This is a genomic window from Moorena sp. SIO4A5, assembly GCF_010672005.1.
GTDB lineage: Bacteria > Cyanobacteriota > Cyanobacteriia > Cyanobacteriales > Coleofasciculaceae > Moorena.
In genome coordinates, this window is the sequence record NZ_JAAHHZ010000059.1 from 1 (window position 1) to 41,031 (window position 41,031).

Annotated in this window: 32 protein-coding genes and 1 pseudogene; 24 read left to right on the forward strand and 9 right to left on the reverse strand. The window is 43.9% G+C overall.

Annotated elements, in window-relative coordinates; genetic code table 11:
* Positions 1-355 precede the first annotated feature (355 nt).
* Positions 356-664: pseudogene (locus F6K57_RS18875) on the forward strand (adenosine-specific kinase).
* A gap of 480 nt (positions 665-1,144) precedes the next feature.
* Here F6K57_RS18875 and F6K57_RS18880 read toward each other — a convergent pair.
* On the reverse strand, positions 1,145-1,276 hold the full coding sequence (locus F6K57_RS18880; RefSeq protein WP_293017798.1) for a hypothetical protein: 132 nt from the start codon (positions 1,274-1,276) through the stop codon (positions 1,145-1,147).
* Positions 1,277-1,316: 40 nt separating this feature from the next.
* Here F6K57_RS18880 and ppsA point away from each other — a divergent pair, with 40 nt between their 5' ends.
* The 18 genes from ppsA to gcvP all read left to right on the forward strand — a co-directional run bounded on the left by ppsA (position 1,317) and on the right by gcvP (position 26,725).
* A complete protein-coding gene (ppsA, locus tag F6K57_RS18885; protein ID WP_293069895.1) occupies positions 1,317-3,833 on the forward strand; it encodes a phosphoenolpyruvate synthase in 2,517 nt (838 codons plus the stop codon).
* Positions 3,834-4,649: 816 nt separating this feature from the next.
* Positions 4,650-4,907, forward strand: a complete 258-nt coding sequence (locus F6K57_RS18890; RefSeq protein WP_293017794.1) for a hypothetical protein — start codon at positions 4,650-4,652, stop codon at positions 4,905-4,907.
* A gap of 81 nt (positions 4,908-4,988) precedes the next feature.
* On the forward strand, positions 4,989-5,246 hold the full coding sequence (locus F6K57_RS18895) for a hypothetical protein (protein ID WP_075904795.1): 258 nt from the start codon (positions 4,989-4,991) through the stop codon (positions 5,244-5,246).
* An 81-nt stretch (positions 5,247-5,327) separates the two neighbouring features.
* Positions 5,328-5,597: a hypothetical protein gene (locus F6K57_RS18900; RefSeq protein WP_075904793.1), complete on the forward strand. Its 270-nt coding sequence runs from the start codon at positions 5,328-5,330 to the stop codon at positions 5,595-5,597.
* Between the two features lie 464 nt (positions 5,598-6,061).
* Positions 6,062-8,923 (forward strand): tetratricopeptide repeat protein, encoded by a 2,862-nt coding sequence (locus tag F6K57_RS18905; protein ID WP_293069897.1) that lies wholly within the window; start codon positions 6,062-6,064, stop codon positions 8,921-8,923.
* A gap of 144 nt (positions 8,924-9,067) precedes the next feature.
* Positions 9,068-10,459 carry an NAD-dependent malic enzyme gene (locus F6K57_RS18910; protein WP_293069899.1) on the forward strand — a complete coding sequence of 464 codons (1,392 nt, stop codon included), beginning with the start codon at positions 9,068-9,070 and terminating at the stop codon, positions 10,457-10,459.
* 88 nt (positions 10,460-10,547) lie between these two features.
* Entirely contained in the window at positions 10,548-10,877 is a 330-nt protein-coding gene (locus F6K57_RS18915) for a YbjQ family protein (RefSeq protein ID WP_293017785.1), read from the forward strand.
* A gap of 129 nt (positions 10,878-11,006) precedes the next feature.
* Positions 11,007-11,540: a peroxiredoxin gene (locus F6K57_RS18920; RefSeq protein WP_293017783.1), complete on the forward strand. Its 534-nt coding sequence runs from the start codon at positions 11,007-11,009 to the stop codon at positions 11,538-11,540.
* A 229-nt stretch (positions 11,541-11,769) separates the two neighbouring features.
* A complete protein-coding gene (gene gor, locus F6K57_RS18925; protein WP_293017781.1) occupies positions 11,770-13,116 on the forward strand; it encodes a glutathione-disulfide reductase in 1,347 nt (448 codons plus the stop codon).
* A 306-nt stretch (positions 13,117-13,422) separates the two neighbouring features.
* Positions 13,423-14,940 (forward strand): hypothetical protein, encoded by a 1,518-nt coding sequence (locus F6K57_RS18930; protein WP_293069901.1) that lies wholly within the window; start codon positions 13,423-13,425, stop codon positions 14,938-14,940.
* Positions 14,941-15,304: 364 nt separating this feature from the next.
* The gene (locus F6K57_RS18935; RefSeq protein ID WP_293069903.1) at positions 15,305-15,499 is read left to right on the forward strand and encodes a hypothetical protein; all 195 of its coding nucleotides are present in this window, start codon (positions 15,305-15,307) and stop codon (positions 15,497-15,499) included.
* 491 nt (positions 15,500-15,990) lie between these two features.
* Entirely contained in the window at positions 15,991-16,452 is a 462-nt protein-coding gene (rimP, locus tag F6K57_RS18940) for a ribosome maturation factor RimP (protein ID WP_070395891.1), read from the forward strand.
* 172 nt (positions 16,453-16,624) lie between these two features.
* Complete coding sequence (gene nusA, locus F6K57_RS18945) at positions 16,625-17,914, forward strand: transcription termination factor NusA (RefSeq protein ID WP_293017772.1); 1,290 nt, start codon at positions 16,625-16,627, stop codon at positions 17,912-17,914.
* 482 nt (positions 17,915-18,396) lie between these two features.
* Positions 18,397-18,672 carry a YlxR family protein gene (locus F6K57_RS18950; protein WP_293017770.1) on the forward strand — a complete coding sequence of 92 codons (276 nt, stop codon included), beginning with the start codon at positions 18,397-18,399 and terminating at the stop codon, positions 18,670-18,672.
* Between the two features lie 420 nt (positions 18,673-19,092).
* On the forward strand, positions 19,093-22,407 hold the full coding sequence (infB, locus tag F6K57_RS18955) for a translation initiation factor IF-2 (RefSeq protein ID WP_293069906.1): 3,315 nt from the start codon (positions 19,093-19,095) through the stop codon (positions 22,405-22,407).
* A 308-nt stretch (positions 22,408-22,715) separates the two neighbouring features.
* The gene (locus F6K57_RS18960) at positions 22,716-22,919 is read left to right on the forward strand and encodes a hypothetical protein (protein WP_293017890.1); all 204 of its coding nucleotides are present in this window, start codon (positions 22,716-22,718) and stop codon (positions 22,917-22,919) included.
* 107 nt (positions 22,920-23,026) lie between these two features.
* On the forward strand, positions 23,027-23,434 hold the full coding sequence (gcvH, locus tag F6K57_RS18965) for a glycine cleavage system protein GcvH (RefSeq protein ID WP_293017766.1): 408 nt from the start codon (positions 23,027-23,029) through the stop codon (positions 23,432-23,434).
* Positions 23,435-23,755: 321 nt separating this feature from the next.
* The gene (gene gcvP / locus F6K57_RS18970; RefSeq protein ID WP_293069908.1) at positions 23,756-26,725 is read left to right on the forward strand and encodes an aminomethyl-transferring glycine dehydrogenase; all 2,970 of its coding nucleotides are present in this window, start codon (positions 23,756-23,758) and stop codon (positions 26,723-26,725) included.
* Positions 26,726-26,941: 216 nt separating this feature from the next.
* Here the strand turns inward: gcvP and F6K57_RS18975 are convergent, their stop codons facing one another.
* The 4 genes from F6K57_RS18975 to F6K57_RS18990 form a co-directional block, all read right to left on the reverse strand.
* Positions 26,942-27,460, reverse strand: coding sequence for a DUF4365 domain-containing protein (locus F6K57_RS18975; protein ID WP_293069910.1), 519 nt, complete (start codon positions 27,458-27,460; stop codon positions 26,942-26,944).
* A gap of 28 nt (positions 27,461-27,488) precedes the next feature.
* Positions 27,489-27,671 carry a hypothetical protein gene (locus F6K57_RS18980; RefSeq protein ID WP_293017760.1) on the reverse strand — a complete coding sequence of 61 codons (183 nt, stop codon included), beginning with the start codon at positions 27,669-27,671 and terminating at the stop codon, positions 27,489-27,491.
* A 45-nt stretch (positions 27,672-27,716) separates the two neighbouring features.
* Entirely contained in the window at positions 27,717-28,205 is a 489-nt protein-coding gene (locus tag F6K57_RS18985; RefSeq protein WP_364303499.1) for a hypothetical protein, read from the reverse strand.
* Positions 28,206-28,291: 86 nt separating this feature from the next.
* Positions 28,292-29,659, reverse strand: coding sequence for a metallophosphoesterase (locus tag F6K57_RS18990; protein ID WP_293069912.1), 1,368 nt, complete (start codon positions 29,657-29,659; stop codon positions 28,292-28,294).
* 277 nt (positions 29,660-29,936) lie between these two features.
* Between F6K57_RS18990 and F6K57_RS18995 the strand changes: the two genes are divergently transcribed.
* Complete coding sequence (locus tag F6K57_RS18995; protein ID WP_293069914.1) at positions 29,937-30,161, forward strand: hypothetical protein; 225 nt, start codon at positions 29,937-29,939, stop codon at positions 30,159-30,161.
* On the opposite strand, the gene F6K57_RS19000 is transcribed toward F6K57_RS18995, so the two are convergent.
* From F6K57_RS19000 to F6K57_RS19010, 3 genes are all read right to left on the reverse strand, one after another.
* Positions 30,104-32,356 carry a polysaccharide biosynthesis tyrosine autokinase gene (locus F6K57_RS19000; protein WP_293069916.1) on the reverse strand — a complete coding sequence of 751 codons (2,253 nt, stop codon included), beginning with the start codon at positions 32,354-32,356 and terminating at the stop codon, positions 30,104-30,106. The genes F6K57_RS18995 and F6K57_RS19000 overlap by 58 nt on opposite strands.
* Positions 32,357-32,562: 206 nt before the next feature.
* Positions 32,563-35,466 carry an SLBB domain-containing protein gene (locus tag F6K57_RS19005; protein WP_293069918.1) on the reverse strand — a complete coding sequence of 968 codons (2,904 nt, stop codon included), beginning with the start codon at positions 35,464-35,466 and terminating at the stop codon, positions 32,563-32,565.
* A 569-nt stretch (positions 35,467-36,035) separates the two neighbouring features.
* Positions 36,036-36,206 (reverse strand): hypothetical protein, encoded by a 171-nt coding sequence (locus tag F6K57_RS19010; protein WP_293069920.1) that lies wholly within the window; start codon positions 36,204-36,206, stop codon positions 36,036-36,038.
* Between the two features lie 970 nt (positions 36,207-37,176).
* Here F6K57_RS19010 and F6K57_RS19015 point away from each other — a divergent pair.
* Positions 37,177-38,253: an MraY family glycosyltransferase gene (locus F6K57_RS19015; RefSeq protein WP_293069921.1), complete on the forward strand. Its 1,077-nt coding sequence runs from the start codon at positions 37,177-37,179 to the stop codon at positions 38,251-38,253.
* Here the strand turns inward: F6K57_RS19015 and F6K57_RS19020 are convergent.
* Complete coding sequence (locus F6K57_RS19020; protein ID WP_293017750.1) at positions 38,211-38,459, reverse strand: hypothetical protein; 249 nt, start codon at positions 38,457-38,459, stop codon at positions 38,211-38,213. The genes F6K57_RS19015 and F6K57_RS19020 overlap by 43 nt on opposite strands.
* A 157-nt stretch (positions 38,460-38,616) precedes the next feature.
* On the opposite strand from F6K57_RS19020, the gene F6K57_RS19025 reads away from it, so the two are divergent.
* The 3 genes from F6K57_RS19025 to F6K57_RS19035 all read left to right on the forward strand — a co-directional run bounded on the left by F6K57_RS19025 (position 38,617) and on the right by F6K57_RS19035 (position 40,447).
* Entirely contained in the window at positions 38,617-38,739 is a 123-nt protein-coding gene (locus F6K57_RS19025; protein ID WP_293069923.1) for a hypothetical protein, read from the forward strand.
* A gap of 127 nt (positions 38,740-38,866) precedes the next feature.
* On the forward strand, positions 38,867-40,165 hold the full coding sequence (locus F6K57_RS19030) for a glycosyltransferase family 4 protein (protein ID WP_293069925.1): 1,299 nt from the start codon (positions 38,867-38,869) through the stop codon (positions 40,163-40,165).
* A gap of 108 nt (positions 40,166-40,273) precedes the next feature.
* Positions 40,274-40,447, forward strand: a complete 174-nt coding sequence (locus F6K57_RS19035; RefSeq protein WP_293017746.1) for a hypothetical protein — start codon at positions 40,274-40,276, stop codon at positions 40,445-40,447.
* Positions 40,448-41,031: the final 584 nt, after the last annotated feature.

Consider the following 41,031-nt stretch of genomic DNA (forward strand, 5'->3'; position numbering starts at 1 on the left):
GATCCGCTGTTCCCTGTTCCCTTTGCTATATTCATACTTAGGCATTTTTGTCAATGCTGAGGTGATAATTAGATCTACAGGTTACCACCTGCCATCAGAAGAAGTATCTATGATGCCGGTAGATATTTGGCATTTTGGCAGTCATTTTACTTCGGCTGGAGATAGTATATAGATTTTAGGTTTAGTTTAGTGTTTTTACTGTTTAAATTTAGTGTTTTTACTATTTCACTGAGGCTCAGAGGTCGGTGACAATCGAACTCAAAGTGCTTAGGATGGAAATTTCGTCAGGGGGAGTAACATCATTATTATTGGTAACGCCCACTTTATTAAAACGGTCGTTGACTTATATCAGGTCATGATCGGAACTTCGACCCAGCTAAAATCCGGCATCGTCTTCTGTGAAGCATCTGGATCATAATTGATCCGAGCTACAGGAAATGATCCAACGCTTAAATCTAATCCAACTCAGAATCCTCAAGGGATTCAGCTTTGCTCACGCTGTGGGAGCGCATCTGGACATAGCTTCGTGATTGTACTCAAAGAAGCATACCCATTCAACTTCTTGAATGCCATCCAGCAGTGCCCAGAAGTCTGCCCTATCCATTGCTCAACCGCCAATCCAGTACAGGAGATTGTAGCTGAAATGCAACAGATGAAGGGCTAAGGGGGTAAGGGGGTAATTTTTAGCGGTCAGGTATTTCCGTGCCTGTTGCACCAGAGACGAAAAATAATGGTATTGAGAAATTTATTACTATTTTCCTCAGGTTTTTTACCATATAGCAAATGCCTGGAAATTTATGTAAAATAAACTACAAATGCCTGGAAATTTATGTAAAATAAACTACAAAAATCTGGTGAGATAAGCCAAAGCCTGGAAATTAACTAAAACTCATCCCCTTGTTTATATCTATAAAAAATTTAAATCATTTCTGACTTATACTTAATCATTTCTGATTTCTAGTTAAACAACATCTGTGTTGTATATAAAATAAAGTAAAGAAAGATGACCTCCTTTGAGGAAAATTTTCTAAACTAGTAGTATCAGCCCCGATAGAGTTGATAGCTCAATGAAGGGGAGAAACGAATTGCTAGGCTAGAGTTAAGACAATGGCATATTCGTGGACGTTGTCATAAGGTGACGTTGTCATAAGGTGACGTTGTCTGCCGAACAGGCTAAGCCTTGAGTTAATGCTAGTTCAGCAACTGCCACAACTTCAGGTGCTTCATCGGACTTTTCACAATCCCATTGAACAATCCCATTGAGGCAGAAAACCATCTGTACTCCCCTTGGAAGTCAAGCTTAGGAGAAGCATCATATGGTCATCACTGCTCCAGAAAAAGCCCAACCATCTGCCAAAGACAAAGCCTTCGTCCTCTGGTTTGAGGAAGTTGGGATTGCCGATATCCCCCTAGTGGGGGGAAAGAATGCCTCTTTGGGGGAAATGATCCGACAACTGACACCAGTAGGAGTTAGAGTACCCACTGGCTTCGCTACCACAGCCTATGCCTATCGATATTTTATTGAGAAAGCTGGGTTAGAAGCCAAGCTGCGCCAGGGATTATCTGACCTGGATGTGGAAGATGTCAATAACTTGCGACAACGGGGGATGCAAGCGAGAAGCTTAATCCTCAATACGCCATTCCCAAAAGAACTAGCCAATGCGATCGCGTTGGCATACCAACAACTATGCCAACGCTATGGGAATGATCCCCAGGAATTCTGTGAGCAGTTTGAGCCAGAATATCGGGACACTTGCCTACAGTCAAATTACAATACAGATGTAGCAGTTCGTTCCAGTGCCACCGCTGAGGACTTACCTGATGCTAGCTTTGCTGGTCAACAGGAAACCTATCTCAACGTCCACGGAGTAAAAGGGGTTTTAGAAGCCTGTCACAAATGCTTTGCCTCCCTTTTTACCAACCGCGCCATCTCCTATCGAACTGTTAAAGGCTTTGACCATTTTGATGTTGCTCTGTCTGTCGGTGTCCAGAAAATGGTGCGTTCAGACCTAGCGTCCTCTGGTGTGATGTTCTCCATCGACACCGAAACCGGATTTAAAAATGCCGCTTTAGTAACGGCGGCTTACGGTTTAGGTGAAAACGTTGTCCAAGGAGCAGTCAACCCTGATGAATACCTGGTGTTCAAGCCGACTCTCCAAGAGGGGTATAGCCCTATCCTAGACAAACGTCTAGGTAGCAAAGAAGTCAAAATGGTCTATGATGACGGCGTAAAACTGACGAAAAATATATCAGTGCCGCCATCAGAACGGGGAAAATACGCCATCAATGATGAGGAAATTCTGACCCTAGCCAAGTGGGCTAGCATCATTGAAGAGCACTATTCCCAGGTGCGGGGTAGCTACACCCCCATGGACATTGAGTGGGCGAAAGACGGGAAAACCGGTGAACTCTTTATTGTTCAAGCCCGTCCGGAAACTGTACAATCCCAGAAATCTGCCAATGTTATTTGTCATTATCAACTCAAAGGCGATGTAGAGACATTGCAGGCAACGTCTGTGCTAGTCACCGGTCGCGCCGTCGGTGAAATGATTGGTCAAGGCAAAGCAAGGGTAATTCTGGATGTCAACAAGATTGACCGTTTCCAAGCCAAAGAGGTATTGGTCACGGACAAGACAGATCCGGATTGGGAACCTATCATGAAGAGAGCGAGTGCTATCGTCACTAACCAAGGAGGCCGCACTTGTCACGCTGCCATCATTGCCCGTGAGATGGGTATCCCCGCGATTGTGGGTTGTGGCAATGCCACTAACCAGTTGAAGACAGGCCAACCAGTGACGGTTTCCTGTGCAGAAGGAGATGAAGGCAAGGTTTATCAAGGGTTAGTGCCCTTTGAGGTGCAAGAAACACCCCTTGACAACCTACCGCGCACCCGCACCAAAATCATGATGAATGTGGGTAACCCAGAGAAAGCCTTTAGTCTGTCTTTTCTTCCCTGCGATGGGGTGGGGTTAGCCCGGTTTGAGTTCATCATTGCCAATCACATTAAGGCACACCCGATGGCGTTGATTCACTTCGATAAACTCGAAGATCCATCGGTCAAGGAAGAAATTGCTCAGCTGACAGCATTGTATGACCATAAACCTGACTTCTTTGTGGATAAACTAGCCAACGGGATTAGCATCATCGCTGCTGCTTTCTATCCCAAACCAGTTATCGTCAGGATGTCAGATTTCAAGAGTAACGAATACGCCAATCTCTTAGGGGGTAAACAGTTTGAACCCAAAGAAGAGAACCCGATGCTAGGATGGCGAGGGGCGTCTCGTTACTGTGATGAAATCTACCGGGAAGCCTATGGTTTGGAATGTAAGGCACTCAAACGGGTACGGGATGAGATGGGACTCACAAACGTTATCCCCATGATTCCCTTCTGTCGCACTCCTGATGAAGGTCGCCGGGTGCTGGCGGAAATGGAAAAACATGGCTTGAAGCGGGGGGAGAATGGGTTAGAAGTCTATGTGATGTGTGAAATCCCCAGTAACGTCATCCTAGCCGACGAGTATAGCCAAATCTTTGACGGCTTCTCCATCGGTTCTAATGACCTCACTCAATTAACCTTAGGATTAGACCGTGACTCTGCTTTAGTTGCCCATATCTTTGATGAACGTAACGAAGCAGTTAAACAAATGGTGCGGATGGTGATAGAAAAAGCCAAGAAAAATGGCCGCAAGATTGGTATTTGTGGTCAAGCACCAAGTGACTATCCGGAATTTGCCTGCTTCTTAGTGGAGTTGGGAATTGATTCCATCAGCTTGAACCCTGACTCGGTACTCAAGACACTTCTGGATATCGCCAAGGTAGAAGGAGTAAATTAGTGTCCCGGTGTTAGGTGTTAAGAGGGTTATGTGTTAATAAATTTACATTACACCTAACCAAACACCTCAAGGTTTTCCCCCATGGAGATGACTTGAATCTCGTCGCATTTAGGGGCAAGTTGCAAGTAGCTTCTAGCTTCAAAACGTCTCCGGTGCGCTTGACCCATTAAGAATTAAATTCGCCACGGGTCGCACCGCAAAGATGCCAAGTTTGGTGATTGATGTCGCCGAGTTCTTGATCAACAATCGCAGATGACCTGGGAGGAAGGATGAGTTAATAGCCAAAAATTCTCATGTAATTCAAAATCAAAAATTACATTACAAAACTTTAAGATACGCCAAGGGCCTAGGGATTAACTTGCCCCAAACCATAGAAAAACCTTGGCTAACCATAAACTTGACGTTTTTTAAGAAATATAAAATAGGAGGAATTGGGGATGATAGCTCCAGAGAAATATAAATAAAATCTAAAGATTATAAAATAAATCAAGAATGGGTAATTAAATAGAACAAATTCTACCATTTTTGATTTTCCCAACTCTATCAAATGTAGATGAGCTGAAATCACTAGTTCTCTTGCTGTCAGCTCAAGTAAAAAACCATGGTAGCCATAACTATGGGTGAAACCACCCGTAATAGCTACTAGCTAGATGTCTTCAGGCTTGTGGTATCGCTAATGAGGGTGTCTTCAATGGCACAGCTCACGGGTAAACAGGATCCACAGACAGCAGTGGAACAAGTGAAAGCTTGACAAGCCTATAAAAGGGTGCATTTTAAAACAATTTTTTTTCAATCCATACTATAAAGGGTGTTGACATGTTAACAAAAATTAACGAAACCATCAAACCAACCTTTGCCGTAGTCTGGCAAACGCTATCATCTGTGCTGCTTGGGATTGCCCATAATTTCCAAGCTATAAAAACCAGGTTTTCAGGAATCTTCTTTAACGAGGTCAACCTAGATTTGATATCTGAGGAAGACAATTGTGAACCCAACCCAGTCATAAAGGTGTCAATGTTGACTAATGCTGGCTTGGGCACTGTGCCGTACTACTGCTTCTTTTGGAAAGGTTGAAGCAGTGCAAGTAGGCCATGGGTATAAAAGGGTGCATTTTAAGACAATTTTTTTTCAATCCATACTATAAAGGGTGTTGACATGCTAACAACAATTAACGAAACCATCAAACCAACCTTTGCCGTAGTCTGGCAAACGCTATCATCTGTGCTGCTTGGGATTGCCCATAATTTCCAAGCTATAAAAACCAGGTTTTCAGGAATCTTCTTTAACGAGGTCAACCTAGATTTGATATCTGAGGAAGACAATTGTGAACCCAACCCAGTCATAAAGGTGTCAATGTTGACTAATGCTGGCTTGGGCACTGTGCCGTACTACTGCTTCTTTTGGAAAGGTTGAAGCAGTGCAAGTAGGCCATGGGTATAAAAGGGTGCATTTTAAGACAATTTTTTTTCAATCCATACTATAAAGGGTGTTGACATGCTAACAACAATTAACGAAACCATCAAACCAACCTTTGCTGTAGTCTGGCAAAAGCTGTCATCTGTGCTCCTTGGGATTGCCCATAATTTCCAAGCTATCAAAAGCCGGGTTTCAGGCATCTTCTTTAACCAGGCCAACCTAGATTTGATATCTGAGGAAGACAATTGTGAACCCAACCCAGTCATAAAGGTATCAATTTTGACTAATGCTGGCTTGGGCAGTGTACCGTACTACTGCTTCTTGTGGGAAGAACGTAAACTTTACTGATTCCACCTAGTCCAGGCTCGCAGAAATAAGTCACCACTTTCATCTACAGAGGTCGGAGCTGGTCATTTCACTTATTTCGGTTTCCCCTGCACTAGTACTAAGTTTCCTTGACAGTATACTACATTATACCAATTAACGAGAATCCCTGCCTTCAGAAGGTAGGGATTCTCGTTAATTCCTGGATTAATTGCACATCAATTTCATCTGGCCATCTCCCGATCTGGTCATCCCGACCTCTGGCCATCTGCATCTGTAGTGCTACTTTGAAGACTTGCTATAGCTTGGATAGCCCCATAGCTGATTAGGGGGTAAGCTGAGAAGGACCTGTTGGTGTAACCAAAAGTGTGTTAACTGTGGTCTACTGATTGGTCTACTGATTGGCAAACTGGGATCAAAGGGCATTCACCCTTTCAGTCATGGAGGTGGCAAACTAGAAGAAATGGATTTAAGTAGGGGAGTTGATCTTGGCACGTAAGATAGAGCCTCTATGGGCAGTACAAGATGACCAACAGAGAAAGGACGTTCTGATGAAGCGTAAAAATCAACACATGTTAGCACTGGTGTGGCGAAGCACTATTGTTTTGTCATTCTTCCTGTTGCCTGTTGGCCTTGGCAGTGCCCAATCCATCGAACCTGACCCTCCAAAACAGATAGTCGCTCAGAGCTCAAGTCAAAAGCAAGTTCAAACTGATGCGAATCTTAGCTTTCAGCGGGTGACGCTCCTGTCTAATGTTTTGCTGGTTGTGTTGGTCACTCTGGTACTGCTACTGGTGGCTGCGATCGCAGCGTTGTGGCTGCTAAGAAGGTCTGTGATTCGTGAGGTTGCCCAAATCGTGAGAGCTCACCTCAATGAACTGACTGACTTGGAAGATAGGATTGTCAGTGCCAATAAAAATGTTCAAAGTATCCTCGAAAAAACTGAAGACATTGCTTTGGAGCTAGATCAGCAGGCGGCAGAGTTTAAACAAGACCTAAGTGTTAAACGAGAAAATCTATCTAAGCTGCTATCCAAATTGTCTCAGTCCCAGCAACAGGCATTAACGACAATCAAGACGCAAAAAACCGATACTCAACAAGAGCTAGAACAATTAGAGACTGACTTTGCCTCAAGACTGTCTAAACTCGAGCAAGACGCTAAAAAGCAACGGGATAGTTTTCTGAAGTATCTAGAAAACTTAAGCGCTGAGTTTGCCCCCCAATTATCTGAACTCAAGGGGGATGTGCAAGCCCAGAAAGAGACAATACTGAAGAAACTGAAGCAATTAGAGACAGAGTTTGGCTCCGAACTGTCTGACCTGAAAGAAACTGCGGTAAACCAAAAGGACTTAACTTTAAAAGATTTCGAAAAATTAGGGGCTGAATTTACTCCAGAATTATCGAAAATCCAGGCGGATGTACAAGCCCAGAAAGAGATAATACTGAAGAAACTGAACCAATCAGAGACAGAGTTTGGCTCCGAACTGTCTGACTTGAAAGCCAAGGCTCAAAAACAAAGCGAAGATTACCTGCAAACCATAGAAAAATCAAGTGCTGACTTTGCTCCTCAACTATCTGAACTTCAGGGTAATGTACAAGAACATAAGGATAAAGTCCTGCAGCAACTAAATCAATCAGAGTCTGATTTTGCTGTTGAACTGTCTGAGCTTAAGGCAAAGGCTGATAAAGAAAGGAACAGTTACCTCAAGAATCTAGAAAAACTCACCTCTGATTTTGCTCCTCAACTATCTTTACTCAAAGCCAATGTCCAAGGGCATCAAGATAAAGTATTGGAGAAACTGAACCAATCAGAGACAGAGTTTGCCTCAAAATTGTCTGAACTTGAAGCCAAGGCTCAACAGCAACGGGATTTAATACTAGAAAATATAAAACAGGTAGAGACAGAGTTTACTCCTCAGCTATCTGACATTAAGGTGGAGGCTGAACAAAAAGCTCAACATAAAATCGATTTAGCTCTTCAGAAGCTAGAGCAATTAGGAACTGACATTACTGAACAACTTTCAAAATCCCAGTCGAAGATTGAAGTGCAAATCGATAAGACTCTCCAGCATCTGAAAGAGCTAGAGGCTAATTTAACAACTCAGGTTTCTGACTCTCAGTCAGGAATTCAAACCCAGAATGCTCAGACCATTCAGAGTCTGGAAAAATTAGAAACAGAGGCGAAAACTCAACTTTCTGATTTACAGTCGGACATTCAAAAGCGAAAAGATATAATCATTCAAAATCTGGACAAATTGGAAACCACCTTGGCTGCTCAGCTGTCTGAGGTGGAATCTGAGGCTCAAACCGAGAAGGATAAAATTCTACAACAACTAGCAGAGATTTCCCCAACATCCATTGCAGAAGCTGCTCTGTCTGAAGTGCTGCAAAACACTCAAACTCTGACGGAACAATTAGAACGCCTCAAATCGAACCATCCTAAATTGTTCTTGAATCCAGATGACTATGTGAATCAGGGCAATACTCTATTCTCTCAAGGGCAGTATCAAGATGCGATCGCTTCCTATGATCAAGCTCTTGACCTTCAACCGAATAACCCTGATATTTGGTATCAGCGAGGTATGGCATTATGGGAATTACAGCAGTATCAAGATGCGATCGCGTCCTATGACAAAGTAATTGAGCTTAAGCCAGATGACCCAGATAGCTGGTATCAAAGAGGTCTGGCTTTGATGGAACTCCGGCGGTATGAAGGAGCAGTGGTTGCTTTTAATAAGGTGGTTAAACTCAAGCAAGACCACTACAAAGCCTGGTTAAACCGGGGCATGACCCTAAGACGGTTGAGACGCTACGAAGATGCGATCGCTTCCTATGACAAGGCCCTAGAAATTCAGCCAAACTATCATCAAGCTTGGGTTGACCGAGGAGTAGCACTGGGAATGCTACAAAAGCATGAAGAGGCGTTTGAATCCTTCGACCAAGCTGTCCAAGTTCAGCCAGATAATACAGTAGCCTGGTTGAATCGAGGCATGGCTCTGGATGTATTAGAAAGATACCAAGAAGCTGTTGCTTCTTTTGACAAGGCTATTGAATTAAATCCCGACTCCCACAAAGCCTGGAATTACAGAGGTTCTACCTTAGTCAAGCTAGAACAGAATGATCAGGCATTGGAAAGCATTAATCGGGCTTTGGAGATTCAACCTGAGTATGCTGCTGGTTATTATAACAAAGCAATCGTTTATTCTTCCCAGGGTCAAGTCACCTTAGCTGTGGAAAACCTAGAGCAGGCGATTGAGCTAAATCCAAGGTATCGGGAAGAGGCGAGTAATGACCCGGATTTTGAGGCTATTTCAGAAGATGATCGGTTCTGGCAGTTGATTGGAGGCTAGAATCCTCTTGATCTCCTGGGTCCGGCAAATAATTCCTATTCCATGCTTGCGATCAACTATGAACTAAAGTCTAGTTTAGTCTAGATTGATATAGCAGGAAATGAGCTTGCGCCAACATATTTCTATAATCCCAGATCAGACAGCATGGTAGACCTGACCCCAAATCCTAGTTTCAGTTTGACTATTTGCTTAACATACCCCAACCGTGCCGGGATGTTAGCCAGCGTAACTCAAGCGATCGCATCTGTTGGCGGTCAATTGGGAGAAATTATGGTGGTGGAGAAAACTCGGAAAATTGCTACTCGCGAGATTACCGTAGATGCAGCTAGCACTGAACACGCTGAACAGATTGTACAAGCGGTGTCAGAAGTTCCCGATGTCCAAATCCTAAATGTCTATGACCGCACCTTCAACCTCCATCGCGGTGGCAAAATCAGTGTCAACAGCAAAATCCCCCTCAAGCATCAATCTGAATTGGCTATGGCTTACACTCCTGGTGTAGGTCGGATTTGTAAAGCGATCGCATCTGACCCAGAACAGGTCTACTCCTTTACCATTAAAAGCAACATGGTTGCTGTGGTCACCGATGGCAGTGCAGTGTTGGGGTTGGGTAACTTAGGGCCAGAAGCCGCTTTGCCAGTGATGGAAGGTAAAGCAATGCTGTTCAAAGAGTTTGCTGGTATTGATGCTTTTCCTATCTGCCTAGCTACCCAAGATACGGATCAGATCGTGGAAACCGTTAAAACTATCGCGCCGGTTTTTGGTGGTATTAATTTAGAAGATATCAGTGCTCCCCGTTGCTTTGATATTGAAGCCAGACTCCGGCAGGAGTTAGATATTCCAGTCTTTCACGATGACCAGAACGGTACGGCTATTGTCACCCTTGCTGCCTTGACCAATGCCCTGAAGCTAGTCAAGAAATCCCTAGAAGAGGTAAGAATTGTTATTAATGGAGCTGGCGCTGCCGGTATGGCAGTTGCCCGGTTACTCCGTAAAGCTGGTGCAGGTGTAATTTGGATATGCGACTCCCAAGGCATTATTTCTACTAAACGCCCTAACTTGACTGAGCAAAAGCAAGAATTTGCTGTGGATGCTTCGGGTACTCTCGCTGGTGCCATTGGTAATGCCGATGTGTTTATTGGGGTGAGTGTACCTGGGGTTCTAACCCCAGACATGGTCAGGTCCATGGCCAAGAAGCCCATTGTCATGGCTATGGCTAATCCTATCCCGGAAATTCAGCCAGAATTGGTAGTAGATGATGTAGCAGTAATGGCTACAGGTCGTAGTGACTATCCCAATCAGATTAATAATGTTCTGGCTTTTCCAGGGGTTTTTCGTGGCGCTATAGATTGTCGGGCGTCAACCATTACCGTGAATATGTGTCTCGAAGCAGCTTTTGCGATCGCATCCCTGATTAATCCCAGTGATTTAGATCGAGAACATATCATTCCCTCAGCATTTGATGAGCGAGTTGCTCCTGCGGTTGCTGCTGCGGTGCAAAGGGCAGCACGTCAGGATGGTGTAGCATGCCATTAATAAGTAGTTGTATTTCGATAATTTCATGATTAAGCCATAGCAATTAGCTATTCTGGTGGCATTTGATTCATTTTTTGAGGCAGGACTGATGATTGTAACTACTACTGATGTTATTCAAGGTGCGATTGTTGAAGAGTATTTGGGCGTTGTCACTGCTGAGGTGGTTTACGGCACCAATGCACTGCGGGATTTCTTTGCTGGTATTCGAGATTTAATCGGAGGACGTACTGGCAGTTATGAAAAAGTCTTTGAAAAAGGACACCAAGAAGCCCTCAAAGAATTGAAGCAACGTGCCTCAGAACTAGGAGCAGATGCTGTGATTGGCATTGCTATGGATACTGGCACAATTAACGTTGATGAAAAGGGGGTGCTGCTACTGATTACCGCGACTGGCACAGCCATCAAAATCAAGAATTAAGGGTTGCTTGACAGTTGACGGGTACCCGTCAACTGTTGTTTAACTAAATCCGCTAAATTTCCTTGACAACTCATACTCGTTACGACTACGATTAAAGAGTAACAATCATAAAGGAATGAGTAAGACAAGATGGTTATCAATCAAGTACCCGACGTAGTATTTAAGACCAGAGTCAGAGATGAGTCAGTTGCTGGACCCAATCCCTTCCGCTGGCAAGACCGCACTACACAGGAAATTTTTGGCGGTAAGCGTATCGTGCTATTTTCCCTTCCTGGTGCCTTCACACCCACCTGTTCATCAACCCACTTACCCCGCTATGAAGAACTCTATGACGAGATCAAAGCACAAGGGGTTGATCAAGTGATCTGCTTATCTGTCAACGATGCCTTCGTGATGTTCCAGTGGGGCAAACAGCAAGGGGTTCAGAATATCTTCTTGCTACCCGATGGTAATGGGGAATTCACCCGCAAAATGGGGATGTTGGTAGAAAAAGATAATCTCGGTTTTGGTATGCGTTCTTGGCGCTACTCTATGGTGGTAGATAACGGCAAGATTGAAAAAATGTTTGTAGAACCAGGCTATGAAGATAACTGCCCTACCGATCCCTTCGAGGTCTCAGATGCAGATACCATGTTGGCATACTTGAAGTCAGCTAAAAGTTGAGATACTTCCCAGCTTAGTTAAGGCTTTATCAGTAGAGGCGTTACCTGCAACGCCTCTACTGTTTTCAGTTTGGTGCGTAAGTCCTGATAATCGTGGATTGACTTGAGAGTGATACAACAATCATTACCTTGGACGATCAGTAAAATTTTACCTCCGACGCCTATTGCGCCTATCTACCAAAAATAAGTAATCTTTCAACCGAATAGTAATTCAGAAGTTTGGGGGAGTCATGAGCTACGATTTTGATTTATTCGTTATTGGTGCAGGTTCCGGAGGAATTGCTACAGCTAGACGAGCCGCAGAATATGGGGCAAAAGTAGGCATTGCAGAATTTGACCGTTTAGGTGGAACTTGCGTAAATCGTGGCTGCGTTCCTAAGAAGCTGATGGTTTATGCCTCCCATTTTCCTGATCAATTTGAAGAGGCACAGGGATATGGCTGGAGTAAGGTACACAGTACCCTGGATTGGACAACCATGATCACAGCAGTGAATCAGGAAACAGAACGCCTCAATGGCATTTACCAACGTATGTTGGATAACTCCAAAGTGGAACTGTTTCAGGGTTATGCTAAGTTCGTGGATTCCCACACCATAGACATTGGCGGACGCAAAGTAACTGCACAGAAAATCTTGATTGCAGTAGGAGGACATCCGGTCAAGCCCGATATTCCCGGAATTGAACACGCGATTACCTCTGATGATATCTTCCACCTCAAGGAACAACCGAAGCGGATCGTGATTCTTGGGGGTGGCTATATTGGTGTCGAGTTTGCCTGTATTCTCAATGGCTTAGGCTCTGAAGTCACGGTGGTTATTCGTCGTGATCAGATTTTACGGGGATTTGATGCGGAAATCGGTTCCGAGATTCAACAAGCCATGGAGAACCATGGGATTCGCGTGCTAAATAACAGTAAGATCATCGCTATTGAAAACACATCAGCCGGTCTGAATGTAACGGTACAAGGACAATCACAAACAACTATAATTGCTGATGCAGTCAGTTTAGCTGCCACAGGTCGTATACCCAATATCCAGAATCTAGGTTTAGAGAATACTGGAGTAGCAATTGAAAACGGTGCGATCGCAGTCGATAAGTACAGTCTTACCACAGAAGACCATATCTTTGCGGTAGGAGATTGTACTAACCGCATGAACTTAACTCCCGTTGCGATTAATGAAGGTCGTGCCTTTGCCGATACCGTATTTGGTGGCAAATCCCGGATCATGAGCTACGAGAATGTCCCAACCGCAATTTTTACCACACCCGAAGCAGCTACGGTTGGTCTAAGTGAGGCCGAAGCACGGGAGAAATATGGGGATGCGGTAAAAGTCTATCGTTCTCGGTTCAGAGCGATGTACTATACTCTACCTGGTCGGGATGAAAAAACCCTGATGAAGTTAGTGGTTGACCAAAACACTGACAAAGTCTTGGGTGCTCATATGGTAGGAGACCATGCAGCAGAGATTATTCAAGGAATTGCGATCGCATTGAAAACTGGAGCTACCAAAGCTAACTTTGATGCTACTGTTGGAATTCATCCCAGTTCTGCAGAAGAGTTTGTCACAATGCGCTAAGGGACTGAAAAAGGTTTCGAAATACAGTTAGTTGTAACTAGGGCGTGAGCACACGCCCTAGTTTCGTACTATAGCGCTTTAAAATCAGATGTGAAAATTTATAGCAATTCAATTGATTAATGCTGTAAACCAGGTATTGTTACTAAGTGCTTAAATACTTTCAATTCTCAATATCAACACTACTGAATCGAAATAAATCCTAAAAAAGCGGCTAGAACTGTATTATCAGGAAGGAATGGCTGATGTTTAACTCAATACATCTGAGTTAAACATCAGCATCTAGTGGTAGAAAGCCCAAGTTTCCCCATGTCATCTTTACAAAAATTAGAAAAATTCGTCAAAATACCTAATAAAGTTAAAACCCGCCGCATTCTTTGGTTTGAACGATTAATGGCGATCATCGCCTTGATTAATCTGCTTTTAGTATTCTTTGACCTCAGCTATATCCCCTTAAGGGATTTCTGGCTACATCAGAAAATTCAGGTATTTAGCTTTACCATTGGTCCGATCAAATCCAAAGGCTTTCCCCTATCGATTCCCATTCCTGATATCACTCCATTATACGACCAATTTAAAGGGATTGAAGACAACCGAGATACTCAAAAATATTTGGACAAAGTTGAGCAAATAGAAAATCAGATTAACAAGATAGGATTATCTTCTATAGAAGAGTCTATAGAAGTAGAAAAAAAACTTAAGGAGCTGCGCAAACTTAGCTTAGAAATGATTGATACTAATCCTTTTCAAGTAGCCAATAAAACTGGAAACTTGGAAAAGCTGAAAAATAAGATGCGTAAGCATATACAAAATCCTGATAAGTCAGCAAAAGAGTCATTTGAGGAGTTCTGGACTCAAAAGTACTTAGCAAGCCATAGTGAAGAGGAAGGTTTGGGATTTTTTAACACCGAGATTAAACCCTTAATAGAAACTAACTATTACCGTCCAATTGGAGAAAATGGCGAATTCGTAGACCTATTCGGACTGATTGACTTCCCATATTTTATCTTATTTGGTACAGAGTTTTTGGCTCGTACCTGGTTAATCAGTCGCCGTCATTCTGGACTCAAGTGGCAAAATGCCATGCTGTGGCGCTGGTATGACATATTTTTGCTAATACCCTTATGGCGGTGGTTACGAATTATTCCCGTTACCATTCGTTTAGGTCAAGCTAAATTAATAGACCTGAGTGTCATTACCAGAGAAATCCGCTCGGGATTTGTTGCCAGTATTGCTCAAGAGATGACGGAAGTGGTCGTCATTCAAATTATTAACGAAGTTCAGGGCTCCATTAGCCGGGGTGAAATTACCAAATGGTTGTCTCAACAGGAAGTCCGCCCCTACATTGACCTTAATGACACTGATGAAGTGTCAGAGCTCACCACCATCATGGTAAAGATGACAGTTGATCAAGTCTTACCCAAAATCCGTCCTGATCTAGAGGCTCTCATGAAACACTATGTGGACATGGGGATTAAACAGTCCACACTTTATCAGGGACTTCAGAATGTACCAGGACTGGGACAATTCCAGAAGCAGCTCACAGAGGAATTAGTGAAAAACATTTTTGAGGCACTCTATGATGGGATTAATACTCTGATACAAGAAGACCCAGTTGCCGACGAACTCCTGGAACACCTACTCAAAAATTTAAGGGAAGTCTTAGGGGCAGAAATTAAGACCAAGGATAGATTACAGGAGATTCAGTATTTGATCACAGCTTGGTTAGAGGAATTCAAAATAAATTATGTCCGGCGCTTATCTGAAGAAGACTTAGATAAAATCTTAGATGAAACCAGAGCAATTCGTCAAAGATTTCAGGAATAACAGTAGTAAAAAAAAATTAAGATTATTCCAATAATTAATTGATTGTTTTTTTATTAGCGGATCTATAAACTAGGTTAATTTACAGTAAAACCATTCAATTGATGATTGATACCGAGTTGCATTCAAAGATAGTAGATGGGGAGATGGGGAGATTGGGGGCAGATAAAGTTGTACCTTTGATCGCAACTTAGTATGAAATTAAAAAAATATAGAAATAAAAAAAAATAAACATTTTTTTAAATTATTGTAAATAGTCAGAGATCATCATACAGTTTGACCGAATAATGCCCATAAGCTAAAATACTTATGGGTCAACAAAAACCAAGTTGACTTCTAGGGTCAGCTTGCTCTGAGGAAAAGGGCTGTGAAGTGGGAAAGTGCCGACGCACCAGACACCAAGCAGGGATTAGACCTCAAAACTACCCATGTTCAAGTTTTGATCAGGCAAGCATTTGAGCTGCTAATTGCGTTAGCTTCCGGCAAAATTAATCCCACATCTCAATGCTATGCCATGAGTGTGGGATTAATTTTGCACAGGGTATGCATGGAATTGCTATAATATGCGTACTGATAAACAAAGCCGTTCGCGTAGCGTGGCCTACGGCCTTAAATGCTGGTTTGTCAGCACAACAGTTTTAAAAAAAAGACATGGAGGCGCGCTTTCCTATGGCGAATTAAATTACGGGGTCGCGCCTCAAGAAAACAGAGCGGCAGGGCAGTCCGTTCTTAAAGCCCAGCGCCTCCTAAGCAATAGCTGGATTGGCTGGGAAGCCTACACTGAACTCAACGAGTCAGTGTGGGAGCTGTCACACTCAAACATAGCAACGGCAAGCTGGTAACTCCTAATCAATGATTCTGCGGGAAGTTTCCGGTTTGTCCTAGGGTTTAGAGTCTTCGAGCCCATGACCTTGTCAACAATAGCTCAGGACCAGTAACTAGAGATTGGGCTTGTGCTAACTAGATGTGCAGAAGCTTTTGGGCGGTTAGACTTCTTGGAGAAGATTTTGCCATGAAGTGGGTTGACCCCACTTTTTTTATTGGATTGGTGCCATGACTCATCCCCTGATTCCACAACTAATCGATTTGGCAACGCCATTGGCTCAAGATTTAGGATTAGAGATTGTAGAGGCTCTCTTCCAGACCAACAGACGCCCACCGGTGCTGCGTGTCTATATCCGCAACCCCATCCGTGACACTAGCTTGGATGACTGTGAACGCATGAGTCGTGCTTTAGAAGCTCAGTTAGATGCTAAGGACATCATTTTAGACACCTACGTTTTGGAAATTTCCAGTCCTGGGATCACACAGGACTTAAGCACAGACCGAGAATTCATTTCTTTCAAAGGGTTTGGTGTGATTGTTCAGACATCTGAACCCTATCAGGGGCAGCAAGAGTGGCGCGGGCAGTTAATTCGCCGGGATGAGAGCGGAGTTTATCTCAATCTCAAGGGTCGTGCGTTTGCCATTCCCCGTCAGCTCGTGTCCAGAGTAAAACTGGATGATGGGGGTTAAATTTTTATTGAAGGTTGCTAGGGGTGCAGCACTTGTTAAAGACAATGGCTCGACTATAGATCTACAAGTGCTTCTCCCCTACAAGCTTTAAGGTTGAGGATTGGAGTTGAACTTGATTTACTTTAAATCCCAAGACAATTGCCATGGATAGATTTAAGACGGAGATTTGCTGATGTCAATAGTTAGTTTGCCTGGACTTAAGGCAATGATAGAAGAAATTAGTCAAAGCCACAATTTACCTAGGTCTGCAGTTCAACAGGCATTAAGAGAAGCACTGCTAAAAGGCTATGAGCGCTATCGCCGTTCTCAACGGCTAGACCAACGATTTCATTTTGACGAAGAATATTTTGACAACTTTGAAGTCGATCTTGATATTGAAGAAGAAGGCTTCCGCGTTTTGTCTACCAAAACCATTGTCGAAGAGGTACAAAATAGTGACCATCAAATTTCTCTCAAAGAAGTCCAGGAAGTTGCCTCTGAAGCACAATTGGGAGATTCAGTGGTTTTGGATGTGACTCCAGACCAAGGAGAGTTTGGTCGCATGGCAGCGATTCAAACCAAGCAGGTGCTCTCTCAAAAACTCCGAGACCAACAGCGTAAGCTGATTAAGGAAGAGTTTCAAGACCTAGAAGGAACTGTTCTGCAATCTCGATCACTACGGTTTGAGCAGCAGTCTGTTATTATGGCACTCAGCAGTGGTTTTGGTCGGCCAGAGGTAGAAGCTGAACTGCCCAAACGGGAACAGCTCCCCAATGATAACTATCGCATTAACTCCACCTTTAAGGTTTATCTCAAAAAAGTCCGGGAAGGCCCTCACCGTGGTCCTCAGCTGGTGGTATCCAGAGCGGCGGCTGGTTTAGTGGTCTATCTGTTTGCCAACGAAGTCCCAGAAATAGAAGATGAGGTGGTAAGGATTGTCGCAGTGGCACGGGAAGCTAATCCTCCTTCTCGTCATGTCGGACCAAGGACTAAAATTGCTGTAGATACCCTGGAGCGAGATGTGGATCCGGTGGGAGCTTGCATTGGTGCTAGAGGTTCCCGCATTCAAGTTGTGGTGAATGAATTACGAGGTGAAAAAATCGACGTAATTCGTTGGTCTCCTGATCCATCTACCTATATTGCCAACGCTCTTAGCCCAGCCCAAGTGGATCAGGTGCTACTAGTCAATCCAGAAGAACGTCAAGCTCATGTTTTAGTAGCAGAAGACCAGCTGAGTTTAGCTATAGGCAAAGAAGGACAAAATGTTCGCCTTGCCGCCCGCCTTACGGGTTGGAAGATTGACATTAAAGATGCTGCGCAATACAAAAAAGACACTACCGACATGTCTAAACAGGATACCCTAGAAGAAGAAGATGTCGATAGCAATGAGTTACAGGAAGATTACCAAGAAGGAGTAGAAACACCAGAAAATGTGCTGGATGCTGAGCCAGTGCTTGATTTGAATACTCAAGAAGAAGAATGAGGAATTTTAGGGGTTAACCCTGAGGTGAGGAAAGTTTTGCCAAGGTTGAGAATGGTAATGGTATACAATGATACCCCTAAGCTTGTTGGTTTAGAATGGTAGTGGAGTGTGGGGTTTCGGCTTTGGTCAAGAATTCTTTTACAGTTTTCTTCCAAGCCAATGAGTTATTGAATACTTCCACTTATTGCTGGGTTAGTCTACTCCCCCTACCCCCTACTGCCGGTTGGTGTGGTGATTTTATTCTTGTGTTAGTCATCCCAGTCTCAAGGGTGTGAGGATCTCTACTATAGTTTTTCATCTTCTGCTCACACCACCGGTTAGCCCACATCCGTACCGCCTTCTGGCATTGATTTTTGGTTTCATTGGGTAACTCAATCAGGTAAAACAGGGCGTTTGCCCAATCGCAAACGCCCTACAAGCCTCCATCTACCGTACCCTTTAAAGAAGGAGGACTTTTGAGATTTTCCAAACCGAAAACCCTTATGAAACCAAACTATCGACGTTGTCTTAGCTGCCGGAAAGTAGCACCAAAACAGGAGTTTTGGCGTATTGTCCGAGTCTATCCGTCACGAAAGGTACAATTAGATCAGGGTATGGGTCGTTCAGCTTACTTATGTCCTCAACTGAGTTGCCTAGCGGCGGCTCAAAAGAAAAACCGACTGGGGCGATCACTGCGTGCATCGGTGCCAAAAAATCTGTACGAAACTTTATGGCAGCGTTTAGCTACCATGCCAAGCCAACCCAATTTAGGTAATTAAAGGGTGAATCTAGCAGCAATTTCTTCCATGTATGTTCGTCCGGGGAACATAAGTAATCGTTAGGATACTAAGGAAGTCATTAGTTCTATTGATGCTCTGGTTTCAAAAGGGAGGTGAATTTACTTCGATTATACGCTAGCTACCTTTAAAGGCATACGCGGTGATTAGGCGGTTTAACCGAACCGTCAATTTAAAATGCTGCTTGGCTTTTTTCACAGGAAAGAAGCACGCGATAATAGATAAACTTATCAAACTACCGTTGAGGTGAACACACCAACGAAAAAGCATGGATGGTTGATTATCTGTTGAGCATCGCTTATCTTATCGTTTAAGCTTTCCAATAAAGCTTGATAAAGTAAAAAGTCATTCGAGTAGTTGAGTATGGTTTAACAACACGTAGGTACGACAGGGGAATAGTGCATGAACAGCGGCAAAGTCAGAATTTACGAATTATCACGGGAATTGAATTTGGACAACAAGGAAATTTTGAGCATCTGTGAAGGACTCAATATTGCAGTTAAAAGTCACAGTAGCACGATTACAGAATCGGATGCCCAACGGATTCGCACGACAGCCGAAAAATATTCTGACCAACTAGCAGCTGTAAGCAATAGCGAAGGTGAGTCATCGGCAAATAAAGGTTCTAAGTTAAGCTCTGGTAAATTAGTTCGACGTCCCAAAGGGGAGCGGAAGCAGCAAATTGTGGAGCTTCGTAAGCACAAACGCAGTTCTGGGAATACTTCTAGCCAGAGAAGTAATCAAATGGCAATCCCACCCCAACCTCCCATTAAGCCGACTGCTATACCCCCTCGTCAACCTAGCACTCTCAATCGACCTAAGCAGGTCATTGAACAGGACACCAAGATTAAGCAGGATACTAAACCAGAACTAGCTGCTAAACCAGAACTAGCCGCTAAACCAGAACCAGCCGCTAAACCAGAACTAGCCGCTAAACCAGAACCAGCAGCTAAACCAGAACCAGCAGCTAAACCAGAACCAGCAGCTAAACCAGAACCAGCAGCTAAACCAGAACCAGCAGCTAAACCAGAACTAGCCGCTAAACCAGAACTAGCCGCTAAACCAGAACTAGCCGCTAAACCAGAACTAGCCGCTAAACCAGAACCAGCCGCTAAACCAGAACTAGCCGCTAAACCAGTCCAGAAGATTTCACAGCAGAGTACTGCCTCAGCTAAGATTACAGAAAAACCAAAATTAACTGGACCTCCTGTCAGAGTATCACAATCAAAAAGTCAGCCGGCTAAGGTTGAACGACCGATAAAGTCAAACCAAAAAGGTTCTTCCGGTTCAAAGTCAGTAAAGAGTCCAACTCCTAACAAATCCCCTAACAAATCCCCTGTTATTAATAAACAGTCAACGCCCTCGGAAACATCACCACCAAAGCGTTCTAGTTCACCAAGACCAACCGTTCCTGAACTCCAGCGACCTCCAAAAAGAACCAAACCAGGTCTTGATAAAGACAATTCTCAAGTAGCAGCAATCGATGCTGACTCAACGGGTCTGACAGATGATGGCTCTGATCAAGAGACCAACACCTTAGTCAATGAATCTGAGGAACTGCTCAAGGAGGTCAAGCTCCGGCGACCATCTGTCCCCCGACCTGCTAAGAAAAAAGAGTGGGAGGCAGAAAATGGAGAAGACGAAGACAAAGCCCAGAAGGGTAAATCCGCCAAACTCAAGCGGCGACCTAAAATGATTCTGGATGATGAAGATGATATTGAAACAGAATCAGATCAAATCGATAACAAAATCGATGGTTCATTTTCAGTTAGTCTTTCTCTGGCTCGTCCTCCCAAACCAAAGTCACTACAAAAACAGCAAAGCCAAGCACATACTGCCAGTGTTAACCAAAAGAAGAAGCCTGCTAAAGCCAGTAGTAGCAACAAGTCGGATCAGCGCGATCGCCGTCGTACACAGAAAAGTCAGCCCAAACGCCCAGAACAAATTGTTTTGAGAGACTCACTCACCATTAGAGACCTGGCTAATCAACTTGCTATTGCAGAAACTGACATTGTTAAAATGCTCTTCTTCAAAGGCATAGCTGTGAGTGTTACCCAGACTTTGGATGTTCCTACTGCCACAATGGTAGCTGAGGAAGTGGGAGTCAAGGTCGAGATGGAAGAAGAAGCCTCTGCTGCGACTAAGGTGGAAATGCTGGATGTCCAAGACCTGGAAAACCTCGAGCGGCGTCCACCTGTGGTGACAATTATGGGTCATGTTGACCACGGTAAAACGACTCTACTCGATGCCATTCGTGAAGCAAAAGTGGCTCAAGGAGAAGCCGGTGGAATTACCCAGCATATTGGTGCATACCACGTAGATGTTGAGCATGAGGAGAAAATTCAACAGGTTGTCTTCTTAGACACCCCCGGTCACGAAGCCTTTACAGCCATGCGGGCAAGGGGAACAAAAGTAACCGATATTGCTGTGCTAGTAGTAGCGGCTGATGATGGGGTGCAACCTCAGACCCTTGAAGCCATTAGTCATGCTAGAGCTGCTGAAGTTCCCATGGTCGTTGCTATTAACAAAATTGATAAAGCCGGAGCTCAACCTGATCGGGTTAAGCAAGAATTATCAGAACGGGGCTTGGTTCCAGAAGAATGGGGTGGTGAAACGATCATGGTACCAGTGAGTGCTATCCAAAGGGAAAACTTGGATTCACTGCTGGAGATGATTCTATTGGTCTCAGAGCTAGAAGAACTCTCTGCTAATCCGGATCGACCAGCCAAAGGTACGGTGATTGAAGCTCACCTCGATAAAGCTAGAGGGCCTGTTGCTACCTTCTTAGTGCAAAACGGTACGCTGCGGGTCGGTGATAGCCTGGTTGTTGGTTCAGTTTTCGGTAAGGTCAGAGCCATGCTTGATGACCGAGGACAGCGAGTCGAACAAGCCAGTCCCTCGTTTGCTGTGGAAGTCCTTGGCTTGAGTGATGTTCCAGCTGCTGGTGATGAGTTTGAAGTCTTTGAGAGCGAAAAAGAAGCCCGGGCAGTTGCTGGTGAAAGAGCTCAACAGCAACGTCAATCTCGCCTGCAAACTCGCATGAAATCAAGGCGAGTTACCCTCACTGAATTATCAGCCCAGGCTCAAGAAGGTGAACTCAAGGAACTCAACTTGATTTTGAAGGCAGACGTTCAAGGCTCGGTGGAAGCTATTCTGGGATCCCTCGAACAGCTGCCCCAAAATGAAGTGCAAATTCGAGTTCTACTGGCTGCCCCTGGGGAAGTCACCGAAACGGATGTGGACTTAGCGGCTGCTAGTGGTGCAGTTATTGTTGGCTTTAACACTACCTTAGCTCCTGGTGCTCGACCAGCAGCTGAACAGGAAGGGGTAGATGTGCGGGAATACAACATCATCTACAAACTCCTGGATGATGTTCAAGGTGCTATGGAAGGTCTGTTAGAGCCAGAAGAGGTAGAAGAACCATTGGGTGAAGTAGAAGTTCGAGCTGTCTTCCCAGTGGGTCGTGGTGCCGTTGCGGGTTGCTATGTACTCTCAGGCAAAGCCGTGCGCAATTGCCGTTTACGAGTGCGGCGTGGTGGCAAAGTTATCTACGAAGGAGTTTTGGATTCCCTCAAGCGTGTTAAGGATGATGTCAAGGAAGTCAATGCTGGCTACGAATGTGGTATGGGTGTTGATAAATTCAACGACTGGGCGGAAAAAGATATCATTGAAACCTATCAGATGGTAACCAAGCGACGGACTCTCTCCCTGAAGTAGGGCTGAGGGGTGTTCTTACCCAGGCATCCATTGCCGGGTAGGTTGTTTTGTTTAAGGTTGAAGGTTAAAGGTTATTGAGACGAGTTGCTCTGTGGCAAGCTTGCAATTGTCAAGGTTCCATCCAAAGCAACTTTTAACCTGTTAACCGATAACCTCCAACCCTAACCCTGCCAAATTGTAAGTATTAAGTGTTGCTAAAAGCACAATCCTAAAAAAGCAGATAGGATAGTGTACAGGTAAGCTTAATAGTTTACCACTTAAGCATGACCCAACTAGATTCATCTGTATTAAATTTTGGTAAGGTGCATATGGCAAGCTTCGTTAAATCCGAATCCGGACCATTAGATCACGACACTCAAGTTTGGGACAGTCTTAAACAAGCCATAGCCGCTAGTTCAGGATTCCAACGCTGGCAAATGGAACATCCCTTGGGTGAACAATTTCAGGATTATAGTCTTGATAGCCGAGTACGTCGTTACTTACGTGAAACTCTAGAAATGCTTGCCTACTGAAATCCTTAGGGTTTCCTGTCAACGGTCAACGGTCAACGGTCAAAGGCGGCTGGACGAAAGACAAATGAGGAAGGATAATTAGCATTGCTGCTGATTTTGGACTTGACATGGCCTTTGAATATCCTGATGACCTGAAATACCTTGATAGCCACGAATATGTACGGCTTGATGGAGAAATTGCCACTATTGGTATTACCGCCTTTGCCATTGACCAACTGGGTGACTTAGTTCTTCTGGAACTCCCAGAAATTGACGACACTATCGAGAAGGGTAACAAAGAAAATGACAAAAGCTTTGGTACCATTGAATCGGTCAAGGCAGTTTCGGATCTATATTCCCCGGTATCGGGTACGGTGGTAGAAAGAAATGAGGAGATGATCGAGGCTCCTGAACAGATTGCAGAAGACCCCTATGGTGAAGGCTGGTTAATTAAAGTGCGGCTGAATGACCCTGATAACCCACTGGAGGGTGTCCTTTCTGCTGAGGAGTACCGTGCCAAAGTCGAGGCAGAGTAGATTATAAATTGGGTTTAACAGCAAGTAACTTAAGATACAGCTATAGCGAAGGTTCTGTAAAAAGCTGATAAATAGGGTTGTCATCACTACACCCAGCTGTGTAAAGTTGTGTATCTAGAATCAATCTAGCAACACCCCTAGCTTGTCAAATGCTAGGTTTTCATATTGTATATTTAGAACTAAAGCAATTTAGTTCTAAATCGCTTTAGTTATAAATCCGGGCTTTGTGTATCTATAGATTTACAGATTTACCAACTTAGGGGGTCACAGCCCTCAAAAGTGACCCCCGCCTTCGCTGCTTAATTCACAAATTGATTTACTATGCAGAATTTGGATATCCAGGATCAAAAAAATAGAGCAAATACTCAGTCGTTGCTGAAATCTGACCCCAATCTTTCCGCATCACAAAAAATACCATCTACCGATGCTTTTGTCAATCGACACATAGGTCCAAATCCAGATGCAATCGAGCAAATGCTCAAGGTCCTGGGTATATCCACTATAGATAGCCTGATTGAGCAAACTGTACCCGCCGCTATTTGGCTTAATCAACCTCTGCAGTTACCAGCAGCACAAAGCGAGTATGCTGCCCTGGCTCAGCTAAAAGAAATTGCCTCTAAGAATCAAGTCTTCCGGTCTTTCATTGGCATGGGATATTACGACTGCATTACCCCACCTGTAATTCAACGGAATATCCTAGAAAATCCTGGTTGGTACACGGCTTACACCCCTTACCAAGCAGAAATTGCTCAGGGGCGACTCGAAGCACTACTCAATTTCCAGACAATGATTATAGACTTGACTGGTCTGGAAATTGCTAATGCTTCCTTGTTGGATGAAGGAACAGCAGCAGCGGAAGCTATGAGCATGAGCTATGGTCTGTGTAAGACGAAAGCCAAACACTTCTTTGTTTCCCAAACCTGTCATCCCCAAACTATCGCAGTGGTACAAACCAGGGCTAGACCTTTGGGAATTGAGGTGATTGTTGGTGACCACCGCACTTTTGAATTTGACGAAGAGATTTTTGGAGCTCTGCTTCAGTACCCAGCAACGGATGGCACCATATACGATTATCGGGAATTTATTGATAAGGCTCATGGTGCTAAAGCCTTAGTAACTGTGGCAGCTGACATTCTAAGCCTTGCCCTGCTTACACCCCCTGGAGAATTTGGTGCTGATATTGCTATAGGTTGCACCCAGCGCTTCGGTGTTCCCCTAGGATATGGGGGACCTCATGCAGCTTATTTTGCTACTCGGGCAGCTTATAAACGGCAAGTACCAGGACGTATCGTTGGTGTATCAAAAGATGCTAATGGTAAACCAGCACTGCGCTTGGCACTGCAAACCCGTGAACAACATATCCGTCGTGACAAAGCTACGAGCAATATTTGTACTGCCCAAGTGCTGTTGGCGGTGATAGCTTCAATGTATGCAGTTTATCATGGGCGAGAGGGAATCAAACGTATTGCCGAGAGAATTCATCAATTAACGGTTATCCTGGCGGAGGGACTGAAACGCTTAGGTTACAGTATTAGCTCAGAACCGTTTTTTGATACCTTGCGCGTAGAATTAAGCGATCGCTCTGTGTCCGGAATTATCGAAGCAGCTGAAGCACGTCAAATTAACCTACGTATTATTGATTCAACTACTATCGGGATTTCCCTGGATGAGACAACGACGGCTGGGGATTTAGTAGACTTGTGGGAAATTTTTGCAAGTTTAGGGGAACCCAGCAGTGCATCCCTACTCTTTACTGTGGAAGAGTTGGCGGCTGAGGTAACAACTAAGGTGACAGCTGATTTTAATCAACCATTTGCTCGCCGTAGTACCTACTTAACCAACCCAGTATTCAACCGCTATCACTCAGAAACAGAGTTACTGCGCTATTTGCACCGCCTGGAAAGTAAGGATTTGGCTCTAAACACCTCCATGATTCCTCTGGGTTCGTGTACCATGAAGCTGAATGCCACTGCTGAGATGATGCCAGTGACATGGCCGGAATTTGGCAAGATTCATCCGTTTGCTCCCCTGTCCCAAACTCACGGATATCAAATTATATTCCAGCAGCTGGAAGAATGGTTAGCAGAAATTACTGGCTTTGCTGGCATTTCTCTTCAACCTAATGCTGGTTCCCAAGGGGAATATGCAGGATTACTCACTATTTGTAAGTACCATCAAAACCGGGGAGAAGGCGATCGCAATATCTGTCTAATTCCTACTTCTGCCCATGGCACCAATCCCGCCAGTGCGGTGATGGCTGGCTTAAAGGTGGTGGCTGTTGCTTGTGATGAGATGGGCAACATTGATTTAGATGATTTGAGGAAGAAGGCCGAGCACCATAGCCAAAACCTAGCTGCTCTGATGGTGACTTATCCCTCTACCCATGGTGTGTTTGAAGAAGAGATTAAAGATATCTGTGCCATTGTCCACAACCATGGGGGGCAGGTTTATATGGATGGGGCGAATATGAATGCCCAAGTGGGATTGTGCCGTCCGGGGGACTTTGGGGCGGATGTGTGTCACCTGAACCTGCACAAAACCTTCTGTATTCCCCACGGTGGGGGTGGACCTGGCATGGGACCAATTGGGGTGATGCCTCACTTAGTACCATTCCTGCCCAAAACCTTACAGTCTCAACCTTCCACTTTATCTATTGGTGCAATTTCTGCTGCACCCTGGGGAAGTGCCAGCATTCTACCGATTTCCTGGATGTATATTGCCATGATGGGGAGTGCGGGGTTAACTGAGGCGACTAAGGTGGCTATTCTTAATGCTAATTACATGGCTAAGCGGTTAGACCCTTACTATCCTGTTCTGTACAAGGGGAACAATGGATTAGTAGCTCATGAGTGTATTGTGGATTTGCGATCGCTTAAAAAGTCTGCGGGCATCGAAGTGGATGATATTGCCAAACGCCTGATGGATTATGGTTTCCATGCTCCAACAGTATCCTGGCCTGTAGCGGGGACAGTGATGGTGGAACCTACTGAAAGTGAGTCGAAGGAGGAACTCGACCGTTTCTGTGATGCCATGATTGCCATCCGCCAGGAAATTCAAGCGATTGAATCGGGTCAAGTAGACCAAAGGGACAATCAGCTGAAGAATGCTCCCCATACTGCAGAAGCCTTGATAGTCAGTGAATGGACTCATCCCTATACCCGTGAAGAAGCTGCATATCCTGCATCTTGGTTAAGGGAACACAAGTTTTGGCCTGTGGCAGGGCGCATAGATAATGCCTTTGGGGATAGGAATTTGGTTTGTTCTTGTGAGGGAATGGAGGCGTATATCTAAGTCCAGAGTCAATGGTCGAGTGTGGGGAGATGGTGAGGCAGCGGGGTATTGGAGCTTTCCCCCACTCGCGCTTTGCTGTGGTTCCCCCCACTCGCGCTTTGCATCAAGACAACAGGTAATCATTTTGTTGATTTGTTGAGAGCTGAGCACTGATGGCTGACTGCTGAGAGCTGACCGCTAACCGCTAAATGCTCACACTCTTCAAAAATAACGTTTCTAAGCACGATGACGAATCACTCCCGGTAACTGGCGCAGCACATCATTTTTATATCGAGCGAATTTTTTAATGGCATCTTGATTGACAATATTCTTTTTAGGAAGATTAACAGTAATCGTTTCTTCCATTTGCCATGGATCAAAGTTTTCCCAGTTTTCAAAGTAGGCTTGCAAGTACAGCCAATAGGCTAGATCGAGCTGAGCATCGTATACAATCAGAATACATGGCATTGGTTCTTTTAACCATGGCTCTATGTCTGAGCGTCCTAGGGGAAAGCCGATTGTTTCTTGATCAGCGGCTAGCATGCTCAGAAAATCGGTTGCCTTTAGCTTGACGTAAATTTTACCATTTTCAAGTTCACAATTGGCATCATAGGTAAAGATAATTAGGTCAAACCCATAAGTGTACTCAAGCTCAACTCGTTCTACTGAGTAACCACATAAGAATACATATCGTTCCACATAATTGATACTGAGATCAGCAATAATTTGTTCTCTCGGTCGTTTTTTTGACGTCATTGACCGGAAGCTATAGAAATGGTTTACTCTATAGCTTACAGCAGTTTTCAATTGGGTCAGTACTTTCGTTCTGGGTTTTAGGGAGCAGGGAGTAGGGAGCACCGAGTAGGGAGTAGGGAGTAGGGAGTAGGGAGTAGGAAAAAATCCTGTGTACCTGTGTACTGTGTACCTGCATCGCTAAATAAAAGCGATCGCTTATCCCCGTAGACAAGCGATCGCTTTTATTATTCAGAGATTATCCAATGAAAAATCCGATTTAACTACCAGCTAGGACAAAATCCACTTCATCAGCTCCGTCAGTTTGATCTTGACCAGAGGTAATTTGTTCCCCATTCACTTCAACAGCGAAGGGTGTGCTGTCTAAATTGATATTGTAATCCGTTGCGTCAGCAGTGTATCCCACACTAGCTACCATCTTACGACCCTCATCGGTATAGATGAATGCCAACATTTGGTTTTTTTCTTTCTGATTGTCGTAAGCCCAAATGACCATATATTGTTGGTCTTGATAGTCGAATACTTTAGGCGCACGAGTGGGGACATAACGACCAGGAGCTCCAAAGCTAACATCCAAGAAGTTTTGCACAGAACTGTCTTGTACGATAGCGTAGGCAACTTCTTCGGGAGAGGTAGCTTCTGCGTCACCTTCACTTTCGTCCCTCTCTTCTTCCTTATCACGGTTGCGGAAATAATCCACAGCCACTTTAGTTCCGACCGCACCGACTGCTGCTATACCAGCACCCATTAGTATGTTGCGCAGTTTACTCATGTGTTGTTATGGTCTATGACTATCAACGAATTATACTATAGCAGTTCTCAATTCCATAGTGTTTACAGATTCTGGATCACAAAGGGTTTGATAGCACTACTACTCCACTTATTCTTGAGTTTCTCAACTATAAATGGCCGAATTACAAACTTAGGGGGCACACCGTTATGTACATCAATCCGTAGGAACGTATGAGGAGAGCGGGCTGTTCTGCCTTTACCTTTGCGTCCGATAAATAAAAGCGATCGCGCCACCATTTGAACATAACCGCTCTGACTAATTTCCATCACTTCAACCTCATCTTTGCGCTGACCCCGCAAACTAGCACCACTTCCGCCACAAACTAGCCAATTTAAATTGGAGTCAGCATGTTTAGTATCAAGGGTACGCAAATGCTCAAAGCAATGGGCGTGTCCACTTAAGATTAAATCTACCAGTGGCCGTTTTTCCGCTAGGGAACCAATAGCAGCAGCCACCTGATCCAATACTTGGCGTAAATGGCCACGAACTGCGATCGCATCTGGCTGCTCCCATCGGCTTGTTTCCGTTGAATAGGGAGAGTGATGAAGATAGATCACTCGTCCCCTTACCTGAGGATCATGCCAAGAATCAATTAACCGTTGCTGTAACCAATCTAGTTGCTCTCGGTCAGGAGCAGCCTTAGGTTTAGAAGAAGAGTCAGAACTACAAAAGGTATTGGAATCAAGGCCAAAAAAGTCAAGCCCGCCATATCTAAAGGTATAGTAGCGATTGGGTAGGCGGGTAAAGTGACCAGGTTGGTAGCGCAGGCATCTTCCGGTTTCGGTCTTGGCCGTATAGTGTTGGTTGAGATACTCAGCTAAATTACTCCGCTTGTGATGCTGACTCAAGCAATCAAGAAAAGCGTGAGCATAGGCTTTGCCTTGGTAAGAACTCTCCCAACCTAGGGTCAACCCTAACTGAGATTTTAACCAACGGCGTAGAGGTAAACTTAACTGAGCAAATAATCTGGGCAGAAACGTCAGGTCATAGTAATCATGATTTCCTGGTACAGGTAAAATCGGGTGATTAAAGACTAGTCGAGTAGTGTCAGTTTTATTGACAGGACTCCTAACACCAAAAACCTCTTGGTAGAATTGAATAAATTTCTCCAAATAAAACTCACCCGACCCAAATGGATAAACCAGATCCCCTGTGTGTAAGGTGAAGCGACAAGTATCGATGTGGTCAAGTAATTGTTGAGCTATTTGTGCTTGCAGCTTCCGTCCGTATTCCGTGTCTGAATCCGTATCCCCAAGAACTAGAAACGAAAAGTCTGGACGTTCATTGTGACCATCATCAAGGACTAACTGAGTTTGGTCAATTCCCTGATTGATAATCCCAGGATTACCCCAGCATAAGCACTGGTTGATTGTAGCGATTTTAGTAGCAATAGATGGGTCATATAGCATGTTTAAAATAGGTGAGGTAGATTTGGAATTTTAGGGAGTAGGGAGTAGGGAGTAGGGAACAGGGAACAGGGAGTAGGGAACAGGGAACAGGGAACAGGTAATAGGTAATAGGTAATAGGTAATAGGTAATAAAAAAAATACTGTGTACATGATAGCTATTAAAAAAACCTGTGACTGGTAATAAATAATAACTTATTTGGATGCAAACAAAAATTTTTATTGTTACCTATATTTTTTTATATAACTGATAAATATTACAAATATTTTATGAACAAAATTGCTGATTTTTAATAACAAAAAAAATCCTCCAAGCTCTTTGCTACTGCTCCCTGGTCTCTACTCCCTACTCCCTGCTCCCTGCTCCGAAGTCCCTGCTCCCTACTCCCTACTCCCGATTCCCGATTCCCGATTCCCGATTCCCGATTCCCGATTCCCTATTCCCTTTTACTTGAACAATGTCGATGTCAGGTTCTCTTCCTCCTCCCAATCCTGTTCTTTGTGATTGCTTCCGTAACCAGATTTGTAGTACTCGTAAAGGCCAAGATATTCATCTTTAACACCATTAGCAACAATCCCTAAAACTTTAATTTGAGACAGTTTCAGATTCTCAAGAGCTTGGGTCAGAGCAGAACGATCTGTTTTCCCAACGCGAGTTACCAGAATCAACCCATCAGTACGAGGAGTAAGCAAGCTAGTGTCCGCTAATCCCAAAACTGAGGGAGTATCATAAATCACCAGGTCAAACGTTTCGTGGAAACCTGCCATCAATTGTGCCATTTTCTGGGAAGAGATCAGCTTGGTAGGATCTGAGGGAAGTTGACCTGCGGTTAGGACTGATAAGCCAGCTACAGGTAAATTGTCCTCAATTACGTCTGAAGGGGATAGGGTTTGTAAAATTAAATTGCTTAATCCACACTGGTTGGGTAACTCCAATCTTGGATGAACTTGGGGTTTACGCATATCTGCATCCACTAATAACACCTTTTTTCCCATGGCTGCGGCTGTTTGAGCCAGGAAAACCGCAATGGTTGACTTCCCATCTCTAGGCAGAGCTGAACTGATTGTCAGAGAACGGATTGGGCGGTCTGAACTCAGTAATTGAATATTGGTATTGAGTATTCGTAGAGCTTCCAAAAAGTGTGAGGATTGGGAGTAACCATCATAGATGTAAGGCGTTGATTTTTGCTTCAAAGCTGGTATTAGCCACGTAAAAGGTTTAGACAATAAACCTCCTACTTTGGCTAGGGAGTTATTACTTGGCGTTGCTGCTATTTGTTTATTAATGGGGATATTCCCTAACAAATGGAGTTTGGTTTGCTGTTTTAGTTCCAGGGCAGTGTGATAAACGTTATCTAATTTTTCCAAAATCAAAGCCACACCAATGCCTACAGCAAGACTAGCTACAGCTCCCAAGGTTATACTACGTTGAATATTAGGAGAGATGGGAGCCACTGGCCGAACTGGAGCTTCAATTACTTCCCAAGGAATCTCAGTTTGGGCGGCTTCGATTTGCAACGTTTCCCAGGTAGCCCGAAAACGGTTTAACCCTTCAGTAGCAAGTTGTATTTCTAGCTGTAAGTCGCTATATTGTCTGGTTAAAGCAGGTATTTGTTGATCCTGTTGTTTTAGCTGTTGTTCGGCAACTAATAAGGTTTGACGTTGGGTTTCAAGCCTTTGCACTTCAGTTACAGCTTCTGCTAACTTGGCTCCTAAAATTCGCTCTGCTTCTTGCTCTAGGATCGGCAGGAGGTTTTGCCGTTGATTTTGCAGAAGTCGAATCGCCGTGCTTTGTGGTTGGAAGCGAGTTAATTCTTCAGCAATTTGCGTTTCCACCTCTCTTAACTGACCAATAATTTGCTGATATAGTGGAGCTTCACTAAGAGCGGCCACAGCTCCAGTTTCTTCTTGTAGAGAACTAAGATTGAAGCGGCTTTTAGCTAATTGTTGTTCAAGGGCTAAGTTTTCCTCCTTCAAGGCGGTCATTTGAGACGTTATTTGTGCAGCTTTAATCTCTGGGTCAGTGAACTGATATCGCTGTCGAAAGGCTTGTAATTGGTTTTGCAGTTGATTTACTCTGGCTTGTAAGGATGGTAACTGGTTTTCAATGAATTGAATCCCTTGGCGTAAGTTTGTCTGGCGCTCGTTCAGGGAGTAGTTCAGGTAGACTTTGGCTAATTGGTCTAAAATAGTGAGGATCAGATCCGGATCGTTTCCCTGGTAGCTGATTTCCAAGATCTTAGTTTTCCCTAAGCGAGTAATTTTTAAATTGCCAATTAGGGAATTATAACTAATTTCAGGATAGTTTTTTTGGACTTCTGCGAGCACTACTTCCATTAGCTCAGGACTACGCAGGACTTGAATTTGGGTTTGGTAGTCTAAACTAGATTTAATGTTTTGGTTCCCTAAACCAGGCGTTAAATTGCCTAAGTCATTTTCAGCATTAACAGGCTCTACTAAAATCCGAAATTTGCTTTGGTAACTTGGCTCTTCATTTAAACTTCTCGGGATGACGAAGGATATCCCTGTCACTGTTACCCCTACAATGACTACTCCTCGCCGTCGCGCTAGCGCAAACCAAGGCCCTAAATCCCACTTACTGTCTTCTGGTTCTAACGACTGTGACCCTTGAGGTAAAGGGGGAAAGCTACCGTTACTACTTGGAACTGGGGGAGGAGAGGGAGAAAAGTTATGAACCATTGAGTTTCGCTTCCAATTTAATCAGGGGGATCCTAGAACAGTTGACTACACAAGAGTTGGTTGGTACCGGTTATACTGAGATATGGCACCTTCAATTAAAAGCTCTAAAATTTATAATTCAGCAGTCATTATTCAGGATTAATAATAAATTATTTTTAATTGTTTTATTATCAAGTAATTTAAATTTATATATAGATAAATATAATTTAAAACAAGGAACGTAAAGGATTTAATATTTTTAAAATTGGTTCTAAAATATTAGAGATAGTATCAGTTATTTTGGTATAACTGGAGCGACCAGCAATGATAATATCGTTCTGGGATAGCAGAGGGTTAGTTTGGGGATCAATTCCTTGTTTAAAATTGACTTCTATTTCCCTTCGGGTTAGGCTACCATCAGGATTAAAACGAATTAGCTCCACAATTTTTTCTGCTCGCTCATTAAATCCACCCACAGAAAGCAAAGCTTCATTAAGAGTGGTATTAGATGGCATTGCGACTGTTCCTGGTTGTTTCACTTCTCCAGCAACATTGACCCGAATTACATCTGGAGAAAGGTTAGTCGAGGCAATTTGAGCAGCTTCTACGGCGGTAATTTCTGTGGCAGTAGGAATAATTACTGTGTCTCCCTTTTGCAAGGCCAAATCTTGACTGAGGTCGCCATCTTGTAATAATTTCCAGAGGTTAATGTTAATCAGCTGTTCTGTGCCATCGCGAGTGGGGCGACGCACTTGAATTTCCCGCACGTTAGCTGAGGGTTTAATGCCTCCGGCGGTTTGAATCGCTTGACTAACTGTCGGGCGACTAGTGCCGTTTTGTCCTCCTTCTAGGCGGTAAGCGCCTGGTCGAAATACTTCCCCTACCACAGCAACATCAGATATTTCCTCAGTGCTAGCTAGGTTAGATGCTGCTAGTTGAGCGGTTTTGGCTAAGTCCACCTCAGTGGTGGTGGGAATCTTAATTACATCCCCATCCCGCAAAATCAGGTTTTGACTCAAATCACCTGCTTGCAGCAGTTGTGAGAGATTGACGGTAATAGTCTGGGTGATACCAGAAGGTTGAGTACGCCGAATTTCGACTCGCTCTAAATCCGCCGATTGGGTCATGCCCCCAGCAAGCTGAACCGCTTGAGCGAGACTGGGAAACTGAGCATTATTGACAAAAGGTAAAACGTAGGAGCCTGGTTGTTTAATTTCCCCAGAAATAGCGATTTGTAACGGGCGGGGTTGTAGTAAACTAACCGTGATGGCAGGAGAGCGCAATTCCGATTGATATTGAGTTGCGATCGCGATTTCGGCTTCTTCTAAGGTCATGCCGTCAACGCTCAGTTTCCCGACTAAGGGCAACTTGATAGAGCCATCTACACCAACCTGTTGTTCGCCACTAAATTCTGGCATCTTGAAAATAGTAATTAGAATCAAATCACCTGCACCAAGGGTATAGGTCTGGTCTATAACAGGGCTAACGGGCTCTACAGCAGGTACAGGAGTGGTAACATCAGTTGGATAGGGGGATGGTAGTGTCTGGGTAGGTTTACCAAAGGTCGGCAGAGGTACGATTTCTGTGGACTGACCTTGGGACGATGGTAGTGTCTGGGTAGGTTGCTCAAAGGTCGGCAGAGGTACGATTTCTGTGGACTGACCTTGGGACGGTGTTGGTCTAGATTGAGCAATAGTCGATTGAGCAATAGTCGATTGAGCAATAGTCGGAGCAGGTAGAATCTCCCTCAGCTGTTCACCATTAGGCAGTAATTCCCTGAATGTAACCATAGCTAAGTTCCCAGAAGCAGCTAAGTTGGCATGGGCAAGGATAATCTCAGGATGATCCTCTACTTGATTAGACCTCTGGAACAATAGACCTTTTGCAAAAGTATTTTTCTGATACTGTTCTTGATGGAATAGCGAGTGGGGAGGAGCTGTGTTGGTCACCTGCGCCCGCACCTTGTAAACCCCTTGGGAACCCTCTTTGGCCGACTGCATCGCTTTTCGTGAATTCTTGTTCACTGTTGCCTGTTCCGAGATCCGCTGTTCCCTCTTCTGAAAGAAGTCTAATGAACCTTTAACCCAAGTTACCTCTGAGCTAAAGGTTAATTTCCCCGGAGATCTATTGGTATTGTTGGCATTTGCTACCACCTCCGATTTCGTTTGTTTGTCCACCTTAGCTATCCCTGGAGCTGGTATTTCAGATTGTGCTGTCACTAATTCTGGAGTGGGAGCACCTGGCAAGGGGAAGGAACTTTGGCTAACTGGGGTAAACGTGGAAATCATCTGAGCTCGGGGTTTTTTCGGTACCTTCACTGGAGCTGCATCGACTGTAAAGACAATTTCGGGATGATCCTCTGCTTGATTAGACATCTGGTAAAACGAGCCATTAACCCAAGTCACCTCTGAGCTAAAGGTTAATTTCCCCAGAGGTCTATTGGTATTGTTGGCATTTGCTCCTAACTCCGATTTCTTTTGTTTCTCGACCTTAGCTATTGGGGAAATCATCTCAGCTCGCGGTGTTTTCGGTACCTTCACTGGAGCTGCATCGACTGTTTCAAATCGCATTGTGAGCAAATCACCGCCAACGGAGCGAGCAACAATTCGATCAATCGGTAGTGTTTTAACTATCTCTGGCGGAATAACGGTTGCAGCAGGAAGGGATGGTTGAATCTTTGCAAAGTTTTTTGGGCTAACGGTTTGTCGGCTGAGCCCTGGTAGGGTTGGCTGTGAATTACTTTGGTTTAACTGAGATTGGGTAAGGGAAAACTTTGGCTTAGCAAACGTTTGTGGGAAAGTATTGGCTTTTGAATCTTGGGGATTGGTATCCTTTTTTCCTTGATGGAAGGAACTGACCTTTCTTGATTGATCAGTACAAAGCAGTTGGACAATAGGACTATCAAGGGAAAACTTGGGATTAGCAAAGGTTTTTGGGAAAGTATTGGCTTTTGAATCTTGGGGATTGGTATCCTTTTTTCCTTGATGGTAGGAACTGACATTTATTGATTGATCAGCACAAAGTAGTTTGACAATAGGACTATCTTTATAATTCCAATTGTTACTCAGCCCAAACCCTAAAGAATAGCTAACGGCGGCTGACATGGGAATCAGTACTAAGGCTCTAAGCATAAGATTATTTTATGGACTTCAACAAACTCCAATTTTTGGACTAAGCACCTCGGTAATTCTATCAGTAAGGTTTATCGAGCAACAGAAAATTTGCTGATTAGACAGTAAAGTAAGTTATCTAAAACCAGTTAGAGCTTCGGTTAGGTTAACAACGTTAACCTAACTTTGGTTAGTTTTGTCTGGGTAGTAATGTAGAGCTGTTACCAATAGCTTTTGAAAGTTCAACAGGACTTATAGTTACTACATATAGTTAAAGAGTCACTACGGGGAGAGGCTGAGGGTAACTGTCACGGACCTAAGTTAATGCACCTCTATCCTTAATACTGGTCTTAGTGTAGTTATCAGGATTATTCCCTACAGGATTCTTTTCCTGCAATCATTGATGACCCTGCCCCGATGATAGCATTGCTAAGACGTTAAAGTGACGGTTCTTTTGTTAATAAGTAATTATACTTGATTATAGCAGTTTGACCTTGGGTAAGTTACCTCGTCCTGGGTTAATGGGATTAGGGAACAGGGATTAGGGAGTAGGGAACAGGGATTAGGGAACAGGGATTAGGGAACAGGGATTAGGGAACAGGGATTAGGGAATAGGGAAAAAATTCTGTGTACCTGATTACTATGATAAACGCTATATTTCTAAAATAGTCTCTAAATCTTGGCCAAGAAATATAATACCAATTATTCGTGCTCACACCGCTACACATCAATTTCATCTCCCCATCTCCCCATCTTCCCATCTGCATCTTTATTCCACCTTTGAAGAATTGGTCTAATTTGCAGGGAAGTGATCGGTAAAATTTAAACGTATCATTAATTTTAGGCTTATAATTCGGTACAAAAGTGAAGGTAATCGTGAATTTAATACTTCATATTTACCTGATTTTTAAGGATGATTACGGATTGAAAAAATTAAGTCTGTTTTAACCACGAATGGATATCGAGTGCTGTCAAAGTGGCTTTTCATTCTATTATACCTATCTTTAACCTCTGATTATTAATATTTTTAGTGATGGAATAATTTAAATTAATCCTGAGATTATCGCTAAGCTTAGTATAAAGGATAGGATAACCCAAGGGAGCATATTATTCATCAGCTAAGAGAATAAACTCTATTCCTACAGTTACTAAATAATCGGCTCCGACTAATTAACAGGTTTTGAGTTAATCTTATCTTAATTAATCATTTTTTGATTTGGTAGCACCAACACTTGCGTATTAATAATATAATTAATGGTATTTTAAGTAAAATAATATATTTTTATTTGAAATAATCCTGAAAACTTTGTTGATTTTAGTAGGAATAAGTGGCTAATAAAATATAGCATATTATTCATCAGCTAAGAGAATAAACTCTATTCCTACAGTCACTACATAAACGGCTCCGAGTAATTAACAGGTTTTGATTGCATCTTACCTTAATTACTGAATCTTTTGCCTGGGAGTGCACTACACTCTGGTAATTACGACCGCCGTAATAAATATTGCTGGTGCAGGTGACGGATCTGGTTTTGTTTTGGATCTTAGTAGATCCAGACGATTCAACAGCTTATGGAAAATCTAGATGCTTGTATGCCTTCTAATTGTGGAAATTTCCCAAGTTTATTAGAGCAAGCAAATCAGCTTGCAAAAAAATTAGAGGCTTCTCGAATACGAGCGTCTAGAGGTAATCCTGGTTCTCAGATGTAGTAATTCTTATGCTATTACACCATGGTTTCCCCTGGATATTATGTACTTGCTTTCATTATCGCGGCTTTAATTGTTTTCAAGACTATTCCTTTAGTTAAAGCGGCTGCCATCAACTATCAGTATACTGATTTACCAGCCGAGCGTAAAGTGCATCGACAACCGATGGTGCGTTTAGGGGGAATTTCTATTTGTGCTGGCACCTTACTTGCTCTATTTTTAGTATGGAGTCTAGGAGGGTTGGCTGATTTTCCCCCTGACGTTTATTCAGAGGTTTGGGCAGTTGTTCTCGGCAGTTTCTGCTTTTTCTTGATTGGCGTCACCGACGACTTGGTGAGTTTATCGCCCTTAATGCGCTTGTTACTGCAAGCAGGAGTTGCTAGTGTCGCTTGGGAAATGGGGTTGCGGATTAGCGTTGTCAGTCTTCCAGGAGTGGAAATAGTACATTTAGGATGGCTCAGCTTACCCCTGACGGTGCTCTGGCTGACAGGGGTTGTCAACGCCATAAATTGGATTGATGGACTGGATGGCTTGGCTTCAGGAGTAGCTGGTATTGCTGGGGTGATGATTTTCCTCCTCAGTTTGTTTATGGGCGAAACCGAGGCCGCACTAATTAGTGCGGCATTAGTGGGGAGTTTATTAGGATTTTTGTACTACAACTTCAATCCAGCCCAAATTTTTATGGGAGATGGTGGCTCCTACTTCATCGGTTTCACTATCGCTAGTTTAAGTGTGATGGGATTGGTTAAGGATGCCGTAGCTACCACAGTCCTCTTACCCTTGCTGGTCTTGGCAGTACCCCTTTTAGACATGTCTGCTGTGATTACCCTGAGATTATGTCACGGCAGCTCACCTTTCCAGGCCGATCAACGCCATCTCCATCATCGTTTGTTAAAGGCAGGTTTGTCTCATCGAGTAACGGTGTTACTGATTTACGCCCTAACGTTATGGGTTGGCAGTTTAGCTCTAGTGTGTGTTGAGGTTCCTCGCAGTCCGCTAATTATAGGTAGCACAACGATTTTACTGGGATTGATGATTTGGAGAGCATGGGAGTCTGTTCATGGCTCTTTAACTGATGAGGAAGTAGGAAGTCCTGAGTAGGGAGTGGGGAATCGGGAGTCGGGAGTCGGGAGTCGGGAGTCGGGAGTAGGGAGCAGTGCGACCCCGCGCTTTTTCAAAGCTAAGCGTGAACGCGCACTCCCTGGGAGTCGGGAAAAAATTCTTTGTACCTGATCAGTACAAGAATTGCTACAAATCTTATTACATCTGAATTTTAAGCATGGCTGGGGAGATGGCCATCTGGCCATCTCCCCATACTCCGCGCGCCATCTCCGCGCGCTCACTCCTTTCCCACTCGCTTCTTACTCCCCTCCTTCCTCCCTCTCTCCCCACACTTCCCACACCTCCCACACTCCCCACCCTCCTCTTGCCTCTGGCTGCATCTGCTAAAAGCTGTTTGACCTGGTGGTGCTTCAGGGACGGATTATCCTAAGCTACCCAGAAAATCAGGGCTCGCCCGTCCCTGAAGCACCACTAGCAACTCTTGCCTGTTCCCAATTCCCTACGGTGCGTTTGACCCGTAATTAAATTCGCCACGGGTCGCACCGCTCCCGATTCCCAATTCCCGATTCCCGATTCCCGATTCCCTACTCCCGATTCCCTGCTCCCTAAAACAAAAGTACTTCAACCAACTCAAAAGACTATAGGTGGACTTATGGTTCTAATTAAACAACCAAAAACATCGAAACATATGAAAGGCTGCTTACCAACAACAACAGTTAGTGAGCAGTCTCTGCGGCTGTCTGTACTAACTCAGTTTTTTCCTCCTGACTATGCTGCTACTGGCCAGTTAATCCAAGAGTTGGTGATGCAATTGGGCAAAAAAGGCATAGATATTAAGGTGTTTACTGGGCAACCAGGCTATGCTTTTGGGACGGCCACTGCACCAATGTATGAAAAGTTGGGAAAAGTACAAATTAAGCGATCGCGTGCGTCTCAACTTTGGCCTCAGCGCATTCGTGGCAAGGCTATGAATGGCTTAATTTTTGCTGTGCGAGCGTTCTTGCACTTAGTTAAAAACTATCGTCGTCGTAATTTGGTGTTATTAACGACTGCGCCACCGTTTTTTCCTGTGGTTGCCTACCTGGCTCGTAAGATTTTTGGGATGCGCTATGTTTGCCTAATTTACGATTTTTATCCAGACATTGCTGTAGAATTAGGAGTGATTGGTCACAATCATCCCTTAGCTCGATTTTGGAGAGGTCTTAATCGTCTGGTTTGGCGTAAAGCGGAGGCAATTATTGTCCTCAGTTCAGCCATGAAGCAACGAGTAATAGATACCTGTCCTAAATTGGCTAACAAGGTGGCAGTGATTCACAGTTGGGCTAACCCAGATGTGATTGTGCCACTGCCCAAGCCAGATAACTGGTTTGCCCAAAAGCACAACTTAGTTAATAAATTCACGGTGCTTTACTCTGGTAATATGGGGCGCTGCCATGATATCGACACCATTCTTGAGACTGCTAAATTACTAAAAGACGAACCGATTCAGTTTGTCTGTATTGGTAGTGGCGCGAAGCGAGAGACGTTAATCGAGGACGTGAAGCGCTTAGGCTTAACTAACTTTCTGTTTTTGCCCTACCAAGACAAAGAGGTGCTGCCCTACTCCTTAACCGCTTGCGATCTCTCGTTAGTCAGTGTGATTCCTGGTATGGAAACCTTAGTGGCTCCTAGCAAACTCTACTCTGCGTTAGCTGCTGGGGTTCCCGTGGCGGTAATTTGCTCTCGGGAAGCCTACTTAACTGAGCTGATCGCCAAAGCTAAGTGCGGTGCCAGCTTCGTGAATGAAGACAGCCAAGGTCTGGCTGACTATATCCGCTCTCTGGCGGCTAATCAGGAGTTAGTCAAGTCCCTAGGTCAGGCTGGTCGTGAGTATTTATTAGAGAATTTTACTCCTGAAGTCATTGCTAAACAGTATGATCAGGTTCTTTGTGAAGCGTTGAGTGGGGAGTAGGGAGTCGGGAGTCGGGAGTCGGGAGTCGGGAGTAGGGAGTAGGGAGTAGGGAGTAGGGAGTAAGGAGTAGGGGGCGTTGCTTAATAATGGAATGATTTTAAGAGTGAGGTGGAATGGGCATCTTGTGGAATGGGCATCTTGCCCGTTACAATTTTCGGGCGGGCAGGATGCCCACTCTACTCCTATTCAGCGCGAAGACTGACGCAACGCTCCCTATTCCCTGCTCCCTACTCCCTGCTCCCTACTCCCTGCTCCCTACTCCCTGTTCCCTACTGCCTATGACATTGACTTATGGGCTGTTTTTTGATAGTATTATTTACAGGGATTATGGTTTAATAAAATTCAATTAAAGATTAAACAATTTTATCTCAATAATTATATTAATTATCTTTATAATTAGGTATTTGGCTGATCCTTTTAAGCCAAAGGTCAGAATTAATAAGGTCTTAAAGGCAATCAGCGCCAGTAAAGACTTTACCTCATAGGTATAATCAATGCTATATTCCAGCAATTTAGTAAATTGTCCTGAAAGCTCTAGGTTACTAAGAATACAGAATTAGTGCCTAAATAATCAGCACTTATTCAACGATTTATTTTTATGTTTTTTTAAGGAAATTATCGGATAATTTAACCAAGTTATGACATCAATTATTCCAGAACTTTTTTTTAAAAAATTACTCAATTGTCCTGATAAATATAGATTATTAAGAATAACGAATTGGGGGTTAACTACTAAGGTTTGATTGACTGATTTGTTTAGGAAATAATCGTAAAATATCAGCTATCAGCTATCAGCTATTAACTATCAGCTATCAGCTATCAGCTATTAACTATCAGCTATCAGCTATCAGCTATTAACTATCAGC

What these genes read in the sequence shown, in the direction of transcription:
- F6K57_RS18950 (WP_293017770.1), top strand. Translation starts at nt 18,397, where the DNA reads ATGAAACCAAACTATCGACGTTGTCTTAGCTGCCGGAAAGTAGCACCA.
- F6K57_RS19005 (WP_293069918.1), bottom strand. Translation starts at nt 35,466, where the DNA reads ATGCTTAGAGCCTTAGTACTGATTCCCATGTCAGCCGCCGTTAGCTAT.
- F6K57_RS19020 (WP_293017750.1), bottom strand. Translation starts at nt 38,459, where the DNA reads ATGGCCAGATGGCCATCTCCCCAGCCATGCTTAAAATTCAGATGTAAT.
- F6K57_RS18985 (WP_364303499.1), bottom strand. Translation starts at nt 28,205, where the DNA reads ATGGGTGCTGGTATAGCAGCAGTCGGTGCGGTCGGAACTAAAGTGGCT.
- nusA (WP_293017772.1), top strand. Translation starts at nt 16,625, where the DNA reads ATGTCAATAGTTAGTTTGCCTGGACTTAAGGCAATGATAGAAGAAATT.
- F6K57_RS19030 (WP_293069925.1), top strand. Translation starts at nt 38,867, where the DNA reads ATGGTTCTAATTAAACAACCAAAAACATCGAAACATATGAAAGGCTGC.
- gcvH (WP_293017766.1), top strand. Translation starts at nt 23,027, where the DNA reads ATGGCCTTTGAATATCCTGATGACCTGAAATACCTTGATAGCCACGAA.
- F6K57_RS18960 (WP_293017890.1), top strand. Translation starts at nt 22,716, where the DNA reads ATGGCAAGCTTCGTTAAATCCGAATCCGGACCATTAGATCACGACACT.
- F6K57_RS18900 (WP_075904793.1), top strand. Translation starts at nt 5,328, where the DNA reads ATGCTAACAACAATTAACGAAACCATCAAACCAACCTTTGCTGTAGTC.
- infB (WP_293069906.1), top strand. Translation starts at nt 19,093, where the DNA reads ATGAACAGCGGCAAAGTCAGAATTTACGAATTATCACGGGAATTGAAT.
- F6K57_RS18890 (WP_293017794.1), top strand. Translation starts at nt 4,650, where the DNA reads ATGTTAACAAAAATTAACGAAACCATCAAACCAACCTTTGCCGTAGTC.
- ppsA (WP_293069895.1), top strand. Translation starts at nt 1,317, where the DNA reads ATGGTCATCACTGCTCCAGAAAAAGCCCAACCATCTGCCAAAGACAAA.
- rimP (WP_070395891.1), top strand. Translation starts at nt 15,991, where the DNA reads ATGACTCATCCCCTGATTCCACAACTAATCGATTTGGCAACGCCATTG.
- gcvP (WP_293069908.1), top strand. Translation starts at nt 23,756, where the DNA reads ATGCAGAATTTGGATATCCAGGATCAAAAAAATAGAGCAAATACTCAG.
- F6K57_RS18880 (WP_293017798.1), bottom strand. Translation starts at nt 1,276, where the DNA reads ATGGTTTTCTGCCTCAATGGGATTGTTCAATGGGATTGTGAAAAGTCC.
- F6K57_RS19000 (WP_293069916.1), bottom strand. Translation starts at nt 32,356, where the DNA reads ATGGTTCATAACTTTTCTCCCTCTCCTCCCCCAGTTCCAAGTAGTAAC.
- F6K57_RS19015 (WP_293069921.1), top strand. Translation starts at nt 37,177, where the DNA reads ATGGTTTCCCCTGGATATTATGTACTTGCTTTCATTATCGCGGCTTTA.
- F6K57_RS18975 (WP_293069910.1), bottom strand. Translation starts at nt 27,460, where the DNA reads ATGACGTCAAAAAAACGACCGAGAGAACAAATTATTGCTGATCTCAGT.
- F6K57_RS18920 (WP_293017783.1), top strand. Translation starts at nt 11,007, where the DNA reads ATGGTTATCAATCAAGTACCCGACGTAGTATTTAAGACCAGAGTCAGA.
- gor (WP_293017781.1), top strand. Translation starts at nt 11,770, where the DNA reads ATGAGCTACGATTTTGATTTATTCGTTATTGGTGCAGGTTCCGGAGGA.
- F6K57_RS18930 (WP_293069901.1), top strand. Translation starts at nt 13,423, where the DNA reads ATGTCATCTTTACAAAAATTAGAAAAATTCGTCAAAATACCTAATAAA.
- F6K57_RS19010 (WP_293069920.1), bottom strand. Translation starts at nt 36,206, where the DNA reads ATGGGAAGATGGGGAGATGGGGAGATGAAATTGATGTGTAGCGGTGTG.
- F6K57_RS18895 (WP_075904795.1), top strand. Translation starts at nt 4,989, where the DNA reads ATGCTAACAACAATTAACGAAACCATCAAACCAACCTTTGCCGTAGTC.
- F6K57_RS18915 (WP_293017785.1), top strand. Translation starts at nt 10,548, where the DNA reads ATGATTGTAACTACTACTGATGTTATTCAAGGTGCGATTGTTGAAGAG.
- F6K57_RS18990 (WP_293069912.1), bottom strand. Translation starts at nt 29,659, where the DNA reads ATGCTATATGACCCATCTATTGCTACTAAAATCGCTACAATCAACCAG.
- F6K57_RS18910 (WP_293069899.1), top strand. Translation starts at nt 9,068, where the DNA reads ATGGTAGACCTGACCCCAAATCCTAGTTTCAGTTTGACTATTTGCTTA.